At 69.4% G+C, this 57,074-nt stretch carries 49 protein-coding genes and 8 pseudogenes (1 of these 57 running past the window's edge); 25 read left to right on the forward strand and 32 right to left on the reverse strand.

Annotation, left to right across the window (positions count from 1 at the left end):
* Positions 1-257 precede the first annotated feature (257 nt).
* The 4 genes from FGF04_RS36780 (at position 258) to exaC (ending at position 5,060) form a co-directional block, all read left to right on the forward strand.
* Positions 258-1,271 carry an acetamidase/formamidase family protein gene (locus FGF04_RS36780; protein ID WP_149515801.1) on the forward strand — a complete coding sequence of 338 codons (1,014 nt, stop codon included), beginning with the start codon at positions 258-260 and terminating at the stop codon, positions 1,269-1,271.
* 91 nt (positions 1,272-1,362) lie between these two features.
* A complete protein-coding gene (locus FGF04_RS36785; protein ID WP_149515739.1) occupies positions 1,363-1,974 on the forward strand; it encodes an N-acetylmuramoyl-L-alanine amidase in 612 nt (203 codons plus the stop codon).
* A gap of 150 nt (positions 1,975-2,124) precedes the next feature.
* Positions 2,125-3,393 (forward strand): GAF domain-containing protein, encoded by a 1,269-nt coding sequence (locus FGF04_RS36790; protein WP_149515740.1) that lies wholly within the window; start codon positions 2,125-2,127, stop codon positions 3,391-3,393.
* A 143-nt stretch (positions 3,394-3,536) separates the two neighbouring features.
* Entirely contained in the window at positions 3,537-5,060 is a 1,524-nt protein-coding gene (exaC, locus tag FGF04_RS36795; RefSeq protein WP_149515741.1) for an acetaldehyde dehydrogenase ExaC, read from the forward strand.
* A 160-nt stretch (positions 5,061-5,220) separates the two neighbouring features.
* Here exaC and FGF04_RS41915 read toward each other — a convergent pair whose 3' ends face one another.
* From FGF04_RS41915 to FGF04_RS36850, 12 genes and pseudogenes are all read right to left on the reverse strand, one after another.
* Positions 5,221-5,469: a site-specific integrase gene (locus tag FGF04_RS41915; protein WP_328596467.1), complete on the reverse strand. Its 249-nt coding sequence runs from the start codon at positions 5,467-5,469 to the stop codon at positions 5,221-5,223.
* Positions 5,470-5,476: 7 nt separating this feature from the next.
* Positions 5,477-6,460, reverse strand: coding sequence for a hypothetical protein (locus FGF04_RS36800; protein WP_328596468.1), 984 nt, complete (start codon positions 6,458-6,460; stop codon positions 5,477-5,479).
* Positions 6,461-6,512: 52 nt separating this feature from the next.
* Complete coding sequence (locus FGF04_RS36805) at positions 6,513-7,238, reverse strand: SGNH/GDSL hydrolase family protein (protein WP_149515742.1); 726 nt, start codon at positions 7,236-7,238, stop codon at positions 6,513-6,515.
* A gap of 62 nt (positions 7,239-7,300) precedes the next feature.
* Positions 7,301-7,966, reverse strand: a complete 666-nt coding sequence (locus FGF04_RS36810; RefSeq protein WP_149515802.1) for a response regulator transcription factor — start codon at positions 7,964-7,966, stop codon at positions 7,301-7,303.
* A 17-nt stretch (positions 7,967-7,983) separates the two neighbouring features.
* On the reverse strand, positions 7,984-8,241 hold the full coding sequence (locus FGF04_RS41475) for an ATP-binding protein (protein WP_235882690.1): 258 nt from the start codon (positions 8,239-8,241) through the stop codon (positions 7,984-7,986).
* A 217-nt stretch (positions 8,242-8,458) separates the two neighbouring features.
* A pseudogene (locus tag FGF04_RS41920) lies at positions 8,459-9,148 on the reverse strand (histidine kinase); the annotation flags it as partial.
* 146 nt (positions 9,149-9,294) lie between these two features.
* A complete protein-coding gene (locus FGF04_RS36820) occupies positions 9,295-11,640 on the reverse strand; it encodes an MMPL family transporter (RefSeq protein ID WP_149515743.1) in 2,346 nt (781 codons plus the stop codon).
* A gap of 194 nt (positions 11,641-11,834) precedes the next feature.
* On the reverse strand, positions 11,835-13,406 hold the full coding sequence (locus tag FGF04_RS36825; protein ID WP_149515744.1) for a sensor histidine kinase: 1,572 nt from the start codon (positions 13,404-13,406) through the stop codon (positions 11,835-11,837).
* Complete coding sequence (locus FGF04_RS36830) at positions 13,403-14,107, reverse strand: response regulator transcription factor (protein ID WP_149515745.1); 705 nt, start codon at positions 14,105-14,107, stop codon at positions 13,403-13,405. The genes FGF04_RS36825 and FGF04_RS36830 overlap by 4 nt, the downstream gene beginning before the upstream one ends.
* A gap of 90 nt (positions 14,108-14,197) precedes the next feature.
* Positions 14,198-15,079 (reverse strand): ABC transporter permease, encoded by an 882-nt coding sequence (locus tag FGF04_RS36835; RefSeq protein ID WP_149515746.1) that lies wholly within the window; start codon positions 15,077-15,079, stop codon positions 14,198-14,200.
* Positions 15,076-15,990 carry an ABC transporter ATP-binding protein gene (locus tag FGF04_RS36840; RefSeq protein WP_149515747.1) on the reverse strand — a complete coding sequence of 305 codons (915 nt, stop codon included), beginning with the start codon at positions 15,988-15,990 and terminating at the stop codon, positions 15,076-15,078. Before FGF04_RS36840 ends, FGF04_RS36835 begins: the two co-directional genes overlap by 4 nt.
* 692 nt (positions 15,991-16,682) lie before the next feature.
* Entirely contained in the window at positions 16,683-17,270 is a 588-nt protein-coding gene (locus FGF04_RS36850) for a TetR/AcrR family transcriptional regulator (protein WP_149515748.1), read from the reverse strand.
* A gap of 171 nt (positions 17,271-17,441) precedes the next feature.
* On the opposite strand from FGF04_RS36850, the gene FGF04_RS36855 reads away from it, so the two are divergent.
* The 3 genes and pseudogenes from FGF04_RS36855 to FGF04_RS41485 form a co-directional block, all read left to right on the forward strand.
* A complete protein-coding gene (locus tag FGF04_RS36855) occupies positions 17,442-18,734 on the forward strand; it encodes an SGNH/GDSL hydrolase family protein (protein ID WP_149515749.1) in 1,293 nt (430 codons plus the stop codon).
* 55 nt (positions 18,735-18,789) lie between these two features.
* The gene (locus tag FGF04_RS36860) at positions 18,790-20,313 is read left to right on the forward strand and encodes an FAD-dependent monooxygenase (RefSeq protein ID WP_149515750.1); all 1,524 of its coding nucleotides are present in this window, start codon (positions 18,790-18,792) and stop codon (positions 20,311-20,313) included.
* Between the two features lie 215 nt (positions 20,314-20,528).
* Positions 20,529-20,681: pseudogene (locus FGF04_RS41485) on the forward strand (lamin tail domain-containing protein); the annotation flags it as partial.
* Positions 20,682-21,855: 1,174 nt separating this feature from the next.
* Here the strand turns inward: FGF04_RS41485 and FGF04_RS36875 are convergent.
* Positions 21,856-22,713 (reverse strand): MBL fold metallo-hydrolase, encoded by an 858-nt coding sequence (locus tag FGF04_RS36875; protein WP_149515752.1) that lies wholly within the window; start codon positions 22,711-22,713, stop codon positions 21,856-21,858.
* 267 nt (positions 22,714-22,980) lie between these two features.
* On the opposite strand from FGF04_RS36875, the gene FGF04_RS36880 reads away from it, so the two are divergent.
* Positions 22,981-23,616, forward strand: a complete 636-nt coding sequence (locus tag FGF04_RS36880) for a CGNR zinc finger domain-containing protein (protein ID WP_149515753.1) — start codon at positions 22,981-22,983, stop codon at positions 23,614-23,616.
* Positions 23,617-23,947: 331 nt separating this feature from the next.
* Here FGF04_RS36880 and FGF04_RS40735 read toward each other — a convergent pair whose 3' ends face one another.
* Together FGF04_RS40735 and FGF04_RS36885 are read right to left on the reverse strand one after the other, a co-directional pair.
* The gene (locus FGF04_RS40735) at positions 23,948-24,190 is read right to left on the reverse strand and encodes a hypothetical protein (protein WP_223146441.1); all 243 of its coding nucleotides are present in this window, start codon (positions 24,188-24,190) and stop codon (positions 23,948-23,950) included.
* A 478-nt stretch (positions 24,191-24,668) separates the two neighbouring features.
* Positions 24,669-24,782: pseudogene (locus FGF04_RS36885) on the reverse strand (IS5-like element ISMra2 family transposase); the annotation flags it as partial.
* Between the two features lie 62 nt (positions 24,783-24,844).
* Here FGF04_RS36885 and FGF04_RS36890 point away from each other — a divergent pair.
* Positions 24,845-25,384 (forward strand): annotated as a pseudogene (locus FGF04_RS36890) (IS701 family transposase); the annotation flags it as partial.
* 93 nt (positions 25,385-25,477) lie between these two features.
* Here FGF04_RS36890 and FGF04_RS36895 read toward each other — a convergent pair.
* Positions 25,478-26,044 (reverse strand): snapalysin family zinc-dependent metalloprotease, encoded by a 567-nt coding sequence (locus tag FGF04_RS36895; protein ID WP_235882682.1) that lies wholly within the window; start codon positions 26,042-26,044, stop codon positions 25,478-25,480.
* Positions 26,045-27,054: 1,010 nt separating this feature from the next.
* Here FGF04_RS36895 and FGF04_RS36905 point away from each other — a divergent pair.
* Genes FGF04_RS36905 through FGF04_RS36915 form a run of 3 tightly spaced genes read left to right on the forward strand, consistent with a single transcriptional unit; the run spans position 27,055 to position 29,379 of the window.
* Positions 27,055-28,065, forward strand: coding sequence for a DUF6192 family protein (locus tag FGF04_RS36905; protein ID WP_235882683.1), 1,011 nt, complete (start codon positions 27,055-27,057; stop codon positions 28,063-28,065).
* 3 nt (positions 28,066-28,068) lie between these two features.
* Entirely contained in the window at positions 28,069-28,482 is a 414-nt protein-coding gene (locus tag FGF04_RS41490; protein WP_099053976.1) for a hypothetical protein, read from the forward strand.
* 36 nt (positions 28,483-28,518) lie between these two features.
* Positions 28,519-29,379: an IS5 family transposase gene (locus FGF04_RS36915; RefSeq protein WP_149515755.1), complete on the forward strand. Its 861-nt coding sequence runs from the start codon at positions 28,519-28,521 to the stop codon at positions 29,377-29,379.
* A gap of 494 nt (positions 29,380-29,873) precedes the next feature.
* On the opposite strand, the gene FGF04_RS36920 is transcribed toward FGF04_RS36915, so the two are convergent.
* Positions 29,874-30,983, reverse strand: a complete 1,110-nt coding sequence (locus FGF04_RS36920) for a saccharopine dehydrogenase NADP-binding domain-containing protein (protein WP_149515756.1) — start codon at positions 30,981-30,983, stop codon at positions 29,874-29,876.
* 124 nt (positions 30,984-31,107) lie between these two features.
* On the opposite strand from FGF04_RS36920, the gene FGF04_RS36925 reads away from it, so the two are divergent.
* Positions 31,108-31,695, forward strand: coding sequence for a TetR/AcrR family transcriptional regulator (locus FGF04_RS36925; RefSeq protein WP_149515757.1), 588 nt, complete (start codon positions 31,108-31,110; stop codon positions 31,693-31,695).
* 106 nt (positions 31,696-31,801) lie between these two features.
* Positions 31,802-31,897 (forward strand): annotated as a pseudogene (locus FGF04_RS36930) (hypothetical protein); the annotation flags it as partial.
* Positions 31,898-31,943: 46 nt separating this feature from the next.
* Here FGF04_RS36930 and FGF04_RS36935 read toward each other — a convergent pair.
* Both FGF04_RS36935 and FGF04_RS36940 read right to left on the reverse strand, forming a co-directional pair.
* The gene (locus FGF04_RS36935; RefSeq protein ID WP_149515758.1) at positions 31,944-33,053 is read right to left on the reverse strand and encodes an epoxide hydrolase family protein; all 1,110 of its coding nucleotides are present in this window, start codon (positions 33,051-33,053) and stop codon (positions 31,944-31,946) included.
* A gap of 156 nt (positions 33,054-33,209) precedes the next feature.
* The gene (locus FGF04_RS36940) at positions 33,210-33,614 is read right to left on the reverse strand and encodes a nuclear transport factor 2 family protein (RefSeq protein WP_188114380.1); all 405 of its coding nucleotides are present in this window, start codon (positions 33,612-33,614) and stop codon (positions 33,210-33,212) included.
* A gap of 178 nt (positions 33,615-33,792) precedes the next feature.
* Here FGF04_RS36940 and FGF04_RS36945 point away from each other — a divergent pair, with 178 nt between their 5' ends.
* Entirely contained in the window at positions 33,793-34,788 is a 996-nt protein-coding gene (locus FGF04_RS36945; RefSeq protein ID WP_149515760.1) for an AraC family transcriptional regulator, read from the forward strand.
* A gap of 66 nt (positions 34,789-34,854) precedes the next feature.
* Here the strand turns inward: FGF04_RS36945 and FGF04_RS41495 are convergent.
* Both FGF04_RS41495 and FGF04_RS40435 read right to left on the reverse strand, forming a co-directional pair.
* Positions 34,855-35,025, reverse strand: a pseudogene (locus FGF04_RS41495) (Zn-dependent alcohol dehydrogenase); the annotation flags it as partial.
* Positions 35,026-35,111: 86 nt separating this feature from the next.
* Positions 35,112-35,279 (reverse strand): aromatic-ring hydroxylase C-terminal domain-containing protein, encoded by a 168-nt coding sequence (locus FGF04_RS40435; protein ID WP_188114381.1) that lies wholly within the window; start codon positions 35,277-35,279, stop codon positions 35,112-35,114.
* Positions 35,280-35,675: 396 nt separating this feature from the next.
* Here FGF04_RS40435 and FGF04_RS36955 point away from each other — a divergent pair, with 396 nt between their 5' ends.
* Positions 35,676-36,494, forward strand: coding sequence for a hypothetical protein (locus tag FGF04_RS36955; protein ID WP_149515761.1), 819 nt, complete (start codon positions 35,676-35,678; stop codon positions 36,492-36,494).
* On the opposite strand, the pseudogene mshD reads toward FGF04_RS36955, so the two are convergent.
* The 4 genes and pseudogenes from mshD to FGF04_RS36975 all read right to left on the reverse strand — a co-directional run.
* Positions 36,472-36,825, reverse strand: a pseudogene (gene mshD / locus FGF04_RS36960) (mycothiol synthase); the annotation flags it as partial. The gene FGF04_RS36955 and the pseudogene mshD overlap by 23 nt on opposite strands.
* A gap of 196 nt (positions 36,826-37,021) precedes the next feature.
* Positions 37,022-37,741 carry an IS6 family transposase gene (locus FGF04_RS36965; protein ID WP_149515762.1) on the reverse strand — a complete coding sequence of 240 codons (720 nt, stop codon included), beginning with the start codon at positions 37,739-37,741 and terminating at the stop codon, positions 37,022-37,024.
* A 378-nt stretch (positions 37,742-38,119) separates the two neighbouring features.
* Positions 38,120-38,371, reverse strand: coding sequence for a type II toxin-antitoxin system RelE family toxin (locus FGF04_RS36970; protein ID WP_149515763.1), 252 nt, complete (start codon positions 38,369-38,371; stop codon positions 38,120-38,122).
* Positions 38,368-38,622: a type II toxin-antitoxin system Phd/YefM family antitoxin gene (locus FGF04_RS36975; protein WP_149515764.1), complete on the reverse strand. Its 255-nt coding sequence runs from the start codon at positions 38,620-38,622 to the stop codon at positions 38,368-38,370. The genes FGF04_RS36970 and FGF04_RS36975 overlap by 4 nt, the downstream gene beginning before the upstream one ends.
* Before the next feature lie 377 nt (positions 38,623-38,999).
* Here FGF04_RS36975 and FGF04_RS36980 point away from each other — a divergent pair, with 377 nt between their 5' ends.
* The 5 genes and pseudogenes from FGF04_RS36980 (at position 39,000) to melA (ending at position 44,749) form a co-directional block, all read left to right on the forward strand.
* The gene (locus tag FGF04_RS36980) at positions 39,000-39,347 is read left to right on the forward strand and encodes a hypothetical protein (RefSeq protein WP_149515805.1); all 348 of its coding nucleotides are present in this window, start codon (positions 39,000-39,002) and stop codon (positions 39,345-39,347) included.
* 2 nt (positions 39,348-39,349) lie between these two features.
* A pseudogene (locus FGF04_RS36985) lies at positions 39,350-40,011 on the forward strand (hypothetical protein).
* A gap of 369 nt (positions 40,012-40,380) precedes the next feature.
* Entirely contained in the window at positions 40,381-42,159 is a 1,779-nt protein-coding gene (locus tag FGF04_RS36990) for an acyl-CoA dehydrogenase family protein (protein WP_149515765.1), read from the forward strand.
* A 343-nt stretch (positions 42,160-42,502) separates the two neighbouring features.
* Positions 42,503-43,291, forward strand: coding sequence for a carbohydrate ABC transporter permease (locus tag FGF04_RS36995; protein ID WP_223146443.1), 789 nt, complete (start codon positions 42,503-42,505; stop codon positions 43,289-43,291).
* A 51-nt stretch (positions 43,292-43,342) separates the two neighbouring features.
* On the forward strand, positions 43,343-44,749 hold the full coding sequence (melA, locus tag FGF04_RS37000; RefSeq protein ID WP_149515766.1) for an alpha-glucosidase/alpha-galactosidase: 1,407 nt from the start codon (positions 43,343-43,345) through the stop codon (positions 44,747-44,749).
* A 61-nt stretch (positions 44,750-44,810) separates the two neighbouring features.
* On the opposite strand, the gene FGF04_RS37005 is transcribed toward melA, so the two are convergent.
* From FGF04_RS37005 to FGF04_RS37015, 3 genes are all read right to left on the reverse strand, one after another.
* On the reverse strand, positions 44,811-45,380 hold the full coding sequence (locus FGF04_RS37005; RefSeq protein ID WP_149515767.1) for a hypothetical protein: 570 nt from the start codon (positions 45,378-45,380) through the stop codon (positions 44,811-44,813).
* A 137-nt stretch (positions 45,381-45,517) separates the two neighbouring features.
* Positions 45,518-46,513, reverse strand: a complete 996-nt coding sequence (locus tag FGF04_RS37010) for a fatty acid desaturase family protein (RefSeq protein ID WP_149515768.1) — start codon at positions 46,511-46,513, stop codon at positions 45,518-45,520.
* A 12-nt stretch (positions 46,514-46,525) separates the two neighbouring features.
* Positions 46,526-47,047, reverse strand: coding sequence for a hypothetical protein (locus FGF04_RS37015; RefSeq protein ID WP_188114382.1), 522 nt, complete (start codon positions 47,045-47,047; stop codon positions 46,526-46,528).
* 352 nt (positions 47,048-47,399) lie between these two features.
* On the opposite strand from FGF04_RS37015, the gene FGF04_RS37020 reads away from it, so the two are divergent.
* Together FGF04_RS37020 and FGF04_RS37025 are read left to right on the forward strand one after the other, a co-directional pair.
* Positions 47,400-48,344 (forward strand): ArsR/SmtB family transcription factor, encoded by a 945-nt coding sequence (locus tag FGF04_RS37020; RefSeq protein ID WP_328596472.1) that lies wholly within the window; start codon positions 47,400-47,402, stop codon positions 48,342-48,344.
* A gap of 99 nt (positions 48,345-48,443) precedes the next feature.
* Positions 48,444-49,664, forward strand: a complete 1,221-nt coding sequence (locus FGF04_RS37025) for a metallophosphoesterase (RefSeq protein ID WP_149515771.1) — start codon at positions 48,444-48,446, stop codon at positions 49,662-49,664.
* 45 nt (positions 49,665-49,709) lie between these two features.
* On the opposite strand, the gene FGF04_RS37030 is transcribed toward FGF04_RS37025, so the two are convergent.
* Both FGF04_RS37030 and FGF04_RS37035 read right to left on the reverse strand, forming a co-directional pair.
* Positions 49,710-50,075: a hypothetical protein gene (locus FGF04_RS37030; protein ID WP_149515772.1), complete on the reverse strand. Its 366-nt coding sequence runs from the start codon at positions 50,073-50,075 to the stop codon at positions 49,710-49,712.
* Positions 50,076-50,147: 72 nt separating this feature from the next.
* Positions 50,148-51,077 (reverse strand): hypothetical protein, encoded by a 930-nt coding sequence (locus FGF04_RS37035; protein WP_149515773.1) that lies wholly within the window; start codon positions 51,075-51,077, stop codon positions 50,148-50,150.
* 416 nt (positions 51,078-51,493) lie between these two features.
* On the opposite strand from FGF04_RS37035, the gene FGF04_RS37040 reads away from it, so the two are divergent.
* Both FGF04_RS37040 and FGF04_RS37045 read left to right on the forward strand, forming a co-directional pair.
* Complete coding sequence (locus FGF04_RS37040; RefSeq protein WP_149515774.1) at positions 51,494-52,420, forward strand: endo-beta-N-acetylglucosaminidase H; 927 nt, start codon at positions 51,494-51,496, stop codon at positions 52,418-52,420.
* A gap of 80 nt (positions 52,421-52,500) precedes the next feature.
* Positions 52,501-54,369 carry a leucine-rich repeat domain-containing protein gene (locus FGF04_RS37045; protein ID WP_149515775.1) on the forward strand — a complete coding sequence of 623 codons (1,869 nt, stop codon included), beginning with the start codon at positions 52,501-52,503 and terminating at the stop codon, positions 54,367-54,369.
* 69 nt (positions 54,370-54,438) lie between these two features.
* Here FGF04_RS37045 and FGF04_RS37050 read toward each other — a convergent pair whose 3' ends face one another.
* Together FGF04_RS37050 and FGF04_RS37055 are read right to left on the reverse strand one after the other, a co-directional pair.
* Positions 54,439-55,866 carry an NAD-dependent succinate-semialdehyde dehydrogenase gene (locus tag FGF04_RS37050; RefSeq protein ID WP_149515776.1) on the reverse strand — a complete coding sequence of 476 codons (1,428 nt, stop codon included), beginning with the start codon at positions 55,864-55,866 and terminating at the stop codon, positions 54,439-54,441.
* Positions 55,863-57,074, reverse strand: the 3' portion of a protein-coding gene (locus tag FGF04_RS37055) for an iron-containing alcohol dehydrogenase (RefSeq protein ID WP_188114383.1). 105 nt of this gene lie beyond the right edge of the window; the window shows 1,212 of its 1,317 coding nt (coding positions 106-1,317); its start codon lies beyond the right edge, outside the window; its stop codon occupies positions 55,863-55,865. The genes FGF04_RS37050 and FGF04_RS37055 overlap by 4 nt, the downstream gene beginning before the upstream one ends.

Below are 57,074 nucleotides of genomic sequence, written 5' to 3' on the forward strand. Positions count from 1 at the left end.
GTCTCACTGCCGGGCCGGATCGGGTCGGGCCGAGCCGGGTCGGGCTGTCCTGGTCTGGGCCCGCTCCGGGCCTGACGCCGGTGGCGGTGGCGGTGGCGGTGGCGGTGAGAACGCTGCGGTCCCCCTTCCGGGTGACCGAGTTGTCCACAATCACAGTGCTGTCCACGGATCTGGGCCGACTCTTCCTCCTCAACCGGCCCGGCCCGTACCGTGATTCACGCGAGACACCGCCGTCGGACGAACGGAGCAGTGCAAGCATGAGTGACCCTCGGATCCTGACCGTGCGCCCCGAACCGGGTGAGTACGCGTGGACGTTCGGCGGAGTGCCGCCCATCGCCCGCATCCAGCCGGGTACGGTCCTCGACCTCTACACCGAGGACTGCTTCGCCGGACGGGTGCGCTCGGAGAAGGACCTGGTGTCCGAGGTGTGCGAGTTCCCGTTCCTCAATCCGCAGACGGGACCGTTCCACGTGGAGGGTGCGGAGCCGGGGGACACGGTCGCGGTGCACTTCGTGTCGATCGAGCCGGCGCGGGACTGGGCGGCGTCGACGACGGTCCCGCTCTTCGGGGCACTGACCTCCACGCACACCACGGCCACGCTGCAGCCGCCGCTGCCCGAGACCGTGTGGATCTGGCAGCTGGACAGGGCGCGCCGCACGGCACTGTTCAGCGCACGGGACAGCGACATCCGGATCGAGCTGCCCATGGATCCGATGCACGGCACCGTGGGAGTGGCACCGGCCAACCTGGAGGTACGCTCCGCCCTGGTCCCGGACGCGCACGGCGGGAACATGGACACGCCCGAGATGCGGACCGGCGTCACCTGCTACCTCGGGGTGAACGTGGAAGGCGCCCTGCTGAGCCTCGGCGACGGCCACGCGCGGCAGGGAGAGGGCGAGACCTGCGGGGTCGCCGTCGAGTGCGCGATGAACACGGTGGTGATCGTCGAGCTGCTCAAGGGGGTCACCACGCCGTGGCCCCGCATCGAGTCCGACACCCACATCATCTCGACCGGCTCGGCACGCCCGCTGGAGGACGCGTTCCGAATATCGCAGCTCGACCTGGTCCGATGGCTGGTGCGCGACTACGGGTTCAGCGAGCTGGACGCCTACCAATTCGCCACCCAGGCCGTCGAGTCGCCGCTGGCCAACGTCTGCGACACCAATTACACCTGCGTGGCCAAGATCCGCAAGGAGTGGCTGCCGGAGCGGGAGACACACCGGGGGCTGCACGCCCGCATGCGGGAGACGGCCGCGGCACTGGGCCGTTGAGGTCCGGTCTCCGGCCGGCTCCAGCAGTTCCGACGGCTCCGACGGCTCCAGCGGTCTGCCACCGACGTCACCGTCATTCGAGAGGAAACCCGTGGACCGAGCCAAGTTCCTTCCGACCTCCCTGCCCAGCCGACGGCGCCTGCTGCAGAGTGCCGCTCTCGCCACGATCTCCACCACGCTGCTCCCCACCACGCGAGCGGGCGCGGAACCGCAGGGCATCGACTACCCCCCATCCGAATGGTCCCCGGCGAGTCCGTCCAACTACACCGTGGCCGACCGCCCGACGAGCCATCCCGTCGACTTCGTAGTCATCCACGTGACACAGGCGACCTACTCGGACACCCTCGCCATCTTCCAGAACCCGAGGAAACAGGTGTCCGCGCACTACGTCGTCCGGTCGGACGACGGCCACATCGCCCAGATGGTCCGCGAGCGCGACATCGCCTGGCACGCAGGCAACTGGGACTACAACACCCGCAGCATCGGCATCGAACACGAGGGCTGGGTGGACCAGCCGGCGTACTTCACACACGCCCTGTACGAGGAGTCGGCGAGACTCACCGCGGCGATCTGCGACAAGTACGCGCTCCCCAAGGACCGTTCGCACATCCTCGCGCACTACGAGGTACCCGGCAGCGACCACACCGATCCGGGGCCGTACTGGGACTGGACGCGTTACATCAGACTGGTCAACTTCGCCTAGCCGCCTCGTCACCTCGCTACTCCAGTCACCTCGCCCCTCCCGTCGCCCGGCCGCCTCGCACGGTCCGCGACGCTTGTCCACATCCACCGCGGGAGTGACGATGTCAGCAGCGGCTTCGCACCAGATGCCTACGCCTCCGGGGAGGCCGAATTGACCGATCCATGGGTGGCTCTCGACCAGGGTGCCGATCCCGTCGAGCGGGTGCGTGCGCTGCGGCGTGCCCATGAGACCTTCACCGAGGCGGGCACGGTGTCGCGGCCGGTGCGGTCCGTGGTCGCCGACTCGTGGCGGCGTTCGGCACGGGCAGGGGTCGGGCCGGACGGTTCCGCGGCGGTGGAGCTCACCGACGGAGACCTCGGTTCCTATCGCGCGGAACACCCCCTGGCCGCGGTGATGCCGCTGTTCCGGGAACTCATGGGCACCTTCGCGTCGGACGGCGAACACCTCCTGGCGGTGTGCGACGCGCAGGGCAGGCTCCTGTGGGTGGAGGGGCATCCCGGCACCCGGCAGAAGGCGGACGGCATGAACTTCGTGCCGGGTGCGCGGTGGGCGGAGTCCGCGATGGGAACCAACGCCCCGGGTACGGCGGTGGCGCTCGACCGGCCGGTGCAGGTGTTCGCCGCGGAGCACTTCATCCGGCGCGTCCAGCCGTGGACGTGCGCGGCCGCTCCCGTGCACGACCCGCGTACGGGGCGGCTGCTCGGCGCCGTCGACATCACCGGCGGGAACGGGCTCGCGCATCCGCACAGTCTGGGCTTCGTGCAGGCCGTGGCGCGCGCCGCCGAGTCGCAGCTGGCTCTGCTCACTCCCGCGCCGGCCGCCACCGACGCCCTGCAACTGACCGCTCTGGGCCGGGACGAGGCGCTGCTCGTGTCCCGCGGCCGCACCCTGCGGCTGAGCCGCAGACACAGCGAGCTCCTGGTACTGCTGTCGCGGCATCCGGACGGGCTGACGGGTGACGAGCTGCTGTGCGCGTTGTACGAGGACGAGTCGGTGACGCCGGTGACGTTGCGTGCCGAGCTGGCCCGACTGCGCCGGCTCCTGGGGAGCGGGGTCCTGGGTTCGCGGCCCTACCGGCTCTCGGTTCCGGTCGAGTCGGACATCGCGGTGGTGGAGCGCAGACTGGGTGCCGGTGCGGTGACGGCGGCCATGGCGGCGTACGGCGGTCCGCTGCTGCCCGGTTCACAGGCTCCGGCGGTGGTGCGGCTGCGCCGACGGCTCGCGGACGGACTGCGCGCAGCCCTCGTCTCGGGCGGTGACCCGGACCTGTTGGCGCGCTGGGTCACGGCGTCGTGGGGCGAGGACGACCTCGACGTGTGGCGGGCCCTGGCGGCCACCCGCCCGACAGCTCCGGTACGGGCACGGCTGGCCGAGCTGGAGGCCGAGCAGTCCGCATCACCCGGCTGGCTGCGCCGCTGACACGGCGGCACGGTGCCCCGGCAACCCGGCCCTGCCCTGCCCTGCCCTGCCCTATCGCGCAACGTACCTGCAACCTCGCCGCACCTACCCTCGCGGCGAGAGCCGTCCAACGGCGGGCGGCCCTTTCTCGGGAGGCAGAGCACATGACCCGTTACGCGGCGCCCGGCACCGAAGGCGCGATCGTCTCCTACGAGTCGCGGTACGACCACTTCATCGGCGGCGAGTACGTACCCCCGGCCCGTGGGCAGTACTTCGAGAACCCGAGTCCGGTGAACGGGCAGCCGTTCACGGAGATCGCGCGTGGCACGGCCGAGGACGTGGAGCGCGCCCTCGACGCGGCACACGCCGCGGCTCCCGCCTGGGGCCGTACGTCGGTGACCGCGCGGGCCGACATCCTCCTCAAGGTCGCCGACCGGATGGAGGCGAACCTGGAGAAGCTCGCGGTCGCGGAGACCTGGGAGAACGGCAAGCCGGTCCGCGAGACGCTGGCCGCGGACATCCCCCTGGCCATCGACCACTTCCGTTACTTCGCGGGGGCGATCCGGGCGCAGGAGGGGTCGCTCGGCGAGGTCGACGACGACACGGTGGCGTACCACTTCCACGAGCCTTTGGGAGTGGTGGCGCAGATCATCCCGTGGAACTTCCCGATCCTGATGGCGGTGTGGAAGCTGGCGCCGGCGCTCGCGGCGGGCAACGCGGTCGTGATCAAGCCCGCCGAGCAGACTCCGGCGTCCATCCACTACCTGATGAGTCTGGTCGCGGACCTGCTGCCGCCGGGTGTGGTCAACGTCGTCAACGGTTTCGGGGTGGAAGCGGGCAAGCCCCTGGCGTCCAGCCCGCGGGTCGCGAAGGTGGCCTTCACGGGTGAGACCACGACGGGGCGGTTGATCATGCAGTACGCCTCCGAGAACATCAAGCCGGTGACGCTCGAACTGGGCGGGAAGTCGCCGAACATCTTCTTCGACGACGTGTGGGCTCAGGACGACGACTTCCGGGACAAGGCGCTTGAGGGCTTCACGATGTTCGCGCTGAACCAGGGCGAGGTGTGCACCTGTCCGTCCCGGGCGCTCGTGCAGCAGGGTCACTACAACGAGTTCCTCGACGCGGCGGTGGCCCGCACCGAGGCGATCAAGCCCGGTCATCCGCTGGACACCGAGACGATGATCGGCGCCCAGGCCTCCAACGACCAGCTGGAGAAGATCCTCTCCTACCTGGACATCGGGCAGCAGGAGGGCGCCAAGGTCCTGACGGGCGGCCACCGTATCGAGTACGACGGCGAACTCGCCGGCGGGTACTACGTACAGCCGACGATCTTCCAGGGCGACAACAGGATGCGGATCTTCCAGGAGGAGATCTTCGGTCCCGTCGTGTCCGTCACGTCGTTCGCGGACTTCGACGACGCCATCAAGATCGCCAACGACACCCTGTACGGGCTCGGGGCGGGTGTGTGGACGCGGGACATCAACACGGCGTACCGCGCGGGGCGGTCGATCCAGGCGGGCCGGGTGTGGACGAACTGCTACCACGCGTACCCGGCGCACGCGGCGTTCGGCGGCTACAAGCAGTCCGGCATCGGCCGCGAGAACCACAAGATGATGCTGGAGCACTACCAGCAGACGAAGAATCTCCTGGTGTCGTACTCGCCGAAGAAGCTGGGCTTCTTCTAGACGCCAAAAAAGGGCGCCTGAACAGGCACTTCACCTGTCAGGCGCCCTTTCCGGCGCGCATCTAAGCCACGGGGCGAAGTGCAGAGTAACTCCCGATATGCCCCACCGCTATCCCATCTCTGACCAGCTGTTCCGGGGCATTTCCGGGCCAAGGCCCGGCTCAAGCGCCTTCCGCACTGCCGCCCTGCCCCTCCCACCTTCGCATCGACTTCTCGATCAGGCTGTTGGCATGGTTCCGCGCCTCGGCCAAAAACTTGGCGTAGAAGCGGAAGAGAACCTGGATGCTTTGTCCGGCACGGCGCGCACACTCTGCCGGGTCGACACCGGAAGCAAGCCAGAACGAGATTCCTGCATGGCGCAAGTCGTAGGGGCGTTTCGCAAGCTCAAGGGCGTGTTCATCGAGAGTCAATGCAGCCTCACGCGCACGTCCCCATGTGATCCCGTACGCGGAAGGATCGACGTAGTTTCCCGCTGCATTGCGGAACAGACGTCCATCGGGTGCGACACCGAAACTCTCTATGTGCTCGCGCAGCATGCGCACCAGCACCGGCGGGATGGGCACCGGCCTCATCGCCTTGGCCGCCCGTCGCTTCAGAGTGGACCTCGTGAACGGCACCGTCATTCGTCCACTCCTTACCCGCCGTGACCACCCCGCCCTTCAGGTTGAGGAGCCCCCATCCGCTCGCCGGCAGACGGCATTGAGACTTCTGCAAGTGAATGACCTCAGCAGGACGCATCGCGGCGTAGTACATACACCCGAAAAAGGCGTACAGGTGTGGACCTCGGCCGGGCAGCGCCCTGACCGCAGCGAGCAGGCGGCCCACCTGTTCCGGATTGGGCACGCAGTCCGGGTCGACTTCGTCGGCAACTTCCGGCGCAGACCACCGCAAGCCGCTCAGCGGGTTCTGGGTGAAGTAGCCACGTTCCACTGCGACCCCGAACACCTCGTTGACGGCGGCCTTCTTGCGCTTCACGGTCTTCGCTGCAGCGGCTGCCCCATCGACCTTGCGGCACAGAGCGTCGAGCCCCTGGCGCAGCACATCGGGCTCCGTCAACTCGCTCACGGGCAGCGAATGACGCTGCAGCCAATCCAGTGCTGCCTGCCACTCCTCGGGCGGATCCTGTCTCCAGGCTCTTTTATTGAAAGCCCATGAATACAGCGCCCTCCGCAGTTCACGAGGTGCATACGACATGTGCTCCGGCTCGACGAAGGCTGGAGTGATGGTCGCGAGAGCGTCGGCAAGCGTTCGACGCGTGTTTCCCGGCGTACGGTCCCAACGCTGGTCGATATATTCCTGCGCCAGGACATACCAGGTGGTGCGCTGTTTCAGGGCCCGGAGCTCGGAAGCCGGCAGGCCCGTCCTTATATCGAACGGCTCGCCATCGCGCGCGGCAGTCACGAGTTTGGAACGTCGGCTCTCCGCAAGCCCCTTCGTGAGAAAAGACTCGGATTTATCCCGCCCATTGACCGTCCATCGAACCTCGAACCCTTTGCGACGGTCTGGCCGCTCGCGTGTTTCCCAAAATCGAACTCTGTAACTCATCGTCTACGTAGACGCGGGCCTCGGGTGCGCGGCGCTGGATGTCGCGCAGCGCGCTCGTCAACTTCGTCTCAAGGCCGGCGATGCGCTGCTCCGTCGCATCGACGCCGTTGTCGGTGTACGACTCACGGCAGGGAGATCCGTGGGACGACATGTCCTTGGCGCGGTCGAGCACCTTGTAGGCCGTTCCCATGGCGACGCATCGAGTGATCATGTCGCTGAATCCGATGTCGTTGCCGCCGATGCCGAGGGTGACGAGACGCGTCGAACGCGAAACGGCGGACAACTGGGAAGGGTTCGTTCCCTTCTCGGTGTACTGGGCCCCGGTGAGGTCGTCGACGGTGGCACCACTGCAGCTCACGTCACGGAAGTCGCCCGGCTTGAGATCGAGCCCGGCGGCGACCTGGGCCGGGTAGTTGTGATCGGACCGGGCGCATCCCTTGGGCCTGCCTGTCTGCACAGATATGCGAGGCCCTGAGGTATAGGAGTCGCCGAGAGCCGCGTACGGTCCCACGCGGACGGGCGCCGCGACGCCGGAGGGATCGGTGGTGTCGTGGCGTGTCACGGCGACCGTGGCGGCCAGGACCGCGGCCGCCAGGAGAAGTCCGGCAAGTGTGCTGCGTAATTGCGTCGTCATCAGGGATGTCCTGCCGTTCGAATGGGCGGGTATCGGATCGCGGCGAGGGGCCGACCGCGGCGTCAGCGACCGGACACCAGACCTGATTGATAGGCGAGGGCGACGAGTTGGGCACGGTCACGCGCGTCCACCTTGGCTCTGGCGTGCTGAATGTGCGTACGAACGGTGAGGACGCTCAGGAACAGTTCGTCGGCGATCTCGGTGTTCGACTTGCCGACCGCGGCGAGCTTCACCACCTCGCGTTCCCGGGGAGTGAGGGCGGCCAGTTGTTCGGGAGGGACGTTGGGACCTGCGGCAGGAGTGGAGAGAAGGCGGGTGATGAGGGAGCGGGTGGCCACAGGCGACAGGAGCGCGTCGCCCGCGGCGATGGTGCGGATGCCGTCGAGGAGCGCGTCGGCGGTGGTGTTCTTGCCGAGGAATCCGCTCGCGCCCAGGTGCAGGGCCTGGGCCACGTGTTCGTCGGACTGAAAGGTCGTGAGGACCAGGATCCGGGTGTCCTGGAGGTCCTTGTCGTTGCAGATGGCCTCGGTGGCGGCCAGTCCGTCGGTGCCCGGCATACGGATGTCCATGAGGACGACGTCAGGGTGGTGCACGCGGGCCAGTTCGACGGCCTGTTGCCCGTCGGAGGCCTCGTCGACCACTTCGAGATCGTCGCAGGAGTCGATCAGTACACGGAAGGTCGCTCGTAGCAGGGTCTGGTCGTCGACGATCAGCACGCGGATGGGCATGGTGGGCTTCCGGTCGGTCATACGTGGATGGGGAGTTCCGCCGTGACGGCGAACCCGCCTTCGGGCCGGCGGCCGGCGTGGAGCCGCCCGCCGGCGGACTGGGCGCGCTCGCGCATGCCGACCAGGCCGAACCCGCCCCCGCGGGCGCGCGGGCGCGGCAGCGGGCTGCCTTCGTCGCTGATAGTGATCACCAACTGGTCCGGCGCGTAGATGAGTTGGATGTGCGCCTTGCTCACCGCGGCGTGTTTGGCGACGTTGGTGAGCGCCTCCTGCACGATGCGGAAGGCGGTCAGGTCCGTGCCGTTCGACAGGGGGGGGCCGGGGGCCCTCGGTATCGACGGTGATGTGCAGTCCGGCAGCGGCGAAGGCGGCGACCAGGTCGTCGAGCTGGTTCAGACCAGGGGCAGGCTCCAGGGACTCCTGGGTGGTGTCGGACTGACGGAGCAGGCCCACGGTGGCTTGGAGTTCGCGCAGTGCCTCGGTCGTCGTGACGGTCAGCTCGGTGAGGATGGTGTGTGCCTGCTCGGGGCGGGTGCGGTACAGATGGGCGGCCGTACCGGCCTGGGCGTTGGCCAGGGCCATGTGGTGGGCGACGACGTCATGCAGCTCCCGGGCGATGCGGATGCGCTCTTCGTAGACGCGGTGCCTGGCTTCCTCTTCCAGGATGCGTTCGGCTTGTTCGGCGCGTGCTTGTACGGCGTTCAGGTACGCGCGGCGTGCCCGCACCGCCGAGCCGTACAGGACCGGGAGCAGGATCCAGAACGCGAGGCTCACCACCTGGTCCGCCCAAGGGTCGCCGATCGGGTCCCAGCGCAACGCGGTGGGCAGGAGCACGAGGGCGACACAGAGGCAGTGGGCGACAACCGCCCGCTGCCCGGAGCGCAGGGTGAGTTCGTACAGCGCGACGATGACCGGCAGCAACAGCAGGGGGCCGACCACACAGCCCTGGCCGCCTACGAGAACTGATCCGAGCGTCGTCAGGCCGACGACGAGACCGGGGCGGCGGCGCCGTGCCGACAGGCACGCGCAGACGACTCCCGCGATGACGAACCCCGGCCACCACAGGGTGTCGGTGTCCGTGCGGCGGTACTGGTTGGCGGTGGCGGCCCACACGAGGAGCAGGAAGACCATCTCGACGAGGCGCGGACACTGCTGGGCTTGGCGTCGCAGGTGGACGAGCATGGACTCTCCGACGGACCTTGGCTGTCGCGCGGTGGCGGCGGTGCGAGCAGTGGGTGAAATGGATTGAGTGAGTGAAGTAGGTGCGGGGGTGGGGCGCCAGGGCCGCTCGCGGAAGGGGGACGAGCGGCCCTGGCGGTTCCCGTGCGTCAGACCGTCACCGACGAATGCCGATCGGTGCTCTCGGGGAGAGCGGATGGGGCGGGGGTGTGCTTGGTGAGCGCCTCGCCCTCGACGTCGACACGCGGAAGCAGGCGGTCCAGCCACCGTGGCAGCCACCAGGCGTGCCGGCCGAGCAGCGCGAGAACGGCGGGTACGAACGCCATGCGTACGACGAAGGCGTCGAAGAAGACGGCGCTGGCCAGACCGAAGCCGACCATCTTGACCATGGACTCGCCGCCCGTCATGAAGCCGCCGAACACCGCCATCATGATCAGTGCCGCCGCGCCCACGACCTGGGCGCTGTGGCGGAACCCGGTGACGATGGCCTGGCCGGGCCCCTCCCCGTGGATGTGCGCCTCACGGATCCGGGAGACCAGGAACACCTGGTAGTCCATGGCGAGACCGAAGATGATGCCCACCAGGAAGATGGGCATGGTGCTCATGATCGGCCCGGTTTCCTCGACGCCGAAGAAGCCCGCTCCGTGGCCCTGCTGGAACACAGTGACGATGGCGCCGAGGGCCGCGAGGACCGACAGCAGGAAGCCGAGCGCGGCCTTGAGCGGCACCAGGATCGAGCGGAAGACCAGCATCAGGAGGAGGAACGCGAGGCTGACGATGACAGCGAGATACGGGACGAGGGCGTCCTGCATCTTCTCGGCGACATCGATGTTCAGCGCCGTGGTACCGGTGACCTTGAAGCTCGCGCCGGTGTCGGACTCGACCGCGGCCCGCTCGCCGCGGATGGTGCGCACCAGGTCCTGGGTCTGCTTGCTGGTGGGCGCGGTGGCCGGGACGGCGGCGATGACCGCGGTGTCCTTCGCTTCGTTGAACCGGGCGGGCGAGACGGAGACGACCCCTTCGGTGCTGTCGAGCCGATCCGCGACCGCGGCCACCGCGGCCTGCGGATCCTCGGCCTTGCTGACATCGACGACCACGGTCAGCGGACCGTTGAATCCCGGGCCGAACCCCTCGGCCAGCGCGTCGTAGGCGCGCCGCTCCGTGGTCGAGGTCGACTTCGCCTCCTCACCCGGCATTCCCATCCGCAGGTCCAGCGACGGCACGGCGAGTGTGCCCAGACCGGCGACAGTCAGGAGCAGCACCGGCAGGGGGCGTCGCACGACGAACCGTGCCCAGCGAACACCCCAAGGCGCCTTGGCGCTGCTCGCGCCGACGGTCCCGGTGACGATGGTCCTGGTGCTGTCGGCCTCGGTGCCGACGGTCTTGGTGCTGCCGGCGCGGCGCGGGAACTTGAGGCGCGTACGGCGTCCGCCGGCCGAGGAACGGCTGCCGGCGTCGCGGGAGCGGCTTTCGCCCTTGCGTTCCCGTCGCGAGAGCACGGCATCGGGCCAGAAACCGAGAAGCGCGGGTACGGCTGTGAGTGCGATCAGCACGCCGACCAGCACCGCGCCGGCGGAGCCCAGTCCCATCTTGCTGAGCATCGGGACGCCGATCACCGAAAGGCCGAGCAGCGCGATGATGACGGTGAGTCCGGCGAAGACGACCGCGCCGCCCGCGGTGCCGACCGCCAGGGCGGTCGCCTGTTGCGGTTCGTGCCCCTTGGCCCGCTCCTCGCGGTAGCGGGAGACCACGAACAGGGAGTAGTCGATACCGACGGCGAGGCCGAGCATCATCGCCAGTTCGCCGACCGTCGACGAGAATCCGAAGGCGCTGCTCACGGCCGTGATGCCGGCCAGGCTGATGCTGACACCGAGGATCGCGGTGAGCAACGGCAGGCCCGCGGCGGCGAGGGAACCGAAGGTGATCAGCAGCACCACCGCGGCGACGAGGACACCGAGCACCTCGCCCAGTCCTTGTGCCGCCTCGGTCTCCAGCGCGGAGCCGCCGACCTCCACGGTCAGGCCGGCGTCCCGGGCCTGGTCGACGGCCTTGGCCAACGCCTCCTTGCTGGCGTCCGTGAGGTCGTCGGAGGCGACTTTGTAGGTGACGCTCGCGTACGCCGTCGACTTGTCCTTGCTGACCGCGTCGGCGTCGAAGGGGCTGGTCACCTCGGCGACCTGCGCTCCGTCGGCCGCCGCGGCGACGAGTTTGTCGATGGCTGAACGGTTGGCGGTGGTGGTGATCTGCTGCCCCTGTTCCGCGACGAACACGATACGGGCTTCGGCCCCGTCCGCCTCGGCGCCCGGGAACCGCTCGTTGATCAGGTCGAAAGCCTTCTGGGACTCGATTCCGGGCATGGAGGACGAGCCTTCCGGCGTCTCGGAAGCGCTGGTGGCCCCGAGAAACACGGCGGCCAGCACCGCCACCCATATCAAAAGGACCGTGCGGCGCCTCCGGAAGGCCCAGCGGCCCACACGGTGCAAGAAAGTCGCCATGGAAATGCCCATCTCCTTGTCTGGATATCTGGAACGCCTCTCACCCTCGCGGGTCGGACCTGTCCTTGTCGTCAGCCTCATCGACAATCCCGTGTACTGAAAAACAAGTAGGTTTCAGCGGGTCTCTCATCTGATGCTGGTAGTCGCCCGTTGCCGTGACCGGACAAAGCGCGCGGAGACCGGGCGGGTCGGCTTCAGGAATGGCTGACGGAGCTGTCGGGATGCAGCGGCAGCAGGACGCGGAATGTGGTGCCCTCGCCCGGCGCGGTGTCGACTTCGACACGGCCGTGATGGGCGGTCACCAGGGAATTGACGATGGACAGACCGAGGCCCGCTCCACCTGTCTGCGTGCGGGCTCGGGCGGTGTCGGCGCGGTAGAAGCGGTCGAAGACATGGGTGGCCTGCTCCGCCGTCATGCCCGGCCCCTGGTCGGACAGTTCGAGAACTGCCAGGTCGCCCAGTGTTCCCACGCCGATGCGCACCGGGGTACCGGGCAGTGTGTGTGCGATGGCGTTGCCGACCAGGTTGGAGGTGACCTGGCGCAGGCGGGCCTCGTCGCCCAGCACGGGTGCACCGCCGGGGGGACCGCCGCCCGGCCCCGTCAGCCGCACGGAACGTTCCGGAGCCAGGGCCCGTACGTCGTGCAGGGCGTCGGCGGCCAGGGTGCGCAGGTCCATGGGGGTGAGGTGGAGGGGCAGATGCGCGTCGGCGGTGGTGTCTTCCTCATCGAGCCGGGCGAGCAGCAGCAGGTCCTCGACAATGCGGACGAGGCGGCCCGCCTCGCGTTCCATGCGGTTCATGGCGGTGTCGACGTCCGCGCGCTCGGGCATGCCGCCCATGCGGTACAGCTCGGTGAAGCCCTTGATCCCGAACAGCGGGGTGCGCAGTTCATGGCTGGCGTCCGCGATGAAGGTCCGCATGCGCTCGTTGGTGGCCGCGCGGGCGGCGTCACCGGCTTCGATACGGTCCAGCATGCCGTTGAGCGCGGCGGACAGCCGGCCCAGCTCGGTGCGGGTGGAGGCCGGCGGCGGCACACGGCTGGAGAGATCGCCCGCGGCGATGGCCGCCGCGGTCGTCTCGATGCGGCGCAGTGGCCGCAGTCCCGCACGCACGGCGAACCAGCCGACGACCGCCAGAAGGACGAGTACGAGGGAGTCGATGACCAGCATCCACACGCCGAGGTGCCGGATGGTCGTGTTGATGGGGTTCAGGGACGCGGCCACGACAATGCCGGCATAGGACGCACCCTCTGCTTTCTGCCGCCGGGCGAAATTCGACGACTCGGCATTCGACGACTCGACATTCGAGGGCCCGGAATTCAAGGGCGCGGCGATCACGCGCCATTCGCCATTTCCTTTCCTGGCCGCACTCTGGAAGGGTCGACTGTCGCGGGAATCGACAGCTTCGAGGTTGAGGTCAGGCAATTGCGGCGCGCTGTTCTTCGGTGGTCGCGGAGTTTCCTCGACCTGGCCGTCGGCGTCGAGGTAGGCGACGTAGATGTCCCCGGTCAGTTCGCGTTCCACCGCGTCCCGTACCCGCGGCGCCGCCTCGCCCGGCGTTTCGGCCCGGTCGGACAAGCGTGCCGCCGCGACGGTCGCGGCGCGGAGCCGGTCGTCCAGCTGGTGCACGAGTTGCCGCTGCAGCAGGGTGACGAGCAGGGCGTTGCTGGCGAGCAGGGCGGCGATGACCAGCAGCTGGCTGATGGCCACGACTCGGCCGCGCAGCGAGAGGGACTTGATGGGCCCGTCGGCGGAGGTGGTGGTCATGGTGAGGGCTTCCGCAGTACGTAGCCGGTGCCCCGCACGGTGTGGATCAGCTTCGGCCGGTCCGTGTCGATCTTGCGGCGCAGATAGCTGATGTAGGAGGCGACGATGGAGTCGTCACCGTCGAAGTCGTAGTGCCAGACACGGTCCAGGAGCTGGTGTCGGGACAGGACCTGTCCGGCGTTCTCCATCAGTACCCGCAGCAGGCTGAACTCGGTCGGGGACAGCTGTACCGCGTGGCCGCCCCGGGTCACCTGGTGGCTGTCGGCGTCCAGCGCCAGATCGTCCACGAGCAGGCGGCGGTCCGGCTGACGGCCGCTGGTACGACGCAGCACGGCCTGGATGCGCAGGATGAGCTCTTCCAGGTTGAACGGTTTGGTCACGTAGTCGTCGCCACCTGCGCGCAGCCCGCTGATCCGGTCCTCGGCCGCGTCCCGCGCGGTGAGGAAGAGGATCGGCGGGTGTTCGCCGCCCGGCCCGGGGTGGCGCTCACGCAGGAGTCGGGCGACCTCGAAGCCGTTGATGTCCGGCAGCATCACGTCCAGGACGATCAGGTCGGGGCGCTGTTCGCTCACAGCGCTCAGCGCCTGGGCGCCTGTCTCGGCGGAGGTCACCTGGAAACCGGCCAGCCGCAGGCTCGCGGACAGCAGTTCGCAGAGCGTGGGCTCGTCCTCCACCAGCAGCAGTCGTTGTGTCGTCGTCATCACACCTGTCCCCGGTTCACGGTCGTCTCTCCACAGGAATGCTCCATCGGGCTGCTTCACCAGCCTGCTCCACAGGAATGCGCGGGCCCGTCAGGCGTCGCGCTTGCGGAAGACGGCGAACGCGACCGCCAGCAGCGCGGCAACGCACCCGGCCATGATGCCCAGCCCCGCCCCCGGGCTCAGCAGCGCGGGATCCTGATAGCTGGTGACGACCTGTCCGCCGGCGATCGGCGGCCAGTACTTCAGCACCCAGTCGCCGACTCTGCCGGGCAGAGCCGGAGCGAATGCCTGGACGATCAGCATCACGCCGAAGAGGGTGGTAACCGTCGCGGTGGTGGAACGGATCACCGTGCCCAGAGCCAGTCCGAAGAGCCCGGCCAGTGCGAGATACACCCCGCCACCGACGATGCCGCGCAGTGCCACCCCGTCGGAGAGTGCCAGATGCGGAGCGCCCGCTCCGGACAGTACCCCTTGCCCGACCAGGAATCCCGCCAGCGACATGACGATCCCAACCGGAAGCGCCAGGCCCACCAGCACCACCGCCTTGGACGCCAGTACCCGCGCCCGGTGCGGAACAGAGGTGAGGGTGGAGACGATCGTACGTACGCCGTACTCCGAGGTGATGACCAGGCCGCCCAGCAGACCGAGCGCGATCTGCGCGAGCAGGTAGCCCTGCATACTCGTGGCCAGGGGATCGAAGGTGGCCTGGTCCGCCGGGCTCAGGTCCGCGAACTCGCTGCCGGCGGACGAGCCGTTCAGGGCGGCGAGCCCGATACAGAAGGCCAGGGTGCCCAGGAGCACGTACAGCGTCGACCGCATCGTACGGAGCTTGATCCACTCGGCGTGCAGACAGTGCCACAGCGTCGCTTTCCCACCCGGAGCACGACCGGGGCCCCGCCTCGGGCGGAGGGCGAGCGAACGACGCCGGGCCTTCGCCGACTGCGCGGGAAGCCGCGTGGTGGTGTGGCTCATCGGTCCGTCTCCTTGTCCGCCTGGTACTCCACCGCGTCCCGGGTCAGCTGCATGAACGCCTTCTCCAGCGACACCTGCCGCGGCGAGAGTTCGTGCAGTTCCATGCCGCCGGCCGCTGCCAGGGCTCCGATCTCAGCGGCTTCCAGACCGGTCACGATCAGGGTGTCGTCGTTCTCCACGCGTACGTCCACGGCCAGAGCCAACAGGCTGCGGAGCGCGTCGGCCTGCGGGGTGCGGACCAGGACCTCACGCTGCGAGTGCGCCGCGATGAAGTCCCTCATCGTCATGTCGGCGATCAGTTTCCCGCGGCCGACGACGATGAGGTGGTCGGCGGTCCGCTCCATCTCGGTCATGAGATGGCTGGACATCAGCACGACGCGCCCTTCGGCCGCCATCTTCCGCATCAGCGAGCGGATCCACACGATGCCTTCCGGGTCCAGCCCGTTGAGCGGCTCGTCGAAGATCAACACGGGCGGATCGCCCAACAGGGCCGCGGCGATCCCCAGTCGCTGACGCATACCGAGAGAGAACGTTCCCGTACGGCGCCGGCTCACCTTCTCCAGGCCGACCTCCGCCAGGACCTCGTTCACCCGGCTGCGCGGTATGCCGTTGCCGGCCGCCAGCGCCAGCACATGGTGATAGGCGGTGCGACTGGGCAGTACCGCACCCGGGTCCAGCAGCGCCCCGACCGCCTTGAGGGGCGCGGGATGTGCGACATACGGCCGCCCGCCCACGGTCGCGGTGCCGGAACTGGCGGTGTCCAGTCCCAGGACCATGCGCAGGGTCGTCGACTTGCCGGCACCGTTGGGTCCCAGGAAACCGGTCACCTCGCCCGGCCGCACGGCGAAAGTCAGGTCGTCCACGGCGAGGACCTCGCCGTACCGCTTGGTCAGGCCACATACTTCGATCATGGAGGCTCCAGGGCCGGTGGAAGGGCGCACTCGACAACCGCGTGCACCGCTCCACTGTCACCTGCCGACTTGAACCGGATCTGGGCAAGATGAACGTTTCATGTGAGTGACAGACCTCTGACGTGGGGAAGCGCCGTCGGCAGGGCTCCACGGGCCAGGAACTCACACAAGACTCACATGCAGTGGTGCGCTCCGTATCGCATGGGGACCCGGCGGGCAGTGTTACGACCATGAGACGCCCAGTCTCAGACCCTGGGCACTGTGTCTGTGCCTGTGCCTGTGCCTCGGGCCTGAGCGGGAGTCTGGGCCTGTACGGGGGCCTGTGTCCGTGTCGATGCCCATGACCGTATCCATGCCCATGTCCGGCAGTCGTCCCGCGAGGAGTTCTTCGGAGCGCGCCCACAGTCCGCGAGCCAGTTCGGCGTCGACAGCCTGCGGGTTCTTCGGCTCCACGTCCTTTCGCTTGCAGTAATAGGCCCCGGACCGCCAATCGCCCTCCGGGCTGCCTTCGGCAAGCCAGACGATTTGATCCGCGCCCTGCTCGGGCGTGGACAGCAGAAGACGGCCGGTCACCGGCTTGGTGCCGAAGAGCCTGCGGCTGAGCGAGACAGGTCGCAGCGTTGAGGCCGATGTGGTGACGCGCTCGATCTCATGACCTGCGCGGCCAGTGTGGTCGCTTGGGCGCACACGTGTTACTGCTGTGCGGGGTCGTAGCGCGCCCAGCCCTGGTCGAGCAGTCGGAATCCGATCTCCACGGCTGATTCCGGGTCACCTTGGCGGGCCATGAGGGGGATCTGGAGGGCGAACCGTGCGTAGAAGCGGATCTCTTCGCTCGGCTCGGTGAGTTTGAACTCCTCGGTGAGCACTGCGATCAGAGCGTCCTCGTGACGCAGCCACATCCTTTCGGCGTACTCGACCAGGGATGGAGTGCCTTGCGCGAGGGCCAGGATGCGGTTCATGGGCTCGGTTTGGAGCATGTCGATCTCGGCGAGGTAGTGCGCCTTCAGCGCTTCGGAGATCGTCGCCCCCGGCGCGCGGTTGGTGACTGCCGCAACGAGCCGGTCCCGCTGCTCGCCTTCGGTGCTGAAGACCAGTGCCTCCTTGCGAGGGAAATGAGCGAAGACCGTCTTGGGGGTGACATCGGCCTTGTCTGCGATTTCGCGCACCGTGACGGCGTCGAAACCACGATCGAGGAACAGCGTGGTCGCCGCTTCCAGGATCGCTGTGCGCGTTGCCGTCTTCTTCCGCTCACGTCGCCCTGCGGGCACATCGTTCACCATGCTCAAATTGTAACCCCGAGATAGAAGTATACCGAAGCTATAAGTACACTCGATATAGTTAGAGTGCGGGTGGAGTCCGACTGACCGGCGTGCTCCCCTGCGCCATCCATTCCCACCGCGCAAGCGCATGGGGCCTGTCAGAAGAAGCGGCCCGTCCTGTCCCACCAGTGCATGCGCAGCCCACCGACAGGCGTCGACGTCGACGCTCCCGATTCCGGGGATCTCCCACTCCCTCCAAGGCAAAGGACAACGACCGTGACCCACAGCAACAACATCGACCCCCGTATCGCAAGGCCGGACGCGTCGGGCTGGGTGCGCACCTGGGGGGCCTCACCGCAGGCGCCGGACAGCTCCGTCTCCAGTGTCGATCCCTTCGAGAACGCGACACTGCGGCAAATCGTGCAGGTGAGCGGCGGCGGACGCCGTGTCCGGATCCGCCTGAGCAACGAATACGGAACCGCGCCCGTGACGCTCGGTTCGGTGCAGATCGCTGTCGCCGGCGCCGACCACCTGATCCAGGACGGCAGCGGTCATGCCGTGACCTTCGGTGGCCGACCGGCCGTCACCATCCCTGCCGGAGCGCCGATCCTCAGTGACCCCATCGATCTGCTGTTGCCCCCGCTGTCGCAACTGGCGATCAGTCTGTATGTGCCCGGCAGGGTCGAAGTCATCACCTGTCACGGCACCTTCCACACGCTCGGCTGGAGCATCCCGGGTGATGCAACAGCGGCGAGCTCACTGCCTGCCGACGCGACCCCCCTGCCCGCCCAGGCGTTCATCTCAGCCGTGGAGGTGCTGTCCGACCGGGCGGCGAACGCGATAGCCGTCCTTGGTGACTCCCGCGTCGACGGGATCGGTTCCACACCGGGAGCCGACCGGCGCTGGACCGACGTACTCGCCGAACGCCTGGTCGGGCGCGACGGAACGACGCGTTACGTGACCAGTCAGGGCATCGGAGGCAACCGGTTGCTCAACGACGGCATCGGCGCTTCCGCCCTCGCCCGCTTCGACCGGGACATCCTCGCCACACCGGGCCTGGGACACGTGGTGATCGCCGTCGGAAACGACCTGGTCTTCTCCTTCGCTCCCGACACCGAGGAGACCGCCGGCTTCCTGGCCATGTTCGGCGGAGAGCCGGCCACGGTCGAGGACGTCATCACCGCCCACCTCCAGCTCGCCGCACGGGGACGCATGCGCGGCGTGAAAGTACATGCTGCCACCGTCGCGCCCTACGGCGGCTCGGAAATGTACACGGCCGAGGGAGACAAGGCGCGCGAGCAGCTCAACGCGTGGATCCGCACCAGCGAAGTCTTCGACGGCGTCCTGGACTTCGACGCCGTCTGGCGTGACCCAGCCGATCCCTCCCGTATCCGTGACGACCTGCACATAGGCGACTACCTGCACGGCAACGACGCCGGATACGACGCCCTGGCCCGATCGATCGACCTCTCCCTCTTCGACTGAAAGCCCCTGCCCAAGCGTCAGCCGGTCCACCGAACTCCTGGTGAAGGAATCTTCCATGCATGATGTAGTGATCGTCGGCGCAGGTCCCGTCGGCCTGTTCCTGGCGGGCGAACTCGCCTTGGCGAACTGCTCGGTTGTGGTTCTGGAGCGCGAAGTCGACCTGTACCCGCCGTTCAACGCGCTCCCGCTGGGGGTGCGCGGCCTGAACGCCGGCTCGGTCGAGACGTTCCACCGCCGCGGCCTGCTCCAGCCGCTGCTGAAGGCATCGCGCGTCGACGCCGCGGACATCGGCGCCGACCCCGACGCTGACCGGGCGCCCGCTCCCCGCAACCTCAGCCACTTCGCCGGCATCACCTTGGACGCCGCCGGCATCGACCCGGCCGCCACGGCCCATCGGCTGCCCGGGCCGGCGATGGACGGCTTCATGACGAGCCTGGAGGCAATCAGCGACGTTCTCGCCGAACGCGCAGTGGCGCTGGGCGTATCGATCGTGCGAGGCGTCGCCGTGACCGCCGTGACCCAGGACGAGCAGACGGTGACGGCGACGGCCGGCGGTCAAAACTACACGGCCCGGTGGCTCGTGGGATGCGACGGCGGGCGCAGCACGGTCCGCAGGCTCGCGGGCTTCTCCTTCGTCGGCACCGAACCGCTGTTCACCGGCTACGTCGCCAAGGTGTCGTTCGCCGACCCGCACGCGCTGCCTCTGGGCTTCCACCTGACGCCGACCGGCATGTATCTGCGCACGCCCCTCGAAGGACACCTGGGCATGATGGACTTCGACGGCGGCGCCTTCGACCGCACCCGGCAACTGACCCGCGAGCACCTCCAGGCGATTGCGCGCCGCGTGTCCGGCACCGAGGTGACCCTCGACGAGGTCCMCCTCGCCTCCAGTTTCACCGACCGCGCCATGCAGACCACGACCTACCGCCACGGTCGCGTCCTGCTGGCGGGCGACGCCGCCCACGTCCACTCCCCGCTCGGCGGCCAAGGGCTCAACCTCGGGATCGGGGATGCGATGAACCTCGGGTGGAAGCTGGCGGCGACTGTACGCGGCGATGCTCCCGAGGGCCTGCTCGAGACCTACACCGCCGAACGCCACCCGGTCGGCGCCGCCGTCCTCGACTGGTCACGCGCCCAGGTCGCCACGATGAACCCCGGCCCCAACGCTTTGGCGCTGCAGCACCTGGTGCGTGCCCTGATGGAAACGCCCGATGGGACCACTCACGTGTACCGCAAAAGTTCCGGGTTGTTCCACCGCTACGACCTGGGCAGTGATCACCCACTTGTCGGACGCACCGCTCCAGACTTCCGTCTGGGCGATGGCACAAGCCTGGGTGACCTCCTCCAAGAAGGGCGCGGCGTGCTGCTCGACTTCAGCGCCCGACAGGGTTTGAGCGAGCAGGCCGCGCCGTGGAAAGACCGCGTGCGCCACATCCACGGCCGACCCAGGAACGACCTGGGGTTCAAAGCACTCCTGATCCGTCCCGACGGCATCGTCGCCTGGGCCGACGACGCCTCTGCCGCGGCAGCCGACAGTGAACTTCATACTGCCCTGGCCCGCTGGTTTACTCACTCCTGAACCCGCCACCGTGTGTCACTGCCCCCGTCCGCTCGGGCGATGAGCGGTGCGCTGCGGACGGGGGCCGGAGCCGTTCCGGCTTCCGCGCCGGTGTCCAGTGAAGTGCAATAGAGTTCAATGTGCTGCTGTGATTGCCCGCGCGCGCAGCACGGTGATCTTCGCGGCCGCGTCGGTGTGTGGAGCGGCCCAGTTGAGCACGAGGTACAAGTCGGCGCGGCCAGGGCCGCGACGGCCACCTCTACCAGGACCGCCGCCACTACGTGTGGGACAACCGCTCCGACACCGCCACCCTCCGGGGCGACGACGGCCGCCGCGTCGACCGCGAGTCCTGGGGCCGCGGCCACGGCGGCGGGCACCACCGTCGCTGACCCGCCGGCTGGGCCGCTGCCGGCACCGGCCCGGCCGTAGCAGATCCGCGGCGCGCCACCCCCTCGCCCAGGGGGTGGCGCGCCGTCGGCACGCGGAGGCAGCGATGGCTCCTGGCCGGGTCAGCCGCAGTCGTTGTTGTTGATGCGCAGGGAGCGGGTGGTGTCGTTGAGGTTGTAGCTGCGCAGGTCGTGGATGGAGCCGCTTAGATGCAGACGTACCCGTCCGGACAGTCCACCGCTGCAACGGCCATCGGATGCTGCAAGGCAGACGCAGAGCGAGCGGTGCCGGCCTGAGCCGGGACGCTGAGAGTCAGGGGAACGAGCGCCAGCACGGTCGCCGCGGTGAGGCATTTCACGGTCGAGGTCATACCGTCAGGCAAGCGCAGGCCACCGAAGGATGGTCTCCGGCATGGGAGATCGAATGGCAGCGGGCTGGGTGAAGGGCTGTCCCGTGCCCGCGATCCTGGCGGGTACGAGACAGCCTTGCGCCAAGCCGGCTGAGGCAGGCCCGGCCTTCGCAGTGATCGTCACCCAGCCCTTTGTTCCTCCAGCGAAGGGATACGGAGGACCGGGAGCCTGGGTCCGGGGCTCCTGGGAGGCGGCCTGTGTACAGAAAGCACGCCTCTGCACCTGATGATGACCTAACGCAGTGCGGGCCGGACAGGCGCGTTAGGGCCATTTACGGCTGTCGCGAGGGCCTCGTGTACGTCACCGGCACGAGCAGGGTGAGTCGTGCACCACCGCTTGGCACTGGTCTGTCGAGCTCCATTCACAACGGCGAGCACCGTGTTGGATGAGCTGAGCATGCGCGGGCGGTGGGTGAAGGATGCCCCGCACTCGCAGTACGACGAGTGCGGGGCGCCCTGCGCGAGGCCGACTGCGGCAGGACCCGGCCCTTCGCGCAGTGATCCCCCCCTCCGGCTCCTGCTTTCCCCGGCAAGGGACGGAGAGGATCAAAGGGCCAAGGTCCAGGGCCCCGATGCGGCTCGCTGTGTTCTGCACAAGCCGTCCCTGCTGCTGACTTCCCGCACCGGTTACGGGCCGGATGCGACCGTAGAGGCCATCTACGCACCGCGCAGGGCCACCTCATGCGACATTGGGCGCAATCGGGCCCTATGGCCAGGCTTGTCTGTCAGCGCACCTCTCCCCGCGGTGGCCGGGTCGGTGATGTTCGTCAGTTCTCGAACAGTTGAAGGGCGCCCAGCCAGATCGCCCACGGGTTCACACGCTCGGGAGAGTGCTGTTTCATCGCGTGGAAGAAGTCCGCGCGGTTCGTGGAGCTCGCCAGGACCTCGGCGCCGATGTCGAGGTAGCGGTGTGTCTCGTCGATGTCCGAGGCGGGGTTTCCCCGTCGGGTGTCCTTGTGGCTGGCCACCACGAACCGCGGTTGCAGGGCGGCGACCTGGTCGAGCGCGCGGTGCCACGCGTCCAGGCCGCCGCCCCGGGCTTCTCCGAGGTAGGGGTGCACGTTGTTGTAGACGACGTCGCCGGCTACGACCAGTTCCAGCGAGGGTACGTGCAGCACGCTGGTGTCGTCGGTGTCGGAGTGTCCGACACCGTGCGCGAAGAGCTCGTGCCCGTCGAGCAGGAGCCCGCCGGCCGGGAAGACGGAGCCCTGCACGGTCACCGGAGGCTCGGGGAGGGCATCGCCGAAGAAGGTCCGGTAGCGCTCGGCGAGCACTCCCCCGGGGGTCTGGCGGGCGATGCGGGAGAGCACCGCCTTACTCGCGACAACGGTGGCGTCCGGGAAGTGGCGCAGCAGGTGGTTGGTGGTCGCGAAGTGATCGAAATGGGCGTGGGTGAGGTAGATGTAGCGCAACGCCACGTCGTGGCTGTCGATCCATCCGATGAGCGTGTCGGCCTGCGCCCGGGTGATGGGCGGATCGGTCAGCAGTGCCTCGGTCCGGCCGTAGACCAACGTGTGCGAGAGGGACGACCAGAGCGAGGGGCCGTTGTCCGGTCGCGGCGGAGTGGCGACCGGGGCCATCTCCGAGACGAAGACCTCGTAGCCCAGGGCCGGTGTCGCGCTCATCGGGCCACCTCCTGTCCGCCGGCGGCGGTGCGTACCGCACACGTGCCCAGCGGCGCGCGCTCTCGCCGTTCGCCCAGCAGTGTCGGCATGTGTTCCGGCAGCAGTGCGCCGGGGCTCGCGTCAGTCGGACTGATGACCACAGGCCTCCCCTTCGAACGGTGATGACGTAACCATAATCATAATGACTATGTCGCAGTCGCCGATATATCGGGCGTCACCTCAACTTTTCGACGGTCGCGGCGCACTCAACTTGTGTACGCTTCTGTCATGGAGGAACATGGGCAGGAGGATCCCGATGTCGACGCCACTCGCGTGGCCGGTGACGGCCACGGGCGTTTCCGCGTCACGATGGCACCGGGCGATCTGCTCCTCGTCCAGGAGTTGCTGAACACCGCCCCCCTTCAGAAACCCGGACAGGACATCCCGGATCTTCTGGACGCACCGGACACCGCGGCGCGCTGGTTGCGGGCGTACGGAATCGCCGGGGACAGCCCCGGCGTGAGCGACCTGCGCGCACTGCGCGACGCACTACGACGGGCACTGATCGCGCGTGACCACGATCCGGTCGAAGGCGAGGGCGAAGGCGCGGGCGCGAGTGCGTCAGCCGTCGAAGCGGCCGCCCGCATCCGGCTCGACACGGACGGGACCGTGCGCATCACACCGGACTCGGTGGGCATCGCCGCGCTCGGTCACCGCGTGCTCCTCGCCGTCCACGACTCCCAGCTCACCGGGGCCTGGCGCCGCTTGAAGCTGTGCCGCAACCCGCAGTGCCTGGTGGCCTTCTGGGACGGCTCGCGCAACACCAGCGGCGTGTGGCACGACGTGCGCACCTGCGGCAACGCCGCCAACCTACGAAAGTCCCGTGCACGGCGCGCCGCACGAGCGGCCGGTCCTGCGAACTGACCGCAGTACCACCCAACTGCTGCACCGGAGCGGGAAGCAGGTCGTGCAGAAGGTTGCGGAGGCCGAGCACTGAGGCGCTCACTCCGCAGGGCCAGCTGACGGCTCCGACAGGTGTGTACATTGCAGGAATCCGCAGCCCAGCGGGTCCTGCGCCAGCTCGGTCGTACTCCGCGAGCGCACCGTAGAACAGGATATGGGTCCGCCTCACGCTGGGCACGCAGCAGGCCGGGGCACGCCGGTGGGGCGGGACCGCGGCGTCGGTCACTCCCCGCGCGTTGCGGCCAGCCACCCCGGCACCCGATCGGTGGCCCTACCGGAAGAGCTCACTGAGTCAACCGCCATGCGACACCGGTGCGAGCGCCGCGGCGCCTCCTGCAAGGAGCATGAGCACAGTAAGCGTGAGCCGCACTCGCCAGCTCTTAACAATCTTCGACATCTTTGCCTGCTTCCTTGTCCGCCGATCGCGGATCGTCGACGGATTGCGTTCCGGCGCACTCGTGTCATTTCCAGGCTGGCTTCTACCTTCGATCGACAACAAGCCCTCGGACGGCGTCTCGTGCGTGCTCTTCGGCAAGGGTGGGATCGTGCAGACGGACGATGCGGGGCAGGACGCGGTGGTCATCGCCGTCGCCGACTCCGATCGGAAGGAACCGCCCGTGCACGGGTGCGCCGAGCGGGCTCGCCCGCCGGCGCGCGAGCCCGACCGCCAGGGGCCGGGCCGGCATGACCGAACCCGCGAACAGGCGCGAACTCAGGGCCCCGCAGCACCACTGCCATGCGCCGGGTGCCTGTCCCGCGGTACTCCGGGCGCGCTCCGGTACCGCGTGATCGGCGAACAGCAACCCATCCCCCGGCCCGCGATGACCGGTCGACCCAGAGCGCGGCGCAGGCCGAGCGCCGCGGTAACGGCGCCGGGTGGTTGCCGCGGGCCGGCCGCTGCGTCCGGTCCGGAATGCGGGTGGTGATCGATAAGCTCGATGCGCCCGAGAGGAGGTGCGGCGGCCGTCTCGGGAATAGCCGCCGCACCTCCTCTCTCACGTGCGCAGCCCTACGTTGAGAACCTGACGACGGTCCCGCACCGGCCGCCCCATGCGAGGCGGAGCCAGCAGCGGCTCGATCACTGCCCATGCCTGATCAGGCAACTCATGACGACGCACCACGAACAGACCAACGCGCCAACCACTTTGCGGACACGACCTAGTACTGCAACTGTCCCCTCGGCTGCTGGCCCCAGCCCCGCTACCGTCAAGCCGCCCCTTCGGTGGCAACTTTGGCCGCCAGCCTCGGACAGTATGCATTCACCCCGCTCACCTGGCGGCACAGCTCGCAAGGTGAGCTGCGCTCCCGTTTCGCGGCCGTGCGCGTGCGCCCGGCCGGCAAAGCAGTCGAGCGTTCGATCAAAGCCGCGGCCTCGGCCGAACAGGGCTGGTGGGACGGGATCCTGCCCGACTGCTGGCTGCTGACCGAATGGCCCGCCGGCGCCGAGGCACCGACCGAATACTGGCTCTCCAACCTGCCCGCCGACACCCCCATCGCCGACCTGGTCCATCCGGCCAAGGTCCGCTGGCGCATCGAGCACGACTACCGCGAACTCAAACACGGCCTGGGCCTGGACCACTTCGAAGGCCGCTCCTGGCCCGGCTGGCACCACCACGTCACCCTCATGACCGCCGCCCACGCCTTCCTCACCGAACAGCACCTGACCCCAAAAGCACCCGCACCGGCCTCACCCTCTACCAGATCCTCGACACCCTCCAGGACGTCCTGAGGTGCTGGACCGGCATCTGCACCACCTGCTACCGGCCCTTGCCCAGCAGGCCCCACACAATCCCAAGATCGAGACAGACCTAACGGAGTCCTACTAGTCGTCCGTCGGGGGCGGCCACCCGGGCACCGGGTCGCCGACATCATGGGCGGCGAAGAACGACGCCACCTCGGCAATTTCTTCGGCGTCGGGCTGGACACTCACGCACTCGGGGCCGGCCCAGCCACCCGACATGATCTTGGAGCAGGGGCTGCCCGGGCCGAGGTCGGCCAGCGAGAGTATGTGTCCCAGCTCGTGAACGGCGATACGGGTGGGCTTGTAGACCTGGGCGTCGCCGGTTTCGAGGTAGACCCAACCCCGGCCCAGGCCGTTCACGTAGACATGTGAACCGGTACCGGTCGCGGTCGTGTATTCCTTGACCCGCAGGGCCGACGGGGTCTCCTGCTCGACGAACTCGATACCCGGAACAGCCTCGTTCCAGATGTCCATCGCATCGCGCACGGCATTCGCGTAGGACCCGGCCAGAATGAGATCGATGGGAATCGTCTCGGGCTCCGGCTCCGCTGCGCCCGCGGGGGACGTGGCGCCCACCACGACCGCGCCGAAGCAGGCCAGGGTCGATAACAGGCTCAGTATTCGACGAGGCAATTCCAGGACCTCCATGATCACTTCTGATGTCCGGTCGACCGCGGTCCGGACGTCGATCCGACGTCTGTTCAGAGCCGGAACCTACGGGAGGGCGCCGATTTTGACCATCGTGACAGACCGTACAACGGTGGCAAAGTGCCCAGCTGGGCTGGCTGTACAGGGATTCCTTGAGCGGTGGCACTTCCGGTTGATGGCGACAGCATAAGGAGGCTCAGGAAGGGTGAAAAATGCGGCAAGCGGGGCAAGTGCACAACGCGCAGGGGGATTTCCGTGCGATATCCGGCAGGTATCCACGGCCCCGACAGGTCTTGGACAGTTGGCATCCGGGGCGATGGGATCGGAAGCGCCATCGCGCCGGGATTCTCCGGCGGGTGAGCTGCACGACGGCCCCGTTGTCCGCGGTGCGGCTGCCGGTCACCCGCCAGATGGCCGCCGGGCGGTAGGTGTCGGCGTTGTTCAGTAGGTGTTTTTGATCCCTGGCCGTGAGGTGGCTACGCCTGGATGATCTGAGTCGTGGGAGTTGGCGGGACGGCTCGGCGGTATTGCCGGGAGTGCGGTGATCCGCTGCCGCAGACGATGGCGGCGGAGGCGGTGTTCTGCTCGGGGCGGTGCAGGTCACGACGGTGGCGGAGGCTTCAGCAGACTCGCCAGCGGGTCATGGCGATGCAGCGGGGAGAGCATGCGGAGTGCCCGGTCTGCGGGCGATCGTGGACGGTAGGAGTGGAGCGGTCGAAGGCGGCGGTGTACTGCTCGGACCGCTGCCGGGTCCGGGCCTGCCGCCAGCGGCGGGCGTCACGGAACGGCGTAACGGAAACGCCATAGCCGAACGCCTCGCCAACGCTTCTAACACCTCATGTTTTGCAAGGTAGTTGGGAGCGACTGCCGAGCGCTTCGAGCGCCCCTGGTTCACGCCCTGCCCCGGCGTGTCGCGCGCGCGTCACGGTGGACAGTGACCGGGGCCGGCGCCCCTTTGACCGGTCCCGTCGTGGCGGCTGGGCCGGACCCGGGCGAGGACGGTGGTCATCATGACCGACGTGACCGACCGGATGGGGAACGTCACCCGGCAGCGTTACGAACAACTCGTCACCCAGGCCAAGGAACTGATCGCGCAGATCGCCCGCTCGCAATTTGCCTTGGGTGACATGGCGTTGGAGATCGAGCCGATGAGGGCGGTGGGCGGGTCGATGCCGAACGGCACGGACGACCTGTTCACCGTGACGGAGTCGCTGCAGATGTTCGCGGATGACATCGGGGTGGAGCGGCGGACGGTGGAGGACTGGCGTTACACCGCGAATCGCTGGCCGGCGAAGCGCCGCAGGGAGGGCGTGTCGTTCACCGTTCACCGCATCCTCGCGTCAGTCGTGGACGAGGACGAACGGTGGGCGGCGATCGAGCACGCGCCGTTCAACCCGCGCACGGGGGCGAGGCAGTGGACGCCGGACGGCGCGAAGCGGGTCGTCGGCCAGCGGGTCGACCGGCCGGTCACGGTCGATGAGAAGGTCCAGGCCGTGGCCGACCTGACCCGGGACGACGAGGTCGCCGCCCAGGTCGCCACCGACCTGCTGAAGCGTCCGGCGGTCACCGAGCACGTCACCCCGGCCGAACGGGTACGCGTCGTCACGGAGCTGACCAGGGACGACACCGTCGCGCAGGAAGTCACCAGCAGTCTGCTGCGCCGCCCGGACGTCGCTCGGACGACGATGCGGGACGACACCACGCGGATGCTCGTCAACCGTGCCCAGTTCGACAACTCCAACGAGACGCGGGACCGGATCCGGGAGCGCACCCCGGCCGTCCGCGCGATCGAGCACACCATCGAATACCTCGACCTGGTCGGCTCCTGCCACAGTTTCGTGGCCACCCTGGGCCGCCTGGTCCCGCAGCTGCGGGGGCAGGAGTTCACCGAGGACGAGCGCGAGACCGTCCGTCGGCAGATCGGCCGGGTCCGTGCGGCGGCGGACTGGCTCGAAGGGGCGCTCGACAACGGCGAGTTCACCCTGGACGAGCAGCTGGTCCAGCTGCTCAAGGGCGAGTAGGCCATGCCGCGACGCCGGGAGGCCCGGCCGCTGGCCGAGCACTACGGCGACCTGGTCCGCGTCGCCCTGATGGAAGCACGCCCCGCCGGCCTGCACACCTACCAGCTCATGGCCGCCACCCGCCTGACCCGCTCGCAGATCGGCCGCGGTATCCGGCACGTCCGCGACGTCGTCGCCGCGGAGAACCTGACACCGATCACATGGACACGGCGGGACGGGTTCATGTTCTCCGACGACCCCGCGGACTGGATCGAGTACGACAAGCGGCAGTTCCGGCAGATCCTCGGCCGCCTCACCCGGGTGATCACGGGCACGCTCGATCCACACCTGGCCCGCTACCCCGACGACGAATGGGCCCAGCTCGCCACCGCCCAGCTCACGGGCGTCCGCGCCACCCTCGCCCAGCTCTCCAAATAGCCCCCGTCCACCGCCGATCCCCCTGCTGAGCCCTCCATGCCCGCTGCCTCCCGTCGCCGCCGCTATCCCTCTGACACCTCCGTCGCCGAATGGGCCCTCCCGGAACCCCTGCTGCCCCTCCCGGCCTGCCAGACGAAGACGGGCGGTCATCCGGAGAAGTGGCCGCGGCGGGAGATCGTCGACGGCATCCGCTACATCGTCGACAATGGTGCGAAGTGGCGGGCTCTGCCTGCGGATTTCCCTCCGTGGGAGACGGTTTACGGGTTCTTCTGGAGGTGGAACCGGGCCGGGGTCGTCACCTACATCCGTGACCAGCTCCGCCGGAGGATCCGTACCGGCAAGGGCCGCTGCCCGCACCCAGCGACGCTGATCGTCGACTCCCAGTCGGTCAAGGGAGCATCCACCGTCGGCCGCAACAGCCGAGGCTACGACGCCGCTAAAAAAATCAACGGGCGAAAGCGCCATATCACCGTGGACACGCTCGGCCTGCCGGTGATGATCACGGTGACGCCCGCCGACATCCAGGACCGCGACGCCGCCCGCGACGTGTTCTGGCGGCTGCGTCTCACCCAGCCGCAGATCACCCAGGTCTGGGCGGACCGTGGCTACGCCGGCGAACTCGTGGACTGGGCCCGCGAACGCCTCTGGCTCACCCTGCGCATCGTCTCCCGGCCCAAAGGGGTCAAGGGCTTCGTCGTGTTGCCCCGCCGCTGGAAAGTCGAGCGGACGATCGGCTGGTGCATGAACGCCCGCCGCAACGCACGCGACTACGAACGCCTCCCGCAGCACTCCGAAGCCCATCTGAACTGGGCACTCATCACCATGATGACCCGGCGCCTGACCCGTAAAAGCCCCCGCGCCAGCCAGTGGACACGCAAGACGCCAGCCGTCGGCTGACAGCCCGGTCTGCTTGCTGTCGCATGCTGGCGGACTCCGAGCTCGTCCCGGAAGATCAGCTTCCGTCTCAACACCGTTCTGCACGACGAGGAGGGCCCGCCAGCGAGCTGACGGGCCCTCATACAACATCGAGCTAACGGTAGGCGCCTTTAGAAGCCGCCCGTGCCTCCGCAGCAGGCGACGGTCTCGGTCTGGTCAGCGCCAGCGAACGGCGCTACCGCGAGCACAGCCGCCAGTGCCACGAACAATCCGAGTACGGCTTTGCGCATTTTCTCCTCCTGATCGCCGTAATCCGGTGCCGCTTGAAGCGGTCACTGATTCAGATGCGCGAAACAGAGGCCTGGTTGTACGGGAGTTGTGGCTCATGCGAGAGCGCGCCGGAGTCGCGTTGGTCCCAAGGGGGAGCCCCAGTGCCGCCTCGGTCTCGCCGACCGCACGATGGCGTCAACGGCCGGACCACAGTCACCCCCAGCGCCAGGAAGAAAAACACCTACTCAGTCCAGTACGAAGGTGCCGCCTGCGGTTGTCGCAAGGTCGGCTCCGAGGGCGGCTGCCGGTGTCCAGGCTCCGGGCTTGCCGACGCCACGGGCAAGCAGTTCCGTGAGGGTGGCGGTGACGTCGGCCGTGAAGTCCATGCCGTCGCCGGCGCGGAGCCATCCCTCGTGCCGGGTGCCGTCCGCCCACTCGACGACAGCGTGTCCCCAGGAGTGCTTGCGCGGACGGGGAGTGGCCTTCACCGTGGTCCGGCCGAGCCGGTCGACGGCGAGGCGTCGCAGGGCCGGAACGGACAGCAGGCGGCCGAGCGGCGGGAGCAGGGCACGGATCAGCGGAGCGGTCGGCACGAGAGCCGAAGTCGCGGTGACGAACGGTGCTCTGCTCACTGCGTACGCTGCGAGGAGCTCGCCGGACGAGGCACCTGCCGACTTCGCCGACTCACCGTCCGGGAAGATGAGCTGCTGTGGGTCGGCGCCGAGGCGTGATGCGATCAGCTGCCCGTTCTCGTACCGCCGTCCGCCGGCGGTGAGCGCGTCCACGATGCTGGCCGCGAGGGCGGCACCGAGCACGCCCGCCTCGATGGCCACCGAGGCCACGGCGTCGACTCGCACCCGGTGCGGTGTGGGCCGGCCTTCGCACAGCTTCGCCACCACCGCCTCCGTCGCCAGCACGCCGAATCCGGCACCGGTGACCAGGGTGCTGCCCGCTTCCACCGCTTCGTCGTGCAGGGCGAGCAGTCCCTGCACGGCGGCCACGTCGTTGGCTTGGTCGACGTAGTGGCCGCCGGGCATGCAGGCGCGGGCGATCACCGGTGCCGTAGCGGCGAAGGCGCCCATCGTGTTCACCACCACCCGCGGGCGCTTCTGGGCGATCTCGTGCGCGATCTGCTCAGCTGAGTCGGCGACGATCACCTTCGCGTTCCCGGCCAGACCGGCGTCGGTCCCGGCGGCGAGCATCCGCTCCCGGCTGCGTCCGACCGGCACGACCGTCAGTCCCCGCGCAGCCAGTCGCGCGGTCACACCCCGGCCGACACGGCCGGTGGCCCCGACGATCCACACCTCGCCGTTGCCCTTATCGGCCGTTGCATCGGTCTTGCTGGTCTCGGTCATGTAGACGTCACCTCTGCCTGTTCCGGACCACACCGGGAACGGGCACCCCCAGTGATGACACAGTGTGTCATGCCGCAGGCTAGCATTGACGGCACAGTGAGACATCACCTGTTACAGTCGACCTATGGCGAGGTGGGATCCGGGTGCCGAGCAGCGCCTGAAGCGGGCAGCTCTGGAGCTCTTCCTGGAGCGCGGCTACGACCACGTGACGGTGACCCACATCGCTGAGCGGGCCGGACTCACCCGGCGCTCCTACTTCCGCTACTTCCCGGACAAGCGCGAGGTCCTGTTCGCCGGCTCGGAACGCTTGCCCCCAGCACTTGCGGAGGCGGTCTTGGCGGCACACCCGGACGCGGCCCCGCTCGCCGCCGCCCTCAATGCATTTGCCCGAGTCGGCGCCCAGTTGGCCGTGCAAGTGGACGGCGCGGCGGAGCGCCGGGCGGTGATCGACGCCAGCCCGGAGCTGCAGGAGCGCGAACGGACCAAGGCGGTCGCAATCACCGAGGCGATTCGCGACGCCCTGAAGCAACGGCAGGTGAAGCCCGAGACGGCTGAGTTGGTCGCGCAGCTCGCCACGATGGTTTTCGGGAACGCCTTCCGGCACTGGATCGAGAGCAAAGGGCACGCGAGCTTCGGCAGCTGCCTGCACGCGGTGACCGACGAACTGCGGGTCACCCTCGCTGTGAGCGGGCGCGCTGACAGCAGTGGGTGAGCGTCAGCAGCGTGGGCTGCTGGGTGCCTGAGGGCAGGACGTGCGCGAGGAGCGGTCTGCTGTCGTGAAGTGACCAGGCTGCTGCCGTTGTTCGGCGATCGCGGGGTTGGCTGGCTGTAGCGGGGGCAGCTACTCACAGCGCCTGAAGTGGGCAGTTCTGGAGCTTTTCGCGGAGCGCGGCTACGACAATGCGACGGTGACCCACATCGCTGAGCGGGCCGGATGCACCCGGCGCTCCTACTTTCGCGTCAGCGCAGGGGCTGAGCGAGCTCCACGGCTGTGCGCACGCCTGCGACGTATTGCGACGGACATTCCCACGCTGCGAAGTGGCCGCCGCTGGAGTGCTCGGTCCAGGACCGAACGTCGAAAAAGCGGTTGGCGAATTCTGGAGGGGCGTTGACGAGGTCCTTGGGGAATACGGTGAAGGCGGTGGGCGTGTTGATTCGCCCTCGTGGTTTGGGTCCGTTGTGTGCGTAAGGGGTGAAGGACGTGCCAATGGTTCCGCTGACCCAGTAGGCGGTGATCCAGGTGAGCAGCTCGTCCCGGGTGAACACCGTCTCGACGTCACCGCCGCAGTCGGTCCAGGTGCGGAGCTTCTCCAGGATCCAGGCGGCCAGCCCGGCCGGGGAGTCGCCGAGTCCGACCGCCAGCGTGTGCGGCCTGGTCGACTGTTCGTGCATGTAGCCGCCCTCGGCAGCCTGCCAGGCGTGCCCGTGCGCAGTGTAGGAGCGCTCCGCCTCCGACAGGTCCTGGGGCGGGTCCACCAGATAGCGGTACTGGGAGACGTCGGTCAGGTGCAGGGCCGCGATCCGCTCGGGGTGCGCGGCGGCGAGCGCTTCCGCCACGTCGCACCCCACATCGCCGGCCGAGACGATGTAGCGGTCGTGACCGAGCCGGGTCATCGCCTCGGCGACCGCCTCGGCCATCTCGGCCGACGACATCCCCCGGGGGCTGGTGGGGGCGGCGAAGGGGAAGCCGGGCAGGGCCGGCACGACCAGGTGCAGATCGGTCATGAGCGGCAGGACCTTCTCGAACCGCAGGATCGAGTCGGGCCAGCCGTGCAGCAGCAGGACCACTGGCGCGTCGGCGTCCTGCGCCCGTTGGTGTACCAGCCGGACGGGGGTGCCTCCGGCGCCCGTGAGGCGCCATGGCAGGTTCCGGATCCGGTCCTCGTGTTCCCGCCAGTCGTACGCTTCTGCCCAATAGGTGAGAAGCTCGGTCAGGTAGTCGCCGTCGACTCCGTATTCCCAGCCCGAGCTGAAGGGCAGAGCGATCCGCCGAAAAGTACGAAGCCGAGTGCGCAGATCGTCGAGTGATGTCTGCGTGACAGCGGGCGGAGCATGTTCGGCACTTGTCATAGCGGGCCTTTCCGTTCGAACGATGTGATGCCGGCGAGGCGGTCCTGTGCGTGATGCCGAGGCGGTCTCGTCGTTCAGTCCTCCCGTCATTGATGAAGGTCTTCCCGGTGAAGTGGACCCGGCCGCTGGAGAACGTAGCTGCTGGACAGTCCTGGTTCAGCCGCGGAAGGCGGCTACCGCGTGCGCCGTGTCGATGTACTCCCTGACCGCGGTGACCTTGTCGCTCTTGATCTCGAAGAGGAAGTGGTAGACCTGGTTGAGGGTGTTGCCGTTGCTCAGCGTGCCCGTCGCTTCGGCCTCCACGGCTACCCGTTCGCCCTCCGCCGTCACCCCGGTGACGGTCATCCGGAGTCCGTCGGGGGTCGAGCGGCGGAAATTGGTGATGTGCTCGATGAACTGCTCCTTCGGCATGCCGCCGGCATGGGGGACCGATGCGGGGTTCGCCATCACGGTCCACACGGCGTCCTCCCGGAGCAGGTCGAAGGTTGCGTTGATGTCGCCTTCCGCGGAGAAGCCCTCCACCATCCGGTGGGCAATCTCCTTGTTGCGCTCGATGCTCATTAAAGATCTCCTGCTGCGTAGGGGACGGGGCCGGTGGTGGCGGGGGCTTGTCGGTTCGGCCATGTCGGCCTCATGGCGCGCTCCGCTGCTGCGGTGTCGATCACGGCCTCCATCCTGTGCGCGACCGCGCGTACTTTGAATATTTGACAGTCCGGTTTCCCTTTGCGATCGTCCGGACATGACCGGTGACCTGCTGTCCGAGGTGTTCGACGTCGTCGAAATCCGAGGGCTGGTGTCAGGGAGTTTCACCGCGCGGGGGCCATGGGTGGCGCGCTCCGTCCTCACCGTCCCGCTGAAGTTCATCGCGATGGCGCGCGGGCAGGCCCGTCTTGCCGCCGACGGCATCGGCGCTCCGCTCGATTTGCAGCCGGGTGACATCGCGATCCTGAACGGCGGCACATGGCTCGAGCTCCGGGGTGGCACGGGAGAAGGGCCGCCCCGCGAAATCGCGATGCCGGTCGGCTACTCCTCTTTCCACGATGCCGCCGCCGATCTGGCCGACGCCGACGACATCGTCCTTGGCGGGCACATCAAGCTCAACCCGGCAGGAGAGGCCCTGCTGCTGGAGGCACTTCCACCGGTCGGGCACGTCCGTGCGTCGGCCTCCGCGGCACCCCGCTTGTGCAGCAGCCTCGATCGGATCCTCGACGAGGCGGTTGGCAACCTCATGGGCTCCGCGTTCGCCATCAGGCAGCACGGTCAGCTCTTGCTGCTGGACATGCTCCGCGCCTACGTCGATCAGGCCGTACTGCCCCCGGGACGGCTGCGGCTGCTGGCCGACGAACAACTGCGTCCGGCGCTCGAGCTCATGCACGCCGAACCCGGGAGACCCTGGCGACTGGAGGAACTGGCGCGCGCCGCGTCGATGTCACGGACCACCTTCGCCGCGCGCTTTCGGCTCGTGGCAGGAGTACCACCGCTCACCTACCTCAGCCGCTGGCGGATGCTGCTGGCGCAGCGCGCCTTGCGCGAGGGGAACGAGCGCATCGCCTCTCTCGCCTCCGTCCTGGGATACGCCTCGGAGAGCGCGTTCAGTACGGCGTTCAAACGAGAGGTGGGGGAAGCGCCGCAGCGTTATCGGTACCGATACCGGTACCAGATGCGCGACGAGGCGGAAGCGCGCGCCGGTGATCAGACGTCCGGCCACCGTCCGGTAGGCCGACTCGGCGGTTGATGCGCGTCGTTGAGTCACTTGGCGGCCGGGAGTTTTCTCCACCGCCGGGGAGGCCGACCGGTGGACTCAGCACCTCAAGGCAGCCCGCGCGACGCGCCCAGTCCCGGCCCCTGCGTCCGCCGCCACCTTCTCGAAGTCCTCCACCGGATACGTCTTCGTCACCAGCTCGTCCAGCAGCAGCCGCCTCTGCCGGTATAGCTTCGCACACAGCACGATGTCCCACTGCATACGCTTTGAGGCGGATGCCCCACGCCTTGACGACGACCTTTCGACCGAGAGTCGGCACTGCCTACCTGGGTATGCCCGACCTTCGAAGTCCGATGTCATCCCCCGCTTGAACTCCGCATGGAGGGAAGGGCGCACCACTGGTCGAGCGCCTCGGACAGCCCGGCCGATTCCGTGTCCACGCCCACCCAGGCCACGTACCCGTCCGGTCGGACCAGCAGCGCGGTCACGTCCGCGTCAGGCATCTTGCAGTGCACGACGCGCACGCGGTCAACTGGATAAACGACAAGCTCAGCCACACGTCAAGCAGTGACGTCGGCGCACGCACGACGGGCGTCACTGATCTCCAAGAAGAAATGACCTGCGTATGAACGAATGCACTTCGGATTGCCCTCCCGGCCCTCGCCCGTTCACCTCCGCCCGCTCTAKGGTCGTCGCCGTCGACCGAGAGGACGGGAAGAGCCATGCGCGAACAGCGGAGAGCCCCGGAGGGGCAGCGGGCCCGGCAGACCGCGGGCGGGCGCGGGGCACCTCTCACCGGGTTCCCCGCGCTCCAGCGGAGCGCGGGGAACGCGGCGACGACCCGGTGGGTGCAGCGCTTGAACACCCCAGCGAACGCGCCCGCGAGCACCCCCCTGGACGGGCACTACAGCGTCCGGCCCATGGAGCATCCCGAATGGGAGACGTGGCGTGACATGACCCTGGCACTGGGTATTCCGCAGCCCGAGGCCGACGCCGCCTGGCAGCTCCTGCTGGGCGGAGTCGACTCGCAGGGCGAGCTCAACGCCGAGGCCACGGCGCGGACGAGCAGCCGCCAGGAGCAGCGCGAGATCCGTATGACGAACTCCTGGTACCACGCGGCGGTCGACCTGATCGCCGATCACCTGGCGATCGAGAGGCCCACGATGGCCCTGTGGGCAGGCGGTTTCGACACCAGCGAGTACGCGTACGAGAAAGGCCACATGCCGCTGGCGCGGACCAGGATCGGCAGCGTGCTCAACGCCCTCAAGCTGCACTCCAACGACAAGCTGACCGGGCCGATGTGGAACCTCGTGTCCAAGGCATTCGTGTCCCGCGCGAACGGCCCCGTGCACATCTTCGTGCGGGCCTACGACCCGGACAGCATCCTCATCCGATTAGAGGTCCCGCACCTGCACCTGGTGAAGCAGCTGAACCCCGACGTGAAGATGATCTGGCACCCGCTGTATACCGACGCGGCCGGCCGGACCAAGGAGATCTCCAAGGACTTCCAGCTCGTCGACAACGCGGAGTACGCCACACGCGACACGTGCGCGAGCGTCCTCCAGCACTACCTCAGACTGATCCATCCCGACGTGGACGCCGCGGAGCGGAGCGCCGTCGGCCTGAGCGCCCCCGCTGGCGGGAACGGGAAGAAGACCGCGGGGCAGCTGGCCTACGCGAGCATGGAGACGCTGCTGGAAGTCAACGGCAACAAGCTCAGGCCTCCGTCCGGTACATGAGGTCCGTCTCGTGCGTGACGAAGCCGAGCCGCTCGTACACCGCCACCGCCGCCAGGTTGTCCGCGTCGACGTACAGCATGGCGTCCGGGATCCCCGCCTCCGCGAGATGCCGCAGGCCCACCGTGGTGAGGGCCTTGCCCAGCCCGCCGCCCTGCGCGTCGGGCCGCACTCCGACGACGTACACCTCGCCCAGACCTTCGGCCTCGTGCACCTTCGTCCAGTGGAAACCGATCAGTTCTTCGTCCCGGAACGCGAGGAAGAACCCGGCTGGGTCGAACCAGGGCTCAGCCTTGCGGTCGTCCAGGTCCCGCTGGCCGAGTGAACCCTCGTCCTTCAGGAACTTCATCAGGTTCAGCGAGGCGAGGTTGCAGGACGTGTTGTCCAGGTGCATGTACTCGCTTCAGAGGTTCGAGCCGTTGATGCGGCCGGGCTCCGGACAGGTGTGCCAGTGGCGTTGTCACGTTGTTGGATGTGAGGGTGTTTGACGGTGTGCCGGGGCGTGGAGGAGTCGGGTTCGGGCTGTGTGCTCACGGCGCAGTGGGCAGGCCGGCGACGCCGGTGATCTGCTCCCAGATCGCGAAGCGGACGGTCATCTCGGCTCGGAAGTCGTGTGCGGGCATCAAGTGGCGGCGAGGTCGGAAGTAGGGCGAGATGCCGCTGACCGCGGACAGAAACCGCTGGGCTCCGCCCATCGAGCGGAAACCTTTCATCGTGCGTTCGCGCTGCCTCGTTGGCTGGTGACTGTTTTCCGCCTGGTTGTTCAGGTACTTCGACTGCCGATGCTCGACGGAGGGCATGACCTCGCGGTGGGCCGCGCCGTAGGAGCGGAGTTTGTCGGTGACGATCACCCGCGGCACCGCACCGGTCTTCTTCATCAGCCTGCGCAAGAAATACCTGGCTGCGGCCTTGTCCCGGCGGTCCTGCACGAGGATGTCCATGACGTTGCCGTCCTGGTCGACGGCCCGCCACAGGTACCGCTGCTCGCCGTTGATCTTGACGAAGACCTCGTCCAGGTGCCATTTGTCACCAGGCCCGGGCTGCCGGCGGCGCAGCGCGCCCGCGTACCGCGGCCCGAACTTGGCGCACCAGCGGCGCACCGTCTCGTACGAGACGACGATCCCCCGCTCGAGCATGAGCTCCTCGACCTCGCGGAACGACAGCGGGAAGCGGTAGTACAGCCACACGCAGTGGGAGATGACCTCAACCGGGTACCGGTGCCTCTTATACGACAGCGACACGGCCCCCACAGACAGTCCCCTCCAGCACGATCAATCAGAAGATCATCGATCATCGCACCCGGTCAACCAACGTGACAGCGCCGCAGCGGGTCATACCCGCCCGAGCGCAGTCATGCGGCGGGGCGGCGGTGTCCGGACCAGGGTGAGGGCGTACAGCTGGGGATGGGCTGCGGTGAACGCGCCCGCGTGGCGGTGCCACCGCGGCAGGTGCACGCCGATCACGGAGCCCGCCCTGCCCGACTGCCGTCCCGAACCGGACCGATACGGCGACGCGCGGAAGCAGTAAGCGGTCACCGGCCGGGGGCAGGGCGTCGGCCAGGGCCAGCGCAGCAGATGCTGCGGGGCCCAACCACGGTCGGTCCGGCCCTTCACCGTCTACTGCTGGTGTCAGCCGAGGCGGCCGATGTGGATGACCACGATGGTGACGGTGGCCTCGGTGATCTTGTACAGGACCCGGTAGCGCCCCACGTGCATCCGGCGCAGGTCGGGAGAGCCGTAGGCGGTGCTGCCCTCGGGCCGGGGCTGGTCGGCGAGCAGGTCGACGGCGTCCATGAGCTGGCGCAGCCCCTCGACATCGTCCTTGACGAACCGGGCGGCCGCGTCGATGGCGGGCTCGTCCCAGACGATCGAGTAGGTCACCCGCGCTCCAGGCCCAGACGCGCACGGACATCATCGTGAGGCACGGCCGCGGCGGCGCCGCCGGACTGGCGCTCGCGGTAGCGGGCCAGGGCCAGGGCGTCCTCCAGGTCGGCCAGTTCCTGGGGGTTGATGAGCACGGCCGCGGGCTGGCCGTGGTCGGTGATCGTGATGCGTTCGCGGGCGTGGGAGGTGCGGCGCACCAGTGATCCGAACTTCGCCCGGGCCTCGGTGATCGGCAGAGTGTCACTCATGTACACAACTGTACACTTCACGCGCCAGCGCAGCTTCTTTACTGCTCAGAAAGCTGGTTCTTGATCGTTGAGTGCAGCAGCCCGGGTTGGACGCGGAAGGAGACAGCTCCTCCGCACATACGGAGATGGTCCGCTTTGGACCCGTACCTGGGTATGGGCATGGTCCGCTCTCCGCGCCTGCACGCCAGCCTGTGGTCTTGGTAGACGCGGGCCGTTTTATGCCCATGCGGCAGCCGGTCGGCCAGATCCCGGCCGGATTCGGCTGGTTGGAGACCGCCAGCGTGCCGCTGTCGTCCGCGTCGGCTGCCGGCCCGGTTGCGGGAGACTGGGCTGAGAGGTACCCGATCGTGCCGATCCGGATGCAGGAGGGGGAAGTCATGGCCGAGGAAACACCGGCCGCAGTGGCGTCCTCGCGCTGGGCTCGGGCCGCGGACCAGCTGCCTCACGATCTTGCGGAGCTCGCCGGGCCGGTGCAGGGTGCGGTGACGTTGCCGCTGCACCTGGCGTGGTCGGGGCTGCGCACGTTCGACCTCAGCGACGAGAAGCTGTTGCTGGGGATGTACCGGATCGTGCTGCTCAACGGCCACCGCGAGGACTACACCCACTACCTCGACGCCACCCTGCTGGTCGATCACTGGCCCGTGCTGCGCAAGATGCTCGGCCGCGGCGTGCGCGGTGTGTGGGAGGAGCGTTTCCCGCGGTTGCGGCCGGCGGCGGCCGCGTGAGCCTGCACCATCTGCCGGAGCATCACCGGCGGCTGCTCGCCGACACCCTGGCTGCCGGGCGTCCGTACGGGCTGGCGCTGATGGGCGGCTACGCGATCCAGGCGCACGGGATCGTGCACCGGCCCAGCCAGGACCTGGACTTCGCCACCGAGCACCCCGCCGGCATGACGGAGATCGTCGAGTAGCTCACCGGCAGGGCTGGCGGATCACTGTCGTCGATGTGGCGCCGCTCAAGGCCCGCTTCCTCGCCACCGATCCGGTCACCGACGCCATCTGCGAGGTGGATCTGCTCAAGGAAGTGCTGTGGCGCCCGCCCGTCGTCACGGACATCGGCCCCGTCCTGGACCTGGACGACCTCATCGGCACCAAGGTCCGCGCGCTGGGCGACCGCGGGCTGGCCCGCGATGCCATCGACGTCCACGCCGCCCGCGACCTCTACAGCCTTGCCGAACTGGAAACCCTCGCCGCCCGGCGCCCCGACGAATTCGACCTCACCGAACTCCACGACCGGCTGGAGAGCCCGGAGTGGATCAGCGACGCCGAATTCGAGGCCTACAGCATGGACAGCGCGCGCATCACACAGCTGCGCCAGTGGGCCCAGCAGTGGCTCGACGACCTCGCGCAGCGCCTCGTCGAGCCCTACGACGAACCCCCCGACCCGTAACCCCGCCCAAGCGCCACAGGGCGCCCAGCAGCTCGACGCCGTCAGCACACCGCGGCCCCCGGACCGGGAACGACACCGCCAAACTCAGCCCCGAACGGCGAGCGGCGCTCGACGAGCTCGGCATGCGCTGGCAGGGAGTCTGGTGCGGGCTCGACGGCCTAGCTGCGCTGGCAGAGCCTGCGGACATTGGGGCGGCCGGCATGGGCCCACCCGGTCACCTCGAAGGCGCCTGGCGGATTCAGGCTGCCCCGTACGACGCCGTCCCTGCCGGATCAGTTGTGCCGGTCGCCGGGCCCTCCCCCGTCCTCTGTTCGCGAAACGGGGGCGCAAAGATCGTTTCCTTTCGGCGCCTGGCTCGCTTAAAGAAGCGTGCTGAGCAATGAAACCTGTCTGGAACTGCGCGACCTCCTCTTCCACGACGGCCCCGAGGGCGCCGCCGTGCATGCCCACTGGCGCAAGGTGATCGGCGACGACCTCTTCCGCCACCATCCCGCGACGTGCGAAGAGCGCTGGCAGTTGTCGTACGACCGGCTGCGCCGGATCAACGAAGAACTTCCCCTGCCACCCGACCAGCTGGCCCACGACCCGCGTCACCTGGCCGCGCTGCACGAGTGGGCATCGGTCGTGGACGGCGCCACAGCAACGGTCGCCGGCATCCACTACAACCTCTTCCTGGGCAGCCTGCTCGACGACGACCGATCGGCACCACGCGATCTGAGTGACTTCATGCGCCTGTCCCGCGTCGGCACCTTCCTGTGCACCGAACGAGCGCACGGCAACGACGCCCCGGCGCTGGAGACCGTGGCCCGCTACGACCGCGGATCCGACGAGTTCGTGCTGCACACCCCCCACCCCGGCGCCGCGAAGTTCATGCCCAACACCAGCCCGGCGGGCGGCCCGAAGACGGCCGTGGTCGCGGCGCGGCTCCTGATCGACAACCGGGACGAGGGGGTCTTCTTGTTCCTGACCCCGCTGAGCAACCACCGGGGCGCCCTCCCCGGTGTCAGTGTCACCTCCCTGCCCGAGCGCATCGGCAGCCCGGTCGACCACTGTGTGACCTCCTTCGACCGGGTGCGGCTGCCCCGCACCACGCTGGTCCAAGGCTCGCACGGGCAGCTGGATGCGGACGGCACCTTCCACAGCACCGCCGGCAGTGCCCGCAAGCGGTTCCTGCACACCATCAACCGCGTCACGGTCGGCAAGCTGTGCATGAGCGCCAGCACTCTCGGCGGCGCCCGGGCCGCACTGGCGATCGCCGTGCGCTACGCCGGGCACCGCCACGTATCCGGGCCGGCGGGCGGCACACAGCGCGTCCCGATTTCCGCCTACCGCTCCCACCACGGACGGCTCCTGGAAAAGATTGCCGACGCCTACGCGATGACGTTCTGGCACCGCACGGTGACCGACCGGTGGATCACCCATGCGCCCGCCGAACACGCCCCGGTGGAACGGCTGGCAGCGATCGCGAAGGGCTGGATCACCTGGCGGGCCCGCGACATCACCATCGAGGCCCGCGAGCGCTGCGGAGCACGCGCCCTGTTCCCGGCAAACGGCCTCGCCGAGTTCCCCGCCAACACCGACGGCGCGATCACCGCTGAGGGCGACAACCTCGCCGTGTGGTCGAAGGCCGGCGCCGAGATGATCTTCGGGCACGAGCTGCGCCCCGCATCCCCTCACGCCACCGGCGCGGAACAGCTGACCGACGTGGCCTTCCTGCGCCGCGCCCTGGCACACGTCGAACGCCAGGCGCACCTCGCCGCCCGCCACGACCTACGCGCCCCCCACCCCGACCGCGAAAAGGGGTCATTCGTCCGCTGGAACAACGCCACCGCTTCCGCGCTCGCCCTGGTGGAGGCCTACGCCGTCGGCCAGGCAGCCGACGCCTTCACCACCGCATGCACCCGCGCCGCAGACACCGCGACCCGCACCCTGCTCAACGACCTGTGCGCCCTGTTCATGCTGCGGCACGTGCGCGCACATGACGGCCCGCTGCTCGCCGACGGCATCCTGACGGCCGACCACGTCCAGACACTGCCCGGCATCCTGAACACCCTCACCTCCCGCCTCGCCCCACACCTCGACACCCTGGCCCACGCCTTCGACATCCCCGAGGAACACCTCAGCTCCCTGCCGATGCTCACCGACTGACACAACAGCGCGGCCAGGCCCCATGCGCCTGGCACGCAGGTCCTCCTCGAACCACCAGCGGCACTCCACGGGCGCGCGGTCCGGACTGCATCGGCAGTCTCGGACCGTAAGCCCGCCGCGGTCAGTGTCACGCTCACACGCCCAGGCGTACACCTGGCCACCGGCCTGCGGTCGCCGTGGCCATTGGGACCGCCGACAGAGGAGGACGAAGAACTCCCTTGCTCATGCGGTACTCATCCTGGAGCGGGGCCGCTGAGGGAGCTCATCGGGGCAGCCGTGCAGTCCCGGCGGCGGATACGGGAACGGACCTGGACGCGGACATGGAAGGTTCAGCCCCTGGCACCTGCTGCTCGCCCCGCTCTGCCTGCTCTTCGCGGTCCCGCTGGTCTGGCTGCTGCTCAGTTCCGTGATGAGCGACGCCGAGATCAACCGGTTCCCGCCCGCCCTGTGGCCGTCGGGGATCGACCTGGACGGCTACCGGTACGTGATCGGCAACGCGATGTTCCCCCGGTGGTTCGCCAACTCGCTGATCGTGTCGCTGGTGGCGGTGGTGTCCAACCTGCTGCTCGGCTCCCTGGGCGGTTACGCCTTCGCCCGGATGCGGTTCGCCGGTTCCCGGCCGCTGCTCGCGCTCATGCTGGCCACGATGGCCGTGCCGTTCCAGCTGACGATGATCCCGACGTTCCTCGTCATGAAGCGGCTGGGGCTCATCGACACCCTGGGCGCGCTGATCGTCCCCTCGCTGGTCACGCCGTTCGCGGTGTTCCTGCTGCGCCAGTTCTTCCTGTCGCTGCCCAGGGAGCTGGAGGAGGCGGCGTGGCTCGACGGCTGCTCACGGCTCGGCGTGCTCTTCCGGATCGTGCTGCCCCTGTCGCGCCCCGCGCTGAGCACGGTGGCCGTGCTGACGTTCCTCACCACCTGGAACGACCTGACCTGGCCGCTGATCGCCATCAACCACGACACCCAGTACACCCTGCAGCTGGGCCTGACGACGTTCCAGGGCCAGCACCATACCAGGTGGTCCGCGGTCATGGCGGGCAACATGATCACCGTATTGCCCGTGCTGCTGGCGTTCCTGTTCGCGCAGAAGACCTTCATCCAGTCGATCACGTCGAGCGGCCTCAAGGGGTAGCCCGCGCCCTGCCGCCGCACACTCTCGTACAGACAACGGAAAGAACCTCTGATGACCCTCGGCACGACTTCCAGCACAGCCCCCGGCACGACTTCCAGCACAGCCCCCGGCACGGCCTCCGACGCGACCTCCACCGCCCCGAAGATCGCGTTCATCGGCGCGGGCAGCGTCGTGTTCACCCAGGGCCTGCTGGCCGACCTGCTGGCCTTCCCCGAACTGCGCGGCGCCCACATCGCGCTGCACGACATCGACGCCGAACGCCTCGCTACCGCCGAGGGGGCGGCCCGGCAGATCGCGGACCGGCTCGTCCCGGCCGGCGCCTCCCGGACGCGCCCCCGGGTGACCGCCCACCCGGAGCGCCGCGCGGCCCTGCGGGACGCCGACTTCGTCATCAACATCGTGCAGGTCGGCATGGGCGAGGCGACCCGGACCGACTTCGACGTCCCCCGGCGCCACGGGCTGCGGCAGACCATCGGCGACACCCTCGGGATCGGCGGCATCTTCCGCGCGCTGCGGACCTTCCCCGTCCTGAGGTCCCTCGGCGAGGACATCGCCGAGGTCTGCCCGGACGCCTGGCTGCTGAACTACACCAACCCCATGGCGATGAACGTCCAGTACCTGACCCGGGCCACCGGGCTGACCCGCGTCGTGGGGCTGTGCCACTCGGTGTACTGGACCATCCACGACCTGGGCGAACTGCTCGGCGTACCGCACGAGGAGATCACCTACCGGGCCGCGGGCGTCAACCACCAGGCGTGGGTGCTGCGCCTGGAGCACCACGGCACCGACCTCTACCCGCTCCTCGACGAGCTGATCGAGCGGGACCCGCAGCTGCGGCGCCGGGTCCGGGTCGACATGTACCGGCGCCTGGGTTTCTACCCGACCGAGACGAGCGAGCACTCGTCCGAGTACGTCCCCTGGTACCTGCACCACGACAGCGAGGTCGACAGGCTCCGGCTGCCGATCGGCGCCTACCTGGGCATCGTCGACGAGAACGTCGCGGCCTACGAGCGGACCCGGCGGGCGCTGGCCGCGGGGACGCCCCTCACGGTCGAGGGCACCATGGAGTACGCCCCGCAGATCATCCACAGCATCGTGACGGGCACGCCGCGCACCGTGTACGGCAACGTCCCCAACCACGGCCTGATCGACAACCTCCCGGCCACCGGCACCGTGGAGGTGCCCTGCCTGGTGGACGGCTCGGGTGTGCAGCCGACCAGGATCGGAGCGCTGCCCGCGCAGCTGGCCGCCCTCAACCGGAACTACCTCAGCATGAACGAGCTGGTGGTCCGGGCCGCCCTGGAGGACGACCCGCGGTCCGTCCGCCAGGCGGCCATGGCCGATCCCGCCACGGCCGCCGCCCTGCCGGTCGAACGCATCTGGGACCTGTGCGACGACATGGTGCGGGCCCACGCGGACCTCCTGCAGCCCGCGCTGCGCGCCACCCTCGGGCACTGACCCCTCAGGCACCGACCCCTTGGGCACCGACCGGCGACGGGCCGCATGCGCGGCCCGTGCCCTACCGCTGGAACGACACCACCGAGCCGGCCCGGCGCAGCATGCCCCGCACCTGGTCGGCGGGGCGCTGCTGTTCGCCGTGCAGGGCGTTGAGCACGACCAGGCACCCGGTCAGCGCCGGCACGGCGAACTGCGCGCAGGCGAGGTGGCGCCGGGCCGTGTCGAGGTCGATGGGGTGCTCGGAGGCCTTCTGCAGGTCCTGCGGATCGCGGGAGGAGGCCAGTTCGACCTTCTTGCCCAGGATCCGGGCGTAGGCGGTGGCGGCGAGGGCCGCGCCCGTGACGAGGGTCTTGACCGCCGTGGAGGCGGCCACGCCCTGCTGGCCGGCCACCCGGTGGGCGTTCACCATGAGGAGCCCGCCGCTGCCGAACAGGTGGATGCCGATGGCGGCGGCGTTGACCGGCGTCCACTTCGCCCAGCCGGACGAGGAGATGCGGGCCTGCTCCACGGCCGTGCCGCCCTCGTCCCGTGCCGCGCCGTTGAGTCCGACCGCCCCCATCAGCGTGCCTCCGAACCAGGCGGCCAGCCCCACGTCGTGCAGGCTGCGGATCACGGTGTGGCGTCCGGACATGACGGTGCTCCTGGATCTCGGGAGGGACCGGGCCGATGCGGCGGTCACGGTCCACCCTCACCCGGCTCCCCGACCACCGCCATCGCAACTGGGCCGGACGGAGCGGGACGGAGCGCGACGCCCCGCACGGCTTCCCGTCAGGGGTGCGCCCGCGGTGCCCCGTCCCGGCGGGCCCACTGGGTGCGCCAGGCGTGGGCGAGGACCGTGCGGTAGAACCGCGGGTAGCTCACGCAGTAGTTCTCCAGCCGGCCGGCCACCTCTCCGTGGACGGCGCCCAGCTTGTTGATCGGCACGGCCATCCGCAGATGGTGCTCCACATGGAAGTTGTTGCCGTTGGTGAGCCAGCAGGAGAACCGGCTGCCCCTGATGGTGCGGGTGTTCCTGAACACGTCCGGGGAGGTCCGGTCGCACAGCACGTGCTCGGGCAGCTCGATCAGGAAGTGCACGGGCTCGGCGAACACGAGCGGGACCAGCCACAGCGTGACCACGAGCGGCCGCTCCACCGCCACCGAGACACCGGCCAGGGCCACCCCGGCGGCGAGCATGCACCGGTACTCGCCCTGGATCCGCGCGCGGTTCCGGCGGTTCATGCCGCTGTCGTAGGAGCGGCCGGGCCACACGGCGCACACGACGTCGCGCAGGGCCGCCGCCCAGCGCCGCACGTCGAAGGCGGAGGCGCCCATGGCCGTCAGCGTCAGGGCGTCGCCGGCCGAGTACCGGAAGAACTCCGTGTCCTGGTCCGTGCCCAGGAAGCGGTGATGCCTCAGGTGCAGCACGCGGTAGCGGGTGTACGACACCAGCATCGGCGCCCCCAGGGCCGTGCCCACGCACCGGGCCCACCGCGGCGCCCTGATCCCGGTGCCGTGCAGCATCTGGTGCTGCAGTTCCACGGCGTGGGCGAACATCACGCCGAGCACGAACTGCCCGGCGAGCGCCGTCCACACGTCGTGCGTGAGAATCCATACGGCGCTCCCGACCGACACCGCGGCGCACAGGACGAGTTTTCCCGCGAAGACGTGCGCGTCGCGTGCCGTGAACTTCTTCAGGTCCCGGGGAAGGGACGAGGACGACAAGGACGCGGCGGACATGGAGGATGTGGCGGACGTGGAGGATGTGGCGGGCGTGGCGGACATCTTCGGCTCCCTTCAGCGGGTCACGAGCCCCGGGACGACGTCGTAGATCCCCGGGGTCATCCGGGCCTCGCGCAGGAAACGTGCCACGTCCGGGTCACGGCACAGCAGTTCCGCGACCAGCGCCGTGCGCGTGCGGTGTTCCTCGTCCGCGCGCCCGAGCCGCATCATCGGACACGCGGCGGCCTGCATGCGGATCATGTCGCCGCCTTCCCGGGGCTGGTACCAGTAGGGGTACAGGCGGCAGTCCAGGGGCTTGTACGGCCGTTGCGCACCTCCCGGCGCCGAACAGCAGCCGTCCTGCCGGGACTCCACCTTGCGCCCGCCGAAGTAGTCGGCGTCCAGCACCTCGAACCGGTCGAGCCCGTAACCGAGTTGGAGCGCGCTCTCCCACTCGCCGGGCAGGAGGAGGAAGTAGGAGCCGGAGAACTCGCAGCAGTCCCACTGGCAGGCGCCCTGGTCGACGAGTTCGCCGCAGAGCGGCATCGTGCCGGGGAAGCGCTCCAGGACCTGGGAGAGAACGTCGGGAGAGAGCAAGGCATGCCTCCTGTACGCCGGGCCCCGACGCCCTCGTACGGCATCGGGGCCCGGCCGTGTGTCGGTGGATCCGTGGTTCCCGCCGGGTCGGCGCTCCGCGGCTCGCGCTTGGTGGTTCTTTCTCCGCGGTTCGTGCTCCGTGGTGCGTGCTGTGCGCTTCGTGGCCCGTGCGGCGTGGTCCGTGCGTCGTCGACGGCACGCCGCCTTGCCCCGGTACGACCCGCTTGGGTGAATGGTGAACAAAGGCGTGACCGAATCCTGCTGCGGGACGGCGGCACAGGCGATGGTTTCGGTCCTGCCCGAAGTGCTTGCCCAGGCACGCCCACGGGGGTTACCGGTGTTACGCATCCACTTGTCGGCCGAAGATCTCGCCCGTATCCGGTTCGCACCGCGTCCCGCGCCCCTGTACGAGCTGAACGCGGCCCTGATGATGCTGTACCGCACCGACGACGACCCGCTGTTCGGCCGCTGGCGGCACCGCGTGCGCCACTCCCTCCCGCCGGGCGCCAGGCCGCTGGGGGGTCTGATCTCGGGAGTGCGGTGCCCCGAATTCGTCATCGCGCCCGGTGACACCGTGCCGGAGGGACAGAGCCTCGCCCGCTCCTCCCCGCCCGCCCTGGTGCGGTCCGGGATCGAGATGATGTACCCGGCGGGCGCGTCCACGGCTCCCCGCTGGATACGCGCCCTGCACGGGGGCGACGTCGAGCCCTGGCACCTTCTCCTGCGCGCACAGCGCGACGCCTACGAGACCGTCCTCGGACCCCACTGGGCCGCGGTGCAGGACCTGCACCGGGCGGAGTTCACCCGTCATGCCCTGACCGCCGCGGAGCAGGGCATGGGCCGGGCCCTCGTCGCGCTGCTGCCCGGCTCGCGGCTGCGGGACGGCGTCTGGGAGATCGACACGCCCCGGCACAGCGAGGTCCGGCTGGAGGGACGCGGGGCGGTCCTGGTGCCGACGTTCCACTGGCTCGGCAAACCGCTCGTCTCCGACCGGCCCGKCCGGCCCCTGCTGCTGGTCTKCCCCGCCGGTCCCGGTCTGCCCCTGACGCCCACCGCGGCCGACGGCGACCCGCTGGCCGGCGTGCTCGGCCGGACCCGGGCCGGGTTCCTGCGCCTGCTCTCCGAGGAGCAGACCACGGGCAGCGCCGCGCGGCGGCTGGGGATCAGCGACGCCACGGCCTCCGAACACGCCGCCGCACTGCGCGCCGCGGGGCTGATCACGACGATCCGGGCCGGCCGGGCCGTCCACCACCGCCGCACGCCCCTCGGCACCCTGCTGTGCACGCGCTCCTCATGACCCGGTCGCATCCGGCCGCGGAACCCTGCGGCCACGAGCCGGGGGCGGGGAGCAGGGGCTACAGTGCGCGGGACGGCAGCCCGGTCGAGGAGTGCAAGCGTGACGGACACCAATGACACCCGCCCCGCCGACAGGGAGGAGCGGGCGCCGCGGCAGAGCCGGCTGTACCGGCTGATGCGCTACCTCCCCCTGATCGCGCCCGTCCTGCTGTGGGCCGTGCCGTGCTGGGTGCTCCTGTACGCCGGACAGCGCTGGCCGTGGCCCGTCACCCTGGCCGGCACCGCCGTGTTCGCTCTCGGTCTCGTCGGCATGCCGCTCGCGATGGCGCGCGGTCACGGCCGGCGTCAGCAGGACCGGGCGGCGATCGTGGGCGACACCCTGCTGGGCGCCGCCTGGGTCCTGTTCACCTGGTCCGTCCTGCTCGGGATCCTGCTGCGGCTCGCCCTGGTCGCGGCCGGGGCCGGCGAGGGCCAGGACCGGGCGCGCGTCGTCACCTGGGCCGTCCTCGGCGTGAGCGCCGTCCTGCTCGCCTGGGGGTACGCCGAGGCCCGCCGGGTGCCACGCGTGCGCACCCTCGACGTGCACCTGCCGCGTCTGGGAGCGGGGCTGGACGGCCTGCGCGTCGCCCTGATCACCGACACCCACTACGGCCCCCTGGACCGCGCCCGCTGGTCGGCGCGGGTGTGCAAGACGGTGAACTCCCTGGAGGCCGACCTGGTCTGCCACACCGGTGACATCGCGGACGGCACGGCCGAACGCCGTCGTGCCCAGGCCGCCCCGCTCGGCACCGTGCGGGCGACCCGGGCCCGTGTCTACGTCACCGGCAACCACGAGTACTACAGCGAGGCCCAGGGCTGGGTCGACCTGATGGACGAGCTGGGCTGGGAGCCGCTGCGCAACCGCCACCTGCTGGTGGAACGCGGCGGCGACACCCTGGTGGTCGCCGGGGTGGACGACGTCACCGCCGAGTCCTCCGGTCTGGCCGGTCACCGCGCCCACCTCGCCGGAGCGCTGAGCGGCGCCGACCCCGGGCTTCCCGTCCTGCTCCTGGCCCACCAGCCCAAGTTCGTCGACCGGGCCGTGGCGGGCGGCGTCGACCTGCAGCTCTCCGGCCACACCCACGGCGGGCAGATCTGGCCCTTCCACCATCTCGTCCGCCTCGACCAGCCCGCCCTCGCGGGCCTCACCCGCCACGGCCCCCGCACCCTCCTCTACACCAGCCGGGGCACCGGCTTCTGGGGCCCGCCGTTCCGCGTCTTCGCCCCCAGCGAGATCACCCTGCTCGTGCTCCGCTCCCCTCAGGGGTCCACCTCGGCGTAGGACTCCGGGACCGTCACGGCCCCGGCGCCCTGCCGTGCCCGGTGCTCAGCCGCCGGCTCCCAGCTCCCGGCGCAGTACGGACATCTCGGCCGGGTCCAGGCCGGCGGCGGCGAGGTCGGCGAGCGAGTGCTCCACGGCGCGTCCCGCGTCCTGGAGCACCCGCTCCGTGCCGTTCCGGTCCCGGACGACGATCACTCCGCCGGACACCACGATCTCCGTGACGTCGGCTGCCGGAGCGCCGGTGATCCGCAGTCCCCGGTAGCCGAGGCCCTGCAGCGGAGCGGCCCCCGGCGGCGCCGGCGGCAGGGCGGCGATCCGGTTCATCAGCCGTTCCCCGGCTTCCGGCCCGAGGCCGAACACCGGGTTCCGCCGGCCGCTGTAGAGCTCGATCTCGACGTCCATACCGGTCATTCCCTGATGGCTGTGCGGCCTCGGCCCCGCCCGGGAAAGGCACTGCCCCGGTCCCGGGAAGGCGTCAAGCCGCTACCTGATCCTCTGCCGCTGCGAATTGCATCCGTAGAAGTATCCGACGAAGACCGTGTACGGACCACGGTTGGCGGTCTCCGGATTCAGGATGACGTTACCGCTGTTGTCCGTGTTGCGGGCGGCCGTACCGCCGGGCTTGTGACCCCAGAATCCCTCCTTCTGCTTGCGGTACCAGTGGAAGTCGACGATTCCCGGGCCGGGAGCGATGACCAGCGCCACCAGGTAACGCGGCTTTTCCGAGTCCGGGAAGCAGTCGAACCGGTGGTGCATTCCGTCGCACAGTGACGCACGCGTCATTTCGTCGGGCGTGATGGCCTTGTACATGCTGCCGCAACCACGTCCCGGCTGGGCGAACGTATTGGTCCGCCAATTGCTCGCGTAGTTGTAACAGTTGTTGTTCAGCCGTACGGTCGCGTCGTTGTTCCAGAATCCCGGGTTGAACGCTCCGAGTTCGATCGTGCAGGAGGCCGCCGAGGCACCCTCCTCCGGTGACTGTTCCGGGTCCGCCGGCGCCGTGACGACCTGGTCCGTGACGGTGAGCCGGGCCGAGGCCGCCAGCTGCGGGATCAGGTAGTCGCGCAGCTCGGCGTCCAGCGGCGTCGCCGCCTCACCGGAAACGGTGGAGCTCCCCCGCTCCATCAGGTTCACGAGCCGCTCGCCGATGTCGGCCGCGTGGGCACCACGTGCCTGTGCGCCGACCGGGAGGTACAGCCTCGGCTCGGGACCGAAGTCGGTTCCGAACTCGTCATTGAGCGGTTCGATCCAGAATCCCCGGACTCCGAGACCGCCCTCCGCCGGTGCGTCACCGAGGAACAGGTCCCGATTACCGCCCACCTCACGGAGCAGTGCCCGCACTTCGTTCTCGTCCGTGATCTCGGACACCGGATCCGGACGACCGGAGAAGATATCAGCCGTGATACGAAGCATGCTGTTCGTCCCCCTTGACTGTTGCGCCGGTCACGATGACTGGGGACTTACACTTCAGCGGATCGAGCGTCAACAGCGCGCAAAACGGCTGCGAAACTAATCGCCCATCACCTACGCCACTTGCAGCGGATCAATACACCAAATTCGCCATCGCGTCCGAGGATCCGGAGGCGGCGCATTCCGGTGGCCGGCGTCGTGCGCCCCGCGGTTCGGCGGCCGGCTCCACGGTGTGCGGGGGCGCCGGCCGCTGAACCACGGGGCGCGGCTTCGCCAACCCACCTGCGAAACAAGGGAGTTGTGGTGTGACGCAAGTGGAAGGCGGGAAGACATGAGGCGCGGCTGCCGGGACGCGCAGGGATGGCCCGGCAGGTTCGGACAGGCCGGGCGCCGACCATGCGACAGGAGACCGATCAACGATGCTCACGCTCGTACGGAGCAGGATGCAGGCGGCCGCGGTCGCCCTCTCGACCGTCGCGGCCCTCGCTCTCGGCGCGACCGCCACGACCCACGCCACGGCGGCCACGGCGGCCCCGGCGCTCGCCAAGGCGGGGCCGACCTCGGTGGCGTACGTCGAGGTCAACAACAACAGCATGCTGAACGTCGGCAAGTACACCCTCGCCGACGGCGGCGGCGCCGTCTTCGACGTGGCCGTGATCTTCGCGGCGAACATCAACTACGACACGGGCACGAAGACGGCGCAGCTGTACTTCAACGAGAACGTGCAGCGCGTCCTCGACAACGCCGCCACCCAGATACGGCCGTTGCAGCAGAAGGGCATCAAGGTCGTCCTGTCGGTGCTGGGCAACCACCAGGGCGCGGGCTTCGCCAACTTCCCGTCCCAGCAGGCGGCTTCGGCGTTCGCCGGACAGCTGTCGGACACCGTGACCAGGTACGGCCTCGACGGCATCGACTTCGACGACGAATACGCCGAGTACGGCAGGAACGGCACCGGGCAGCCCAACGCCAGTTCGTTCGTGCATCTGGTGACCGCGCTCCGCGCGAACATGCCGGACAAGATCATCAGCCTTTACAACATCGGCCCGGCCGCGTCCCGGCTGTCGTACAACGGCGTCGACGTCTCGTCCAAGTTCGACTACGCCTGGAACCCGTACTACGGAAGCTGGCAGGTCCCCGGCCTCGGACTGCCCAAGTCGAAACTGTCGCCGGCGGCCGTCGAGATCGGCAGGACGTCGCAGAGCACGGTCACCTCCCTCGCCCGCCGCACCGTGAGCGAGGGGTACGGGGTCTTCCTGACGTACAACCTCGACGGTGCCGACCGCAGCGCGGACGTCTCCGCGTTCACCCGGGAGCTGTACGGCAGCGCCGCCGTCCACACGCCCTGAGGCGGGCGCGCGGGCCGCACGGTGACCGGCCCTGACCGGTCTCCGGGGGCCGCCGGAAAGGGAGTTGTAAGGTTCTGGCCATGACTTCGACCACCGGTGACGCGCATCCGGACGAACTCGTGGCGGCCCACTCCGCCCGGCTCGCCAAGGCCAGCCAGGCCCAGGCCCGCAAGGCGGTGCGCGAACTGGTGGCGGTCACCGACGACGGCGCCGCGCTGGAGCTGGCCGCCCGCTTCGCGCCGGTCGCGGACCTCGCCCCGGACACGCTGCTGCGCCTGTGGCCGACGGCCGGCGACCCGGACGGCTTCGCCGCGGCCCTGCTGGCGCCGGCCTTCCTCCGGGAGGGCCGGACGGAGCTGACGCTGAAGCGCGTGACCTCGCTGTCGGGCCTGCGGCACCTCACCATGCTGCACACGCTGACGGTGGACCGCTGCAAGGAGATAACGGACCTCACGGAACTCGGCGCGCTCACCGAACTGCGCCACCTCGACCTGAACGGCTGCGCGGGAATCGAGGACCTGACCCCCCTCGGCGGCCTCACCGAACTCACCTGGCTGAGCCTGCACCGCTGCCGTCCGGTGTCCGACGTCAAGCCGCTGCTGTCCCTCGGCCGACTGCGCCACCTCGACCTGAGCATCACCCGGGTCACCTCGGTGGCCGGCTTCCCGGCGGCATTCCCCCTGCTGGAGCACCTGAACCTGCGCGGCTGCCGGTCCTTCGCCTCCCCGGCCCAGCTCTCCGGCCTGACCGGCCTCACCCACCTCGATCTCGGCTGGACGGCCGTCCGCGACCTGTCCGGCCTGACGAACGTGCCCGCGCTCGCCTCCCTGCACCTGCAGAGCTGCAAGCGGCTCCGTGACCTGACCGGCATCGCCGCGGCGACCGATCTCTCCGAGCTGATCGTGGAGGACTGCCCCCGCTTCCAGTCCTTCCGCGGTCTCGGCAGCCACCCCCGTCTGGCGAAGCTGGAGGTCAAGGGCTGCCCGGACCTGTTCGACCTGCGCGGACTCTCCACACTGACGCACCTGGCGGAGCTGCGGATCGCGGACGGCGAACGGTTCGCCTCCGTCGAGGGGCTCGGATACCTGCCCTCCCTGGAGGGGATCACCTTCGAGGACTGCCCCGCGCTGGCGGACGTCTCGCAGCTGGCCCACCTCACCGGCACGTTCCGGCTCCACCTGGAGGGGCTGGCTCTGATACGGGACCTCTCCCCCTTCGCGTCCCTCCCCGGCCTGCGCGGACTCGTCCTCGACAGGTGTTCCGGGCTGCTGGAGCTCACCGGCCTCGGCTCCCACAGCGCCCTGGAGGAACTGTCCGTCAGCCGTACCGACAGCATGAGCAGCCCCGGTGACGTGGGCGACCTGCCGGCCCTGCGCGAGCTGGAGTTCAGCGGTCTTCCCTCGCTCACCGACCTCGGCCGCCTCGACGGCCTGACCGCGCTCGACAAGGTCGGTGTGCGGGACTGCCCCGCGCTCAAGGACATCAGGGCACTGCTAGGCGCCCCGGTCACCGACCTGACATTTCACCGGGCCACGGGCCTCGACTCGCTCGGCGTCCTGGAGACGTGCCCCGAGCTGCGCGTACTGAGCGTGGACCGGATGCCCCAGCTGACGGACTTCCCCGTCCTGCGCTCCCTGACCCATCTCTATCTCTCCGACGTGGACTGGCAGGACATGTCACCGCTGGCCGGCCTCACCTCGCTCCAGTCCCTGCGCATGGGGAGCCTGGACGAGGTGACGGACATCGGCACGCTGGCCGATCTGCCCGACCTCTCCGAACTCCTCTTCCACCGCCACCACTCCCTCACCGAGCTCGAACCCCTGCTCCGGATGAAGTCGTTGCGACGGCTCAACAAGTCGCTGCAGATGAACGAACAGATCCTGCGGGGCCGGCGCGATCCCGTCCTGACCGAACTCGCGGCACGCGGGATCGCGATCGACCAGCGCTGACCGCGCCCGCGCCCGGGACCACGAGCGGAGCCTGGGCCGGGACCGAAAGGTCCGGGCCCGGTCCGTGCGTCACGCGGTCAGGGCGATGTACTTCTCCTCCAGGAACTCCAGGATGCCCTCCGCGCCGCCCTCCCGGCCGAGCCCGCTCTGCTTGACGCCGCCGAACGGGGCGGCGGGATCGCTGGCGACGCCCCGGTTGACCGCGACCATGCCGGCTTCGAGGCGCCGGGCCACGGCCATCGCCTCGCGCTCCTCACCGAACACGTAGGCCATCAGCCCGTGCACCGTGTCGTTCGCCATGCGGACCGCCTCGTCGACGTCCTCGTAGCGGACGACCGCGGTCACCGGGCCGAAGATCTCGGCCGTGGTGATCGCCGACCCGTGGACGACCCCGGTGAGGAGCGTCGCGTCGTAGAACGCGCCGTCGCTCCGGGCCCGTCCGCCGCGCACGAGGGTCGCGCCGTCCGCGATCGCGGCGTCGACGAGCGCCGCCACCTTGTCGCGCTCGGCCGGTGAGACGAGCGCGCCGAGCGTGTGTGCACGGTCGAGGCCCGGGCCCGTCGTGAACGCGGACAGCGCGGCGTCCATCCGGGCCACGAACTCGTCGTGCACCGAGGCGTGCACGTAGAAGCGGTTGGCGGCCGTGCAGGCCGCGCCGCCGTTGCGCATCTTGGCGAGCACGGCGCCCTCGACCGCCGGCTCCAGGTCGGCACCGGGCAGCACGACGAGGGGCGCGTTGCCGCCGAGCTCCATCGAGGCGCTCACCACGCCGTCCGCGCAGGCACGCAGCAGTTCCCGTCCGACCTCGGTGGAACCGGTGAACGAGAGCTTGCGGACCTCGGGACGGTCGATCATCCGCCGTACCGCGGGGCCCGGCGGAGTCGGCGTGACCAGGTTGACGACACCGTCCGGGACGCCCGCCCGGCGCAGCACCTCCACGACGTAGGCCGCGGTGAGCGGTGTCTCGGCGGCGGGCTTGAGGACCGTGGTGCAGCCGGCGGCGAGTGCGGGGGCGAGCTTGCGGGTCGCCATGGCGGCGGGGAAGTTCCAGGGCGTGATCAGCAGCGACACCCCGATCGGCTGCCGCTCGACGACGATGCGCTTGTCGCCGGAGGGCGAGAGCCGGTGGTCGCCGGGCACGCGGACGGCCTCCTCGGCGAACCAGCGGAAGAACTCCTTGGCGTAGTGGGCCTCGCCGACGGCGTCCGGCCAGGACTTGCCGTTCTCCCGCACGATGAGCTCGGCGAACTCCTCGGTCTCGGCGGTGAGGATCTCGTACGCCGCCCGCAGCAGTTCACCGCGCTCGCGCGGGGCGGTCGCCGCCCAGGAGGACGCCGCGGCGGCCGCCGCGTCGACGGCGTCCATGCAGTCCCGCTCGGTCGCCACCGCGAACCGGGTGATCGTCGACAGGTCCGAGGGGTCGACGACGTCGAKCCGCCCGCCGTCCGTGCCCGGCCGCCAGCGGCCGCCGATGAAGAGGTCCGTCCGCAGGTTCATGCCGCCGTCCGATCGTCGAGGGTTCCGGCGTGCGCGCGCCGGATGATGTCGAGAAGCAGGTCCCGGGTGGGCTCGACGGGGGCGATGGCCAGCAGCCGCGCGGACCTCAGCGCCAGGTCGGCCAGGCGCGCGAACTGGTCGCGTCCGACGCCGATCTCGCGCAGGCTCGCGGGTATCCCGACGGCCCGGTTGATCTCGGCCACCCGGGCGACGGTCCGTGCGGCGGAGGCCTCGTGCGCCGGCAGGTGTTCGAGCGCCGCCCCGAAGGCCGCGACCCGTTCGGCGCCTTCCGGTACGGCCCGCACGGTGTCGAGGACGTAGGGCAGCAGCAGTCCGGTGCCCAGGCCGTGCGGCGTTCCGGTGAGGGCGCCGACGGGGTACTGGAGGGCGTGGCACAGGTGCGTGCCGGTCGAACCGAAGGCGATGCCGGCGGACAGGGCGCCCAGCGCGACCTGGTGGCGGGCCTGCCGGTGGGACGGTTCCCGGACGGCCACGGGCAGCCAGGGACCCAGCAGCTCGGCGGCCCGCAGGGCCATCGGCTCCGCCAGCGCGTTGCGCCCCGTGAACACGGGGACGGAAACGGAAACGGGAGCGGACTCGGATACGGGTACGGGTACGGGTACGGGAGCGGGCAGGCCGGTGTCCGGGGACCGACCGGTGTCCAGGGGCCGCGCGGTGTACGACTCGGCGGCGTGCACGAGTGCGTCGATGCCGGAGTGGGCGGTCACGGCGCGCGGCGCGCCCAGGGTGAGGTCCGGGTCGACGACGGCGACGGCCGGCACCAGGAAGGGGCTGGAGATCCCCACCTTCAGCTCACGTTCCGGGTCGGACACGACGGCCACCGGTGTGACCTCCGATCCGGTGCCCGCCGTCGTCGGCACCGCGACGACCGGCAGGACGGGCCCGGGGACCAGGTTCTCGCCGTAGTACCGGCTGAGCGGGCCGTCGTGCACGCACAGCAGCGCGATGAGCTTGGCCGCGTCCAGGGCGCTGCCCCCGCCGACCGCGAGGACGACCTCGGTGCCGTGCTCGCGCGCCGCCGCGGCAGCGGCGTCCAGCGAGCCGGCCGGCAGCTCCGGGGTGATGTCGGTGCGGATCCGTACCGCGAGGCCCGCCGAGGACAGCGCGCCGGTGAGCTCGTCGAGGTACGGGGTCGCCGTGAGGAACGGATCGGCGACGAGGAGCACCCGTCGGCCGTGCAGGGCGAC

The organism is Streptomyces apricus (assembly GCF_008369065.1).
GTDB lineage: Bacteria > Actinomycetota > Actinomycetes > Streptomycetales > Streptomycetaceae > Streptomyces > Streptomyces apricus.

Excerpts from the sequence above, each read along its gene's own strand:
- FGF04_RS36780 (WP_149515801.1), top strand. The coding sequence starts at position 258 with ATGAGTGACCCTCGGATCCTGACCGTGCGCCCCGAACCGGGTGAGTAC.
- exaC (WP_149515741.1), top strand. The coding sequence starts at position 3,537 with ATGACCCGTTACGCGGCGCCCGGCACCGAAGGCGCGATCGTCTCCTAC.
- FGF04_RS36805 (WP_149515742.1), bottom strand. The coding sequence starts at position 7,238 with ATGACGACGCAATTACGCAGCACACTTGCCGGACTTCTCCTGGCGGCC.
- FGF04_RS36810 (WP_149515802.1), bottom strand. The coding sequence starts at position 7,966 with ATGCCCATCCGCGTGCTGATCGTCGACGACCAGACCCTGCTACGAGCG.
- FGF04_RS36820 (WP_149515743.1), bottom strand. The coding sequence starts at position 11,640 with ATGGCGACTTTCTTGCACCGTGTGGGCCGCTGGGCCTTCCGGAGGCGC.
- FGF04_RS36825 (WP_149515744.1), bottom strand. The coding sequence starts at position 13,406 with ATGACCACCACCTCCGCCGACGGGCCCATCAAGTCCCTCTCGCTGCGC.
- FGF04_RS36830 (WP_149515745.1), bottom strand. The coding sequence starts at position 14,107 with ATGACGACGACACAACGACTGCTGCTGGTGGAGGACGAGCCCACGCTC.
- FGF04_RS36835 (WP_149515746.1), bottom strand. The coding sequence starts at position 15,079 with ATGAGCCACACCACCACGCGGCTTCCCGCGCAGTCGGCGAAGGCCCGG.
- FGF04_RS36840 (WP_149515747.1), bottom strand. The coding sequence starts at position 15,990 with ATGATCGAAGTATGTGGCCTGACCAAGCGGTACGGCGAGGTCCTCGCC.
- FGF04_RS36850 (WP_149515748.1), bottom strand. The coding sequence starts at position 17,270 with ATGGTGAACGATGTGCCCGCAGGGCGACGTGAGCGGAAGAAGACGGCA.
- FGF04_RS36855 (WP_149515749.1), top strand. The coding sequence starts at position 17,442 with ATGCGCAGCCCACCGACAGGCGTCGACGTCGACGCTCCCGATTCCGGG.
- FGF04_RS36875 (WP_149515752.1), bottom strand. The coding sequence starts at position 22,713 with ATGAGCGCGACACCGGCCCTGGGCTACGAGGTCTTCGTCTCGGAGATG.
- FGF04_RS36880 (WP_149515753.1), top strand. The coding sequence starts at position 22,981 with ATGGAGGAACATGGGCAGGAGGATCCCGATGTCGACGCCACTCGCGTG.
- FGF04_RS36895 (WP_235882682.1), bottom strand. The coding sequence starts at position 26,044 with ATGGAGGTCCTGGAATTGCCTCGTCGAATACTGAGCCTGTTATCGACC.
- FGF04_RS36905 (WP_235882683.1), top strand. The coding sequence starts at position 27,055 with ATGACCGACGTGACCGACCGGATGGGGAACGTCACCCGGCAGCGTTAC.
- FGF04_RS41490 (WP_099053976.1), top strand. The coding sequence starts at position 28,069 with ATGCCGCGACGCCGGGAGGCCCGGCCGCTGGCCGAGCACTACGGCGAC.
- FGF04_RS36915 (WP_149515755.1), top strand. The coding sequence starts at position 28,519 with ATGCCCGCTGCCTCCCGTCGCCGCCGCTATCCCTCTGACACCTCCGTC.
- FGF04_RS36920 (WP_149515756.1), bottom strand. The coding sequence starts at position 30,983 with ATGACCGAGACCAGCAAGACCGATGCAACGGCCGATAAGGGCAACGGC.
- FGF04_RS36925 (WP_149515757.1), top strand. The coding sequence starts at position 31,108 with ATGGCGAGGTGGGATCCGGGTGCCGAGCAGCGCCTGAAGCGGGCAGCT.
- FGF04_RS36935 (WP_149515758.1), bottom strand. The coding sequence starts at position 33,053 with ATGACAAGTGCCGAACATGCTCCGCCCGCTGTCACGCAGACATCACTC.
- FGF04_RS36940 (WP_188114380.1), bottom strand. The coding sequence starts at position 33,614 with ATGAGCATCGAGCGCAACAAGGAGATTGCCCACCGGATGGTGGAGGGC.
- FGF04_RS36945 (WP_149515760.1), top strand. The coding sequence starts at position 33,793 with ATGACCGGTGACCTGCTGTCCGAGGTGTTCGACGTCGTCGAAATCCGA.
- FGF04_RS36955 (WP_149515761.1), top strand. The coding sequence starts at position 35,676 with ATGGAGCATCCCGAATGGGAGACGTGGCGTGACATGACCCTGGCACTG.
- FGF04_RS36975 (WP_149515764.1), bottom strand. The coding sequence starts at position 38,622 with ATGAGTGACACTCTGCCGATCACCGAGGCCCGGGCGAAGTTCGGATCA.
- FGF04_RS36980 (WP_149515805.1), top strand. The coding sequence starts at position 39,000 with ATGGCCGAGGAAACACCGGCCGCAGTGGCGTCCTCGCGCTGGGCTCGG.
- melA (WP_149515766.1), top strand. The coding sequence starts at position 43,343 with ATGACCCTCGGCACGACTTCCAGCACAGCCCCCGGCACGACTTCCAGC.
- FGF04_RS37005 (WP_149515767.1), bottom strand. The coding sequence starts at position 45,380 with ATGTCCGGACGCCACACCGTGATCCGCAGCCTGCACGACGTGGGGCTG.
- FGF04_RS37010 (WP_149515768.1), bottom strand. The coding sequence starts at position 46,513 with ATGTCCGCCACGCCCGCCACATCCTCCACGTCCGCCACATCCTCCATG.
- FGF04_RS37030 (WP_149515772.1), bottom strand. The coding sequence starts at position 50,075 with ATGACCGGTATGGACGTCGAGATCGAGCTCTACAGCGGCCGGCGGAAC.
- FGF04_RS37035 (WP_149515773.1), bottom strand. The coding sequence starts at position 51,077 with ATGCTTCGTATCACGGCTGATATCTTCTCCGGTCGTCCGGATCCGGTG.
- FGF04_RS37040 (WP_149515774.1), top strand. The coding sequence starts at position 51,494 with ATGCTCACGCTCGTACGGAGCAGGATGCAGGCGGCCGCGGTCGCCCTC.
- FGF04_RS37045 (WP_149515775.1), top strand. The coding sequence starts at position 52,501 with ATGACTTCGACCACCGGTGACGCGCATCCGGACGAACTCGTGGCGGCC.